Below are 56,664 nucleotides of genomic sequence, written 5' to 3'. Positions count from 1 at the left end.
CAACAAGGAGCTGGAAGCTGCTGCGACTCTGGGGCTCGGCCCGCTGGAGCGCTTCTTCCACATCATCTTGCCGATGACCCTGCCCAGCTTCGTAATGGCGGCGGCCCTTGGCTTTGCCCATACATTGGGGGAGTTTGGCGTGGTGCTGATGATTGGCGGCAATATCCCCGGCGAGACCCAGGTGCTCTCCATCGCCCTGTTTGATCATGTGGAGGCGATGGACTATCAGAACGCCCATATTCTGGCGGGCGGCCTGATGGCCTTCTCGCTGGTGATGCTGGTGCTGGTCTATGGTGTGTTGCAGCGCAGACAGCGGAGAGTGTTCGGATGAACCAGCCAGCTACTATTCCGCCAGTGAACGTGCCGCCCCGCCATGCCCTGAACCTCCATGCCCGGCGCGAGTTTGGCCCCTTTACCCTCGATTGCGCACTGATCCTCGAGCTGGGGGGGATCCTCGGCCTGTTCGGCCCCTCCGGCTGCGGCAAGAGTACACTGCTGCGCATTATCGCTGGGCTCGATCGCCAAAACGGGGATCGCTTGCGGTGGCGCGATCGGGAGTGCGCCGCGCTGCTGCCTGAAGCGCGCAGGATCGGGCTGGTGTTTCAGGACTCGCGCCTCTTTCCCCATCTGACGGTGCTCGGCAATCTGCAACTGGCGGCCCGCAAGGGGCGAGGGCGCTGGCAGCCCGAAGCGCTGGCGGCTCGGCTCGGTTTTGCCGATCTGCTGGGGCAGCCTGCCCATGCCCTCTCTGGCGGCCAACGCCAGCGGGTAGCATTGGGGCGGGCGCTGCTGGCCGAGCCTGATCTGCTGCTGCTCGATGAGCCTTTCTCGGCGCTCGATCGACGCAGCCGCATCCATCAGGCCCATGTGCTCAAGGGCTTGCAGCAGGAGAGCGGCATCCCGATGATCTTCGTCAGTCACGCCATGGAGGAGGTGAGCCTGCTCTGCGATCAGCTGGTGCTGCTGGAAAGTGGCAGGGTGGAGGCGCAAGGTAGGCCGAGCGAGATTTTCGCCCGAACCGACCTGTCACTCGCCAGCCGTGACGATGCCGGGGTGATGCTGGATGCGACCTTGGCCCACTATGATGACGACGAACAGATGGCGACCCTGCAGCTTGGTGAGCAGCAGTTGCGGGTCACCATGACCCATGTGCCGGATGAGAGCGGCCCATTGCAGATCAAGGTGGCCGGGCGGGATGTGGTGATTGCTACAGCACCTATCGAGCACTCCAGTCTCTCCAACTGTCTCGTCACCCGTCTGCTGGCGGTGCGCGAGGTGCGCCCCGGCCAGACCCTGTTGCAGTTGGCGCTGGGTGAGCAGATACTGCTGGCCCGGATCACCAGCCGCTCCGCCAGGCGGCTGGCGCTGGTGCCGGAGCTGCAGATCTACGCTTACATCAAGGCGGTGAGTCTGGTCAGCGAAGGCTGATTGGGCGCTGTGCTGATAACGTGGCAGGATGGCCACGGGCAACATAACAACGAGAGATGGTTCAGGTGATGAGTCGAGAGGCAATACACTGATGCGCCGCAATCAGGTGATGAAATTCAATGGTCTTGCCCTGCGCAGTGCGGGGGAGGGCCCTTTGCTGTTGCTGCTGCATGGGCTGGGCTCCTCGAGCCTCGACTGGCAGGCGCAGATCGAACGGTTTTCCGAACAGTACCGGGTGGTGGCGCTGGACTTGCGCGGCCACGGCCAGAGCATGCAGGAGGGGCCGTTCGATGTGGCGACCCTGGCAGCCGATGTGGTGAACTGGCTCGACGAGCAGCCAGAACCCGCCTGGGTGGTGGGATTGTCGCTGGGAGCCATGGTAGCGCTGGAGCTGGCGCTGCAACTGCCCCACAAGGTGCAGGGGCTGGTGCTGGTCAACGGTTTTAGCGAGTTTCTGCTGGAAACACCCAAAGAGCAGGAGCGTTACGCCCAGCGCCTCAAATGGCTGCGCTGGTTTGGCATGCGCCCGCTCGCCTGGTGGCTGGGACGCGAGCTCTTCCCGGGCCCGGATCTGGCGCAGGTGCGTCATACCTTCCGGCTGCGTTTCGTGCGCAATAAAAAGAAAACCTACAAGGCGCTGCTGGAGGCGCTACCGGGCTGGTCGGTGCGCGCCCGGCTTGGCTCCATCTGGCAGCCGGTGGCCATCATCTCCACCAGTCACGACTACCTGCCGCTGGCCAAACGGGTAGAGCAGTTTGCCGCCTTGCCCAACGCCACCATCCACACCCCCAACGGCCACCACGCCTGGCCTGCGGAAGACCCCTCGGGCTTTAATCACCTGTTGCAACGGATCCTCACGACCCATTGAGGAAGGGGTTGTTAGGTGCAGGTACCAAAAAGCCGAACCACAGGGTTCGGCTTTTTTGATCCCGTTTGCGTCAAGGATGGGAGCAGACGGGGCAGTCGGGGCGCTTGGGCAGCTTCATCTCGCGGAAGGTGCCGCTCAGGCCGTCGATCATCAGCAGGCGGCCGCTGTAGCTTTTGCCCATGCCTGCCAAGAGCTTGATAGCTTCCAGTGCTTGCAGGCTGCCCACCAATCCCACCACGGGGGCGAGTACACCGGCTTCGACGCAGGTGAGGGCCTGCTCGCCAAACAGGGCGCTGAGGCAGGCGTAGCAGGGTTCATCTTCCTGCCAGGTGAAGCTGCATAGCTGTCCCTCCAGCCGGATTGCGGCGCCACTGACCAGCGGCACCTTGTGCTGGCGTGCCTTTTGATTCAGCAGGTTGCGAATGGCCAGGTTGTCGGTGCAATCGAGCACCAACTGATGTCGGGGCAGCTGGGTATCGAGCAGCGCCTCATCGGCCACGGCAGCGTGGGTCTCCACCTTGAGCCAGGGGTTGAGGGCACGAAGCGACTGCGCTGCTGAGTCCACCTTGTAGTGACCGATGCGCTCATCGTTGTGCAGCACCTGACGCTGCAGGTTGGAGAGCTCCACCTTGTCGAAATCGACCAGGGTGAGCTGGCCAACCCCGGCCACCGCCAGATACTGGCTGGCGGCGCAACCAAGGCCACCGGCGCCGATCACCAGCACCCTGGCCTGCTTGAGCGCCTCCTGTCCCTCGAAGTCGAAGGATTTGAGGATGATCTGGCGGTTGTAGCGCAGCAGTTCGGCGTCGCTCAGGATCTCGCTCACAGCAGCAATCCCCCGAATGGCTCCACGGTCACCGTCTCGCCCGCGGCGACGCGGCCCCGCTCGCGCTCAAGAACGATGTAGCAGTTGGCTCGCGACAGGGAGCTGAACACGGCGGAGTCCTGCGAGCCGGTGCTGCGCACCTCGATGCCGTTCGGTCCCTGACTCAGGATGCCGCGCTGGAAGTCGAGTCGGCCCGGGCTCTTTTTGAGTGGCTCGGCCGCAATGGCTTGCAGCTGGAGCGGGCGCTCAAAGTGCCGGCCCGCCAGCTTGGCCAGCGCCGGTTGCACCAGCTGATCGAAGGTGACCATGGCGGAGACGGGGTTGCCCGGCAGGCCGAAGAACCAGGCGCGGGGCAGACGGCCAAAAGCAAACGGCTTGCCCGGCTTGATGGCCAGCTTCCAGAAGCCAATCTCCCCGAGCTCGTCCAGCAGTTGTTTGGTGAAGTCCGCTTCCCCCACCGAGACGCCGCCGGTGGTGATGAGTACATCGGCCTCTTCGTCGGCGCGGATAAAGGCGGCGCGTAGCTGGGCGGGATCGTCGGGGATGATGCCAAGGTCGAGGCAGTCGCAGCCCATGCGCGCCAGCATGGCCCGTACGCCATAGCGGTTGGAGTCATAGATATCGCCGTGGGCGAGCGGGGTACCAACCGGTTTGAGCTCATCACCGGTGCTGAAGATGGCCACTTTCAGCGGGCGACGCACCGTGACGGTAGCCACGCCGAGAGAGGCCAGCAGTGGCATTTCGCGCGGGGTGAGGCGAGTACCGGCTGGCAGCACGCAGGCGTCCTTGCCGATATCGCTGCCGGCGCGGCGGATATTCTGGCCCGGTTCGGGTTGTGCCAGAAAAGTGATCCGATCGCCGTCGGCCTGCGTTTCTTCCTGCATCACCACTGCATCCGTACCAGCCGGTACCGGAGCACCTGTCATGATACGCACGCAGTGGCCAGCGGGCCATTCACCCTGATAGGGCTGACCGGCAAACGCTTTGCCCGCCATGATGAGCGGGGTGCCGCTGGCGAGATCCGCAAGGCGTACGGCATAACCGTCCATGGCAGAGTTGTCGAAGGGGGGCACGGCGAGTGGGGAGGCGATATCACAGGCTAGTACCCGGCCAAGGGCATCTGGCAGGGGCAACTGCTCGCTGTTGCAGCAGCAGGCAAGTTGTTCCAGCATCCCTTGCAGGGCATCGCTTAAGGGGAGTAGTCCGCTGGTATCAAATCCCATCGTCATGACCTCTTTCTATGATTGAAGGCGGGATTATCACAAAATTCCCCGGGGATGGGCAGGTTATCTCGAGGGAATCTCGGGGTAATCGGCGCAAAAACGGGGGTAGATGGCCATAAAGTATGAGGTGACGCACAAGTTGACTTGAATCTTGGCGGCAATGGCCGTTTACTATGCCGCCATAACAGATGGCCACCACATCTCATGTGGCTACCATTACAGCGATGCCGTCGGCCCTGTGCGCCGCCATTACATAATGGGTTGCTCCTTGAGCTGCCCTCACAGTCCCTGAGCGTGGGAGAAAAGACAATGACAACCTTAAGTCCGGAAGCCTTGCTGGTCAGGGCTGCCCTCGAAGCCCAGGGACTGGAAACCCCCCTGGTTGCCAACGAGCTGAACAGTCAGCAGAAGCGGGAGAAGATCGAAGGCCATATGCGCTCCATCATGGAGACACTGGGGCTGGATTTGGCCGATGACAGTCTGGCCGAGACACCGCACCGCATCGCCAAGATGTACGTCAACGAGATCTTCTCCGGCCTCGATTATTCCACCTTCCCCAAGGTGACGGTGATCGAGAACAAGATGCAGGTGGACGAGATGATCATGGTGCGGGACATCAGCCTCACCAGCACCTGCGAACACCACTTCGTCACCATCGATGGCATGGCACATGTGGCCTATATCCCTCGCGGCAAGGTGATTGGCCTGTCGAAAATCAACCGCATCGTGCAGTTCTTCGCCCGCCGTCCCCAGGTGCAGGAGCGGCTGACCCAGCAGATCCTGCTGGCACTGCAGACCCTGCTCGGTACCAAGGATGTGGCCATCAGCATCAAGGCGACCCACTACTGCGTCAAGGCGCGCGGAGTGATGGATTCGACTTCTTACACCACCACCACCTCCCTCGGCGGGGTGTTCAAGACCCAGCCCGATACCCGGGCCGAATTTCTGGGCGGCCTGCGCGGATAAGATGGCGGTTGTTTTGTAACCGCCTTGCTGAATAAACGAGACGCCAGCAGCCATTGCTGGCGTTTTTCATTGGTCCCGGATGAGAGTGGCGGCCTGTAACGGCTTGACCCGCGCTGCTTGCCTTATGCAAACGTTATGCATTTTTCCGATTTATTCATCTGAGCGGTATATTTAATCGAACACGAAAAAAACCTCGTTTTCACCTTACAAAAAGTAACCGGTCAGACTCTTTCCGAACCGTCACAATCCGGTTACTCTAGCGCCCCCTCACGGCTCTCGCTGCCCCTCATGGAATTCAGAGATATTCATCAAGGTTGGATGGTGCACCACTGAACAGGTGGCCAGATAGTTCATGTCAGGAGGGCGTGAACCGGACGAGTGCTACGAATTTAACGACCACCAGGATATCCCATGAATACCAGTACCATGACCATAGGTAAAAAACTCACCGCCGGCTTTGCCGTGCTCGGTTTGATGGTCGCCTTTATCGGCGGTTTTGCCCTTGTCCAGTTTGGCAACATGAATGATGTTGCCATCCGGTTTACCGACAGCATCTTGCCAGCGGTCAATCGCACCAGCGCGATCGGGGATTCTCTCGGTGAGTTGCGTCGTTATGAGCTGGGTTATTTCGTGGTGGCCGCCGAGCCGCTGAAAAGGGCTGAATATCGGAATATTGCCAGTCAACAACTTAACTCGATCGCGCAGCAGCTGATTGCCCATGACAAGACGATCTGGCCTGAGGATGTGGCGGAGCGCCGTACCTTCGATACGGTGAAATCTGATTGGGATCGTTACGTCGCCCTGCACCAGCGAGTCACACAGCTGCAAGACAGCGATCAGCTTGCCGAAGCCCAACGCATCTTCCTTGAGGAGGGGGTTCCCCTTTACACCGCGCTGAGCAAGTCAGTGGCCTCCCTGATCCAGATTAACCATGGTTATGCGTCTGAATCCCGCAGTGACATTGTCGACTCTTATCAATCCGCCAATCTGAGTGTCACAATCGCGCTGGTGATTGGTCTGATCCTTGTGGTGGTGCTCTCAGTGGTACTGACTCGCCAGATCCGCGACCCGCTGATCATGCTGGCCCGTCAGGCCCAGCGTATTGCCAATGGCGATCTGGGTCAGGGCGAACTGCAGCAGTGGATCCGCGACAGCCGCTTCAACCGCGACGAACTGGGCCAGCTGGGTTCCGCCATCAACCGGATGCAGGGCTCCCTCTCCGATCTGGTGAGCGAGATCGCTGGCTCCGTGAGCCAACTCAGCAGTGCGGTGGAGGAGGTGAGCGCCATCTCCAGCCAGTCTGCCAGCGGCATGGCCATCCAGCAGAACGAAGTCTCCCAGGTGGCGACTGCCATGAATGAGATGCAGTCCACCGTCAACGAAGTAGCCCGCAACACCACGGATGCCATGAGCGCCGCCAAGGATGCCTCCCGCACCTCCGCTGCTGGCAGCGAAGTGGTGCGCAGCTCGATTACCAGCATCGAAGAGGTGTCGGTCAAGATTGAACAGGCGGGCATAGTGGTGCAGCAGCTGGAGGCCGACAGCGCCAACATCAGCGTGGTGCTGGATGTGATCCGCGATATCGCCGGTCAGACCAATCTGCTGGCCCTTAACGCCGCCATCGAAGCGGCCCGTGCCGGTGAGCAGGGTCGTGGTTTTGCGGTCGTTGCGGATGAAGTGCGTTCATTGGCCCAGCGTACCCAGGACTCCACCGCCGAGATCAGCAAGATGATCGAGCTCTTGCAGAGCCGCGCCGCCGAGGCGGGCAACGCCATGCAGCTGAGTCGTCACCAGATGCAGGAGAGTGTCGGTCTGGCACGGGATGCTGGTACCAGTATCGAGACCATCAACGGTGCCGTGGTGCGCATCACCGACATGAACACCCTGATCGCCACCGCCACCGAAGAGCAGAACGCGGTGACCGAAGAGCTCAACCGCAGCATCGTCAACATTCACAATGCCGCTGACGAGAATGCCCAGGGCGCTCATCAGATCGCCCAGGCTTGCGTCGAGCTGAGCAAGCTGGCCAACACCCTGCACCATATGACCCAGCGCTTCACCCTCTAAGGGTCGATGCATGGATAACAGAAGGCCCCGCCAATTGGCGGGGCCTTGTTGTTTCTGGCGTTGTGGAAGGGCTCAGCTCAGGCCGACTATCTCGCCGTTCTCATCGATATCGATATGGCGATAGGCAGGCAGACTGCCCAGCCCCGGCATGGTCATGATGGGGCCCGCCAGCGCATAGACGAACCCGGCACCGGCGCAGAGCTTCACCTCGTCGATGGGCACCTCGAAATCGGTCGGCACCCCTTTGAGGGCTGGGTCGTGGCTGATGGAGAGCGGCGTCTTGGCCACGCAGATGGGCAAGTGATCCCACCCTTCGGCGGAGAGCTGGGCCAGCTGCTGGCGGGCTTTGTCGGAGAGCTGCACTCCGCGGCCGCCGTAGCCGCACTCCACCAGGGTCGCCAGTTTGGCGTCGAGGCTCGCCTCGTCGGGGTAGAGCAGTTTCACCTTGCCGGGTTGCTCGCAGGCGGCGACCACGGCGCGGGCCAGCTCGCTGGCACCGGCACCACCCTGGGTGAAGGCGTTGGAGATGGCCGCGCCACAGGCACCGGCTTGCTGCGCTTCATGGGCCAGCAGCGCCAGTTCGGCCTCGCTGTCGGTGGGGAAGCGGTTGATGGCGACCACCACCGGCACCCCGTAGCGGCGGGCGTTCCGGATATGCCAGGCGAGGTTGGCGCAGCCCTGCTTGAGGGTCGGCAGATCTTCCCCCTGCAGGCTGGCTGGTAGCGGCTGGCCCGGACGGATATCGAGCAGACCGCTGTTGGCCTTGAGACCGCGCACCGTGGCTACCAGCACCACGCAGGCGGGGGTAATGCCGGATTGGCGGCTCTTGATGTTGAAGAACTTCTCCAGCCCCATGTCGGAGCCAAAACCTGCTTCGGTCACCACATAGTCGGTCAGGCCAAGGGCGATGCGATCGGCGATCACCGAGGAGTTGCCGTGGGCGATGTTGGCAAAGGGGCCGGCGTGCACCAGCACCGGCGTCTGCTCGGTGGTCTGCATCAGGGTCGGTTGCAGCGCATCTTTGAGCAGCACCGTCATGGCGCCCGCCACTTCCAGCTGTTCGGCGGTAATGGGCTTGCCGTGGATATCGCGGGCCAGCTGGATGCGGCCGATGCGCTGGCGCAGGTCTTTCAGCTCGCTCGCCAGCGCCAGAATGGCCATCAGCTCGGAGGCGGCGGTGATGACGAAGCGATCGCTGCGCTCCACACCATCGGCAGCGCCCCCCTGCCCAATCGTGAGGTGGCGCAGGGCGCGGTCATTCATGTCGAGGGTGCGCGGCCAGAGGATGTTATCTGCATCGATATCGAGCCGCGGCAGGCCGGTTTTGGTGGTGAACTGGTCGCCGAGTTTGCGCTCATGGAACAGGCGGGCATCGAGGGCTGCCGCCGCCAGATTGTGGGCTGCAGTCAGGGCGTGAAAATCGCCGGTGAGGTGGAGGTTCATCTCCTCCATCGGCACCACCTGGGCGTGGCCGCCACCGGCAGCCCCCCCCTTGACCCCGAATACCGGGCCGAGGCTCGGTTGGCGGATAGTGGCGATGCTGGGCTGGCCGATATGGTTGAGCCCCATGGAGAGGCCAAGGGTGGTCACCGTTTTCCCTTCACCGAGCGGGGTAGGGGTGATGGCGCTCACCAGTACCAGCTTGCCGCTCTGTGTGGGCTGAGACGTGAGCAGGTCGAGGCTGAGTTTGCCTTTGTAGTGGCCATGAGGGCTGAGCAGGCGCTGGGGGATGGCGAGGCGTTCGGCCAGCGCGTGAATGGAGAGACGGGGGGACTGGCGGGAGATCTCGATATCGCTTAGCATCAGCACCTCGTTGGCATATCGGGGTAAAATATGCGGCGCAGTCTAGTGGAATATAACGGGTAATCCAATGACGAAAACGATTTTATTTGGTGGGGGTGAGGTTCGTCAGAATCCTGTTCTGCTGGATCTCAACGCACTTTATCATCCCCCCAAGCAGCCGATGACGGCGCTGGGGATTGTCAGCGCGCTGGTGCCGTTGTTCGGTTTCGGCTGGCAGGCGATGACCCAGGACCCCGAAACCCAGCTGCGCCACGAGATCCGCAAACGGGTCAACAAGCACAAGACCGACGAGGCAAACCTCATTTTGATCCTGCAGCTGGCCGCCATGTTTGACTGCCCCGAGATTGAAGTGGCGCTCCCCTATGCCCTGAGTGAGCCGCAGTTGTCGGTGATACGCACCCGACTGCCACGCTGGCAGCTAAGCCTCGAGCAGGAGCGTCTGCTGGCGAAGCTGGTTCCGGCCGCGGCCCCTTGCCAGCGCTAGGTTGCAAGCCGGGCCAGCAGGCCGGACAGTCAGGCCGTACTCTCTGCTCTGACAATCATCACGGCTTATCCCACTGTTGCGGGGCGAGATAGCGCTCCTGCACGAACTCGATAAAGCAGCGCACCTTGGCCGAGACGAAGCGGCGGTGCGGATAGACCGCATAAAGTCCCACATCTCCCTTGTCCCACTCTGGCAGCAGGCTGACCAGCTGCCCTGACCGCAGGGCCTCCCCCACGATAAAAGTGGGCTGCAATATGATGCCCTGATCATCACAAGCGGCGCGGGTCAGCGCCACCCCATTGTTGGCCCGCAGTGGCCCCTGTGGCCGGATGCTCTGCTGCTCGCTTCCCCGTTTGAAGTGCCACTCCGGCTGGGTCAGGGTGTAGATCAGACAGTCGTGCTGTTTGAGATCCTCGGGTTTTTCCGGTCTGCCCTTGCGCGCCAGATAGGCGGGGCTGGCACAAAGCTCGATCCGAATGGTGGCAAGCTGGCGCGCCACCAGCGAGGAGTCGCTGAGGTGGCCGATCCGCAGCGCCAGATCGAACCCTTCCTCCACCAGTGCTACCCGCCGGTCGCTGTACTCGATATCGAGCTTGAGGTCGGGAAAGCGCTGGCGAAACAGCGGCAGGGCGGGGGAGAGGTGCAGATAGCCAAAGTCCATCGGCACCGAGAGCTTGAGGGTGCCGTTGGGCTGCTGGTTGTGGTGGGTCAGCTGGCTGTGGGTCTCTTCCAGCTCTGCCAGCAGGGCGAGGGAGCGCTGGTAGTAGAACTGGCCCGCTTCGGTGGGATTGACCTGACGAGTGGTGCGCGACAGCAGCCGGGTGGCGAGGGACTCCTCCAGCTGCTGCATTAGCTTGGAGGCCATGGCGACCGAGATGCCGAGCTGGTTGGCGGCCTTGGTAAAGCTCTGGCACTCCACCACCTTGATAAAGGTACGCATGGCGGCGATCTGGTCCATTTTCCATCCTCAGTAAATAATGAATTTAATAAATCACTGATTATTCATCTTCAGAACGAGGTTAGCATTTTAACCACTGATGTGAACCCCAAGATGAAGGAACGAACGGATGAAAATGACCAAGGCTCTGCTGGCCTCCTGCCTGTTTATGGCTACCCCTCTGATGGCGGCGGATTACGATGTGGATGCGGCGCACACCACGGTGCAGTTCAAGGTGGGTCACCTGGGCTTCTCCGAGCTGGTGGGTCGCTTCAACACCTTCAGCGGCACCTTCAGCATGGATGACGCCAACCCGGCGGCCGCCAAGGCGAGCTTTGAAGTGGATGCCGCCAGCGTCGACTCCAATCACGAGGCCCGCGACAAGCACCTGCGCAGTCCGGACTTCCTCGACGTGAAGCAGTATCCCAAGATGACCTTCGTCAGCTCCGCTTACGAGGGCACCAAGGATAAAGGCGTGCTGAAAGGGACCCTGACTCTGCACGGTGTCTCCAAGGAAGTGGCCTTCGATCTGGTCAAGATCGGTGAGGGCAAGGATCCCTGGGGCGGTTACCGCAGCGGCTTCAACGCCTCCACCACCATCAAGCGCAGTGACTTTGGCGTGAGCTACATGCTGCCCGGCATTCCGGACGAGATGAACATCAACCTGTTTGTCGAAGGCGTGCGCAAGTAATGGGCGCGGAACTTCTGCTGCAAACCCTGGCGGCTCCTCTGGGAGCCGCTTTGCTATCGTGGCGCTGGCCGCGACTGGGTTATCTGTGGGGCGCGCTGGCGCTCTGGCTGGTGGGCTCATTGCTCGGCGGTCTCTATGGTATTCCGGCCAAGGCGTGGCAGTGGCTGCCGCTGACCCTGCTGGTGCCCGCCATTGCGGCTCAGGTGAACGATCTGCGCGGTTCACTGCTGCTCTTTGCGGTGTTCAGTGCGCTGGTGTGGTGGCAGGGATTGGCCTCGGTACTGGCGAGCGAACCCGGGATCTGGCTGGCGCTACTGCCCGCCATCCTCTGGTTTGGCTGGAGCACCTTGCGCTGTGACAGCCGCGAAGGGCTCGGGTTTGCCCTCGGCTTTATCTGGTTGGCACTGGTGATCGGCATCGATGGCAGTCTGCTGATTGCCCAGCTGGCCGGTGCGCTGGCCGCTTTCGCCGGTTTTCGCGCCCTGCTTGCCACCTTTGTTGACATCAAGGTAGCACCCGCCGGTCTGGCGCTGGCCCTCGCCTTCGTCCAAATGCTGGCCTGGCAATATGTGGAGGTGCCGCTGGTGGTGTTGCTGCCGGTCTGGTTGCTGCCGCTGCTGGAGTGGGCGTTACGTGACAAACCCTGGCCAGTGCGTTGGAGTGGGCTGATCCTGCTCGCTGCCGCGGGAACCGGGCTCAGCCTATGGTGGGTCTGGCCTGTTGCTTCTTTGTACTGATACTTGTGTGGAAAATGGTCAAATGGCGCCATTTTTGCATACCTGCTCATACTCTTGGCAGATAATGATTGAGCCCCCTATGTGTTTCAGATAAAAAGGATTTTCATTTTATTTGGACACACACAGAACCCGGCCGCGCCGGGTTCTGTTTGCCTGCTTTGCGGCACATAAGGAGGCCACAGTTGCGCAGTCAAGGATCTGAGCATCTGTTTTTTCGCCATTTCACCGGACAGGGACGTATCGACGGTCTCTGCATTCTGCTGGTCACTCACCTGCTTCCCGATCGCCCCCGTTTTATCGACGCTCTCGGTCAGATTGGACGGATTGGCGCCATTTTGCCCAAACCGAAATCGGTACACGGTCCGACCCTGGAGTGGGTATCCCAGCACTATCCGGTGCTGCCCCTCAACCGACGCTGGACCAATGAACCCGACAGCATCATCCAGCAGATTGCGCCGCTGGTGGCCCCCCACGAGCGGTTGCTGATCCTCGATATAGGCGGTTACTTTGCCAAAACCCAGGTGATCTTGAGTGAATACTTCGGCCCCCGTTTCCTCGGGGTGGTGGAGATGACCGAGAACGGCCATCAACGCTATGAGCAGGAGGTGCTGGCGACCCCTGTGGTGTCGGTGGCGCGCAGCCCCCTCAAGCAGGCCGAGGATATCCAGATTGGTTTGAGCGTGGTCTACTCCGCGGAGTCGCTGGCCCGCAACCTCAACCGTACTTTCAACGTCTGCGAAGCCGTGCTGTTTGGCTATGGCAAGGTGGGGCGCAGCATCGCCCGCGACCTGCGCTGTCGCAACCTCCATCTCGGGCTGGTGGAGACCGATGTGCTGCGACAGGTCGAAGCGCTCTCTCACGGTTTTCGCCTGATCACCAAGGCCGAGGCGTTGAGCCGTGCCGAGCTGGTGATCTGCTCCACCGGCAACGGCTCGCTGGATTTGGCGGATCTGCAGGCGCTGCGCCCCGGCACCATGGTGGCCTCGGTCACCTCGGCTGACGACGAGTTCGCCTTCTCGCTGGCCCAGTTGCCGTGGCCGAGCGAAGAGGTGTGCCCCCATGTGCTGGCCCTCAACCGGCCGGATGGTACCCAGATCTACCTGCTCAACCGGGGCGAGGCGGTCAACTTCGTCCATGGCGCCGTGATTGGCGAATATGTCTATCTGGTGCTGGCGGAGATCATGGAAGGGATCCGGATGCTGGCGGCAGGCCCTCTTGCTCCCGGCCTGTTCGAGCTGCCAGAATCGGCGATGCGTACCATTGCCCGCCATTGGCTGGCCGATTTTCATGGGGTTGATCAGCACTGATTTGACCGAGCCGGGATCGGCCATTGGGCGGCAGTACGCCACTTCCCGCCATTGGCCGCTTTTTTTATGGAGTCACTCATGACCGAGTCTGAAACCCTGATCAGCAAACCCCGCATCGAAATCCGCTACTGCACCCTCTGTCGCTGGATGCTGCGCGCCGCCTGGCTGGCGCAGGAGCTGCTATCCACCTTCGACAGCGATCTGGGGGAGGTGGCGCTGGTGCCGGCCAGCAAGGGGGAGTTCCGCATTCTGGTGGGCGGGGTGCAGGTGTGGGATCGGGTGGTCGATGACGGCTTCCCCGAGGCCAAGGAGATCAAGCAGCGGGTGCGCGATGTCATCGCCCCTGATCGGGATCTCGGCCACTCGGATCGCAAGGCGGCCGAGTAACGCCTGATGGGCCGAGCGCCTCGAAAAGGTGCTGAGCATGAGAGCGAAAGGAGAGGGAGGCGATGGCCTCTCTCTCCTTTTTTGCCTTTGGCTGTTTGCCTGGTGCCTGCAGGGCTATGAGCGCGGCTCGGCCAGATGGCTGCCAATATAGCGGGCCCGCTTGTGGGACTTGATGCGGCTCACATCGACCCACACCAGCCCGTCGATGCAGTGGTTGAAGTCGGGGTCGATACCAAAGTCCATAAACTGCACCCCGCCCGGCTCGCACAGCTCGGAATACTGCTTGTAGAGGGTAGGGATGGCGCAGCCCAGATTGTCGAGGCGGGCCTTGAGTGCTTTGAGATCGGCGCCGTAATCCACCCCCTCGAACAGAGGTTGCGTCTCGGGGTAGGGACGGCGGGAGGGGGCTAGCGCCAGCTCGGGGGCAAAGTGCTGGCGGTAGAAGCTCACCAGCAGATCCTTGGCCGCCGGCGGCAGGCTGCCGGAGAGCGACACCGGACCAAACAGATAGCGGTAGCGGGGATAGCGGGCCAGATAGGCACCGATGCCGAACCAGAGATAATCGAGCCCCCGCTTGCCCCAGTAGGCGGGCTGGATAAAGCTGCGGCCAAGCTCGATGGCCTGCTCCAGCTGGGGCAGCAGCTTATCCTCAAAGCCGAACAGGGTGTGGCTGTAGATACCATCCTTCCCCTTGCTGGCCAGCAGCTCCGCCACCGGGGCGAACCGGTAGGCGCCGATAATGTCGAGTCGGGCCGGATCCCAGAGGATCAGGTGGTGATAGTCGTTGTCAAAACCATCGAGATCCCGCCGCTTGCCAGACCCTTCCCCCACTGCGCGAAAGGCGATCTCCCGCAGTCGCCCCAGCTCGCGCAGGATCACCGAGTGACTCAGTTCATGGCGGCGGTAGAGGTAGATCCCCTGACCATCCGGGGTGGTGCCGAGCTGCTCGCAGCTTTCGATGGCCTGTTTGAGCTGGCGGCGATCCTCCGGCAGGGCGATGGGAGCCTCGGTCTGCAGGCGCCCTGCCTTGCCACGGCCAATCCGGTAGAGGTGGTTGCGCACCAGCCGCGCCGCCGTCTTGGCGGGCAGCTCCTGAAAACTGCCGAGCGGAATGCGCGCTCCTATGGTCACCGGCAGGGTCTGCCCCTGCTGGCGAAACAGCTGGCGCACCAGCAACAGGGCGGAGGCGGTCTTGTTGAGCCAGGAGGCGAGATAGAACCAGAGGCTGTTGCGCCCCCCCAGATGGATGGGCACCAGCGGGGTGCGGGTGCGCTGGGCCAGCTTGATAAAGCCTGCCTGCCAGGGGCCATCTTTCACCCCCTTGAGGCCAAGCCGCGAGACTTCACCTGCGGGGAAGATCACCAGCGCCCCTTCATGGGCGAGGTGTTCGTTCATGGCGAGGATGGCCTGTCGATCGGTCTTGCCCTCCATATTGTCTACCGGCAATAGCAGAGGGCGCAGCGGCGCGAGTTGGGCCAGCAGCTGGTTGGCGACGATCTTCACATCGGGGCGAATGCGACCGAGCAGTTGTAGCAGCGCCAGTCCGTCCAGCGAGCCGATGGGGTGGTTGGCGACAAGAATGACCCGGCCGCTGGCGGGAATATGCTCCAGTTGCGCCTCGCTGACCCGATAGTCGAAATCGAGCTGGGTCAGCGCCTGCTCGACAAAGTCGAGGCCGCGCAGGTGCGGGTAGCGGGAGGCAAAGGCGGCAAAGGCCTGCTCGTTGAGCAGCCAGCCCAGCAGCCGCTTGAACAACGGGGTAAGCAGGGGATAGCCAAGCAGGCGGGGGAAGTGCTGGGTCAGCAGGGTATCGATAGTGAACATCTGGGGGGCTCCGGCGATCCGTTGCTCCCAGCATGATGTGACACTGTTCCCGCGACATGTCAGCGGGATGACAGTTTGATGGCAGCGGCGGCCAGTTGCTCCTGAGCGACCCTCCCCGGTTTCCCTTTCTTGATGGGTGATGGCCAGATAGCAAGGGGGGAGCCGGTTAACCGGCTCCCCCCTTGGTTGTCATGGTAATCGATTAGCCGCGCCAGGCTGCGGTGAGGCGCACCAGCTCCACCAGGGTGGCGACCGATTTCTCCATGGACTGCAGCGGGATGAACTCGTGCTTGCCGTGGAAGTTGTGGCCACCGGTGAAGAGGTTGGGGCAGGGCAGGCCCATAAAGGAGAGACGGGCGCCATCGGTACCGCCGCGAATGGGCTTGATCTTCGGCACCACGTCGGCGGCCTCCATGGCGGCCTTGGCCAGCTCGACGATATGCATGTGCGGCTCGATCTGGCTGCGCATGTTGCGATAGCTGTCGGTCAGGGTCAGCTCGATGCGGGCCTTGGGATACTCGGCCAGCAGGGCTGCCACCCGGTTCTGCATCTCGGCTTTGCGTGCGGCGAAGTGCTCGTCGTCGAAGTCACGGATGATGTAGTGGAGGGTGCTCTCCTCCACGGTGCCGCTCATCTGGGCCAGATGGAAGAAGCCCTCATACCCTTCGGTGCACTCCGGGGTCTGCTCGGCAGGCATGGCAGCGTGGAAGCGGGCGGCCAGAGTCTGGCTGTTGATCATGCTCCCCTTGGCGGTGCCGGGGTGGACGTTATTGCCGATAAAACGCACCGTGGCGCTGGCGGCGTTGAAGTTTTCATACTCCAGCTCGCCCAGTTCGCCGCCATCCACTGTATAGGCCCACTTGGCCGGGAATCTCTCCAGCGGGAACAGGTTGGCGCCGCGGCCAATCTCTTCATCCGGGGTAAAGCCGATCCAGATATCGCCGCGCGGGATCTCGGGGTGGGTCTGCAGGTGGTCGATGGCGGTGAGGATCTCGGCGATGCCCGCCTTGTCGTCGGCGCCAAGCAAGGTGGTGCCGTCGGTGGTGATGAGATCCTGACCCAGATAGTTTTTCAGGAAGCGGTAGTCACGGATGGCAAGCACCTCGTCACCCTTGCCAAGGCAGATGTCGCCGCCCTGATAGTTTTCGATGATTTGCGGTACTACGTGCTCCGCCTCGTAGTCGGCGGTGTCCATGTGGGCAATCAGGCCGATGGCGGGGGCGTCCGGCTGGTTGCCCGGCAGGCAGCCGGTGAGGTAGCCGTTTTCATCCAGGGTGACCTGGCTTAGCCCCAGCGCCTTCATCTCTTCTTGCAGGGCACGGGCAAAGATCAGCTGGCCTTCGCTGCTGGGGCAGGCTGGATTGGTCTCATCGGAGCGGGTATGAAAAGTTACGTAACGCAGAAAACGCTCAAGCAGGGTATCCATTAGTCAGCCTCTAACCGATTGTGAGCGGTCATTGTGGCCAATCCGTGCGGGACACTCATTGCGTCAGCGCAGGTTTTTCCCATTTTTTGACGCAAGGGAAGAGCGGCGAATGTGCGGCGCGCGGGGCAACGTCCGGGAGGGAGATCGCATAAATGTGGCATTTATTGCAATATTTAGGCGCTGGCGGAGGCGGCCAAATTCCCCTCAGCGACCGCACAGCAAGGCGTCAGCCCAACCATGGCGTTTTCGCACACTTTTCAAGGGGGAATCGGGCTGTCGCATAACCTGCGCCATCCCAGAGCCCGCCTGCCCGCCAGCAAGATTTGATCGACTTATTAAAAGGGGATTTTGAACACTATTTTTTATTGTCACTGCCCGCGGTAAGTGTGTACACTCCGCGCCGATCCAAGGGCAACCCTGAAGCAGGCAGAGCCGCCAGAAACCCGACCGATCATACGCCTATAGGGCGAGGCACGCAGAAACGACAGACACTGCTGGGGAATGGTTTCTTTAATACCGGTTAGGCTCCGGTATCAGGGAGAACAACAGACTCTCATCCTTCATTTGACCGAGTGGGCCAGCGGCTCATCATCTTCCCTTGTCATGGGCGGTCACTGACGGTGAGGTGGGCTGTGGTTGTTGTCGTCTATCAACACGCATGCGTGCTGGCGCCTTCGCTTCTCTTCCTTGGAACCCTCTCCTTCTGTCGGGATCGCTGCCGAATGATGAACTGACGGCGTGGCTGATGTCGTCTGTCATCAAAGTACCGCGGCGCTACGGCATAGTGGCACCGCATACCGTTGAGCTTGATGTAAAGCCACCAGCCCCACATCAAGACTCGTTACTTCCCCAAGATCCACCAGGCAGCCTCTGGCTTGCCGCGATGTGCAAAGCGTTGGTTTGGGTGTCTGCGTCTCGTGATGGCAGCGCCCGCCGTACTCTGCACTAGATGGTCTGGATGTGATTGAGGGTAACGAAGGCGACTTTGGGTCGCTCATTTGCGAGGCATAGCCCATGACTAACTGGTCCAGCAAGGACTCCTTGAAGGTCTACAACGTTCCCTACTGGGGTGCGGGTTTTTTCAATATCAATGACGCCGGTCATGTGACCGTCGCCCCCGACAAATCACGCCCTGACGCGCATATCGTGCTCTCTGACGCCATCGAACAGTTGCGTCAGTCCGGGCTGACCACCCCCGTGTTGCTGCGCTTCCCTGACATTCTCAAGAGTCGGGTCGATGCGCTGTTCAACGCCTTTGGTCAGGCCATCGAGAAGTCTGGCTATGAAGGGGACTACCTCTGCGTTTACCCGATCAAGGTAAACCAGCAGCGTCGTGTCATCGAGACCATCAGCCAGTCCTACAGCGACAAGCCCCGGCTTGGCCTGGAAGCTGGTTCCAAACCGGAACTGCTGGCCGTGCTGTCCCATCACCATGAGCAAGGCTCGGTGATCGTCTGCAACGGTTACAAAGACCGCGAATATATCCGCCACGCCCTCTTGGGCAACTTGATGGGCCACAAGGTCTACATCGTGGTGGAGAAGCCCTCCGAACTGGAAATGGTGCTGGACGAGTCAGCTCGTCTCAACATCAAGCCCAACATCGGGGTGCGTGCCAAGCTCGCGTCCACCGGCTCCGGCATGTGGGAATCGAGCGGTGGCTCCATGTCCAAATTTGGTCTCTCCGCCTCCCAGATCCTGGCGCTGATCGAGCGTCTGCGCGGGCTGGGCAAGCTGGATTGTCTGCAACTGCTGCACTTCCATCTGGGTTCCCAGATCGCCAATATCCGCGACATTCAGGGCGGCATCCGCGAATGCGGCCGTTTCTACGCCGAACTGCGTCGCCTCGGTGCCAACATCGAAGTCGTGGACGTCGGTGGCGGCCTGGGTGTGGACTACGAGGGAACCCGTTCCCAGAGCCACTGCTCCGCCAACTACAGCCTCTCCGAGTACGCCAACAACGTGGTATGGGGCATCGGCGATGTCTGCCGCGAGTTCGATCTGCCGCACCCGACCATCATCAGCGAGTCTGGCCGTGCCCTGACCGCTCACCACGCCGTGCTGGTCACCAATATCATTGGTGCGGAAGGGGTGGAGATGAACGACATCAGCGCGCCGGACGAAGATGCACCGACCATTCTGCAGAACATGTGGAAAGGCTGGCTGGATCTGCGCAGCGAAGATCCCTCCCTGCTGGAGATCTTCCATGACTCGGTGGCAGATTTGGGTGACGTGAATACCCAGTACACCATGGGCCTCTTGAACCTTGAACAGCGTGCCTGGGCCGAGATGCTGCACCAGAACACCTGTCTGGCGCTCAAAGAGATGCTCAACCCGGTCAACCGCAACCACCGTGCGCTGGCTGACGAACTGAGTGAAAAGCTGGCGGACAAGTGCTTTGCCAACTTCTCCCTGTTCCAGTCCCTGCCGGATGCTTGGGGTATCGGTCAGGTATTCCCGGTGATGCCGCTGGCTGGTCTCGATCGTCCGCTTAGCCGTCGCGGTATCCTGATGGATATCACCTGTGACTCCGACGGTCAGGTCGAGCACTATGTCGACGGTCTGGGGGTCGAGAGCACCCTGCCAATGCCGGTCTACGGCGAGAACGAAGAGTGCCACGTCGGCTTCTTCCTGGTCGGTGCCTATCAGGAGATCCTCGGCGATCTGCACAACCTGTTCGGTGACACCCACTGCGCGGAAGTGTGGCTGGACGAAGAGGGCAAGATGGACATTCGCAACGTGGTGCGCGGCGACACCGTCGATCAGCTGCTGCGTTACGTCAACATCGACCCGTCCGTGATCCGCGAAAACTACCAGCGGATCGCCGCTCACCCGGCGCTGGACGATGCCACTCGCAAAGCCCTGCTCGACGAGCTGGAGCTGGGCCTGCAAGGCTACGCCTATCTGGAAGACGAATAAGCCTTTTGGCTTGCCCCTCGCTTTGGCGGGGAGATGAAAAAACGGCGCCTGCGGGCGCCGTTTTTGTTACCGGGGGCCATCCGGCGATATGGCGGGGCACTCGGCCCATCTTCATTCGGATAACCTATGGTGGCTCGGGGCATCCGCAGGCCACAGATCTGGCTGATATCTGTCCCTTTCAGTCGCTTCCCTTGATCTGCATCAAGCGTGAACCTCGGTGGTTATTTTACGGTCAGGAGTGATGTTGATGGGATGTAACAAAAGGATGTGTATATGGAACTGAAAAGGGACCCGAGATGCTATACCGACGTCTGTATCGACGGTAAGTGGTATCACTACGACCACTGCAGCACCAACGTCTATATGCTGATGGGAGGCGCCGCGCCGAGCCTTCAGCTGGCCTATGAGCCGAGCAGCGAAGAGGAGCTGATCGAGATGCTCCAGCAGCTGGGGCGCTTCTGACTTACCGAATTGATATCTTGCCATATGGCCATCGGGCGCGTTGCCACGATGGCCACCACTCTTCACCGCTATACCTTATCTCAGCGGTTTTTATTGCCCAATAACCCCTTGCCAATCTCCAGCATGGCGACGGCCGCGGCGTAGCTGCTATCGGACTTGCCTATCTCATCCGCCACATAGAGAAAATTGGATTGGTACTTCTCGACGGCCTCCCGTGGAGTGGTCGCGTCAATAAAGTCCTCCTCCACCTCGAATCCTTGGGTCAGCAGTGCCGCCTTTTCACTCAGAAAAGTCGGAGATGCCATGTCGATAAAGGTGTATTGCTGCCGATTGGATGCCGGAATGGTAAAAAACTGGTATCTGGCCATGGGTAAATCCTCGCTTGAAGCGGGTGATAGATGACGTGACGCTGGTTTTAATCTGTGGTTCGCAGACGGCTTGGTTTCCCTCGACATCATCGAGAGTGCGTGTCGGGAATGCCGCATTTTGTTTTCGTTCGAGACTACTTTGTTGGCGTTTGCCCGGCAAGTGGGAGCTGAGATTTTCTGAATGATCCGCTCAACCTAGATGTTGTGGGGAGATGCGAGACCGGGATAATGCCGGGCTCACGTTGAGCCCGGCTTGTCAGCGCTCTGTTACAGCACGAAGCTCTGTACCATGGCGCGCAGCTGTTCGGTGAGCTGGTGGATCTGGCGGGCGGCATCGCGGGCGGCGTTGGCCACTTGCAACGCCTCGTCGCTGCCATCGGAGATGCGCACCACGTTGCGTTCGATCTCGTTGACCACTGCGCCCTGCTGCTCGATGGCGCTGGCGATGATGGCGTTGGTATCGACCATTCGATCCACCTTCTCGGTGATGGCGCCAAAAGCCTGCTTTGCCTCCTGCGCCAGCCCGACCCCCTCCTGCGCTTCATGGCTGGCCGCCGACATGGCGGTGACCGAGGCGCGGGCACCGGATTGCAGCTGTTCAATCATCTGCTGGATCTCGACGGTAGCCCCCTGGGTGCGGTTGGCAAGAGACCGCACCTCGTCGGCCACCACTGCAAAGCCGCGACCCTGCTCACCGGCCCGGGCCGCTTCGATGGCGGCGTTGAGGGCCAGCAGGTTGGTCTGTTCGGCGATGCCGCGGATCACGCTGATGACGCCACCAATCTGGCTGCACTGCTGCTCCAGCTGGCCTATGGTGTCGGCGGTGCGCAGCACTTCGCGGTTGATATGGTCGATGGCCTTGATGGTGCGCTCCACCACATCCTCGCCCTGACCGACCACGTTCTGCGCCTCCTGGGTCATGCGGGCCGCTTGCAGGGCGTTGCCCGCCATGTCCTGTGAGGTGGCGGCCAGCTCCTTGATGGCGGTAGCGACCTGATGGGTCTCCCCTTGCTGATCGGCAATGACCTCCTGCGAGCGGCAGGTGCGCGCTTCGATCTCGGTAGCGCTCTCCACCACGGTGACGCCATTTTCACGCACCCGCAGCATCAGGGTGCGCAGGGTCTCCAGCGTCACGTTGTAATCCCGGCTGATGGCGGCCAGCTCGTCCTGACCGACGATCTCGATATGCTGGCTGAGATCCTGGGCGTTGACCCGAGCAGCGATATCACGCACCCGCCCTACGGTGTCGCGCAGGGAGAGATAGGCACCGATCATCAGGTAGAGGTAGAGCAGCAAGCTGGCGGTCAGCGGCGCGGTGACCCACCAGAAGTGGCGCTGGTTGGCGGCCAGCCGCTGATGCAGGTCGGCCTCCAGCCGCTGGCGTACCTGGCCTGCCAGCGCGGTGATAGCCTCGTCCATCTTATCCCCCAGTGCCTGCACCTCCTTGGTGGAGAGCTGCACCAGCTGATCCTTCATCATCTTGTTTTCCATGGTCTCGACCCCCTGACGCACCAGCTGTATCAGAGCATCGGTCTGCTGACCCAGCTCGGCGCGGTAGGCGGGTTCAATCTGGTAGAGCAGGGTCAGATCGGCCTCCAGCTCTTGCAGAGTGGCGCTGATAAGGTCGAGACGAAAACGCAGGCCGCTGTAGCCCTCTGCCTGAAACAGGCCGAAATCGGCGATGGTGGCGGCGCGATCCCGCACCTGAGCCAGCAGGTCGCGCAGCTGCGGCAACCGCTCGCTGGCGAGGATCACCATGTAGTAGGTACCGAGCGCCGGATCCTGGATCAGGCTGCTACTGGCGGTAATGTGCTTGTAGAGGTGGCGCACCTCGGTCAGCAGCTTGTCGTGGCGCAGGTTGCTCTGCTCCACTTCCAGCTTGCCCGCTTCACTCTGCAGGGCGGCCCAGCCCAGCTGGATCATCTCAAAGGAGGGGGTGTTCTGGCGGGTGTCGGCAAAGGCTTGCAGGCTCTGATCAACGGCTTGTGCGGCTGCCTTGAGCTGATCATCACCGACCGGATCCACCTCATGGGCGTGACGGGTCACCAGATTGCGATGGGTGAGCAGGGCTTGCTCGATAGCGGGCACGGGGGCGAGATTGACCACTCCCGCCAGCTCGCGGTTGGCCTGGACGTTGTCATCCTGCAGCCGCCCCAGCAGATTGGTCATGCTGTACGCCAGTGGCAGCAGCATCAGGCAGGACCAGAGCAGAAATTTGTATTTGAAAGAGAGCTGGTTGCCCAGCCGGATGGCGGGGTTGAAAATCCATTTCATATTAGGCCTCGATACCTGAGTGCGTGCGTGAGTCGTGTTGCCTGAATAGTACTCCGAGCGGCCTCCCTTGGGTGATGGCCGGTTGCAAGTTGTGATCCCCTTGGCTTTTTACTTCCGGGCGGAGGCGCGGTCAGCCGCACCAATAGAAAACGGGCCACCCGAAGGTGACCCGCGGTCGATAAGGGGAAACCGATCAGTTGAACGCCAGGAAGGGCGAGACGCAGAGCAGTAGGCCGGTGACGATGATGATGTAGAGGGAGGTGCCCTTGTACTTGTGCAGCGCCGGTACCTGATAGACCAGATAGGCCGGGATGAGGCAACCTACCATGCCGAAGATGGGGCTGCAGATGGAGGTGAAGCTCAGTACCGGTGCGTTGAGCACGATGGCCCCCCAGGAGAGCATGACGGTAAACACCATGATCCCCTTGCCTACCAATCCCTTGTTGATGCGGTTTTCCGGCATGACGCGGCGCAACAGGTTCATCGCCAGACCCTGACAGGCTTCACGAAAGCCCAGATAGACGCCGAAGTAGGCGGTCATCACCGCGAAGATGTTGAGGGTGAGGCTCAGGAGCTTGAGGGTCTGGCCGGGCATCCCCTGGGCTACCATGGCGAGCGCGGAGATGTTCTCTTCAGAGGCTTTGACCGCCTGATCATGGCCCATGGCCAGAGTGAAGGAGACCGCGTAGAAGAACACCACCACAAACAGGATGCCGAAGGCGATATTCATGGCGCGCATCGCCTTGAAGCGGGCCACTTCCAGCGACTTTTCCCGCGAGCGGTAGGAGATCACCATGGGGCTCAGGCTCTGGATAAAGAGGATGGAGGTGAGGGTGAAGGGGAGCATGATGATGGCATCCTTCATCCAGTCACCGGCAGCGGGCATGGCGGTGATGTTGGCCGCATCCCACTTGTCCACCATCATCAGGCCGAGCACGGCCACCACGCTGATCTTGGTCAGCACCATAAAGGTGGAGATCTTGAACAGCAGGTTCTCGCCGCGCGAGGCCAGAGCTACCAGACCGCATATCAGCACCAGACCGTAGAGCGGGTTTTCGGAGAGCAGGCCGTCGGTGACGCCGAAGCTCTGCAGGAAGGAGGCGCTGTCATTGGTGATGGCGGTGGAGTAGACGAAGACCCAGATCACCAGCATCACGAAGTAGAGCGCGCCGAGCAGCACACCCCAGTTCTTGCCAAGGTAGCCGGTGATGACGCTGGGGTAATCCTTGCACTCCGGCGAGGTGGCCAGGGTGTTGATAAAGAGGCGTTGGAACATATACATGGCGGGGTAGCCGATCACCGCCGAGAGCAGAAAGACCCACAAACCCATCAGACCCACCTGTACCGGCAGGAAGACGATCCCTGCGCCGATGGCCATGCCGATGCTCATGATGATCCAGCCCCAGTCGGTGCTGTCGAAGCGAACCGCTTCTTTCCATTCCAGCGTGCCCATCACGGGGCTGGCGAGTGTAGTGCTATGCGCGTCCATTAAAACCTTCTTTTTTGTAGGGATGTGGTAAAGCGGCGCAAATATAGTTGAATGAAACTGTCATAAACAATGCCCATAAGAGTACTTTTGTTCAAATCAGGATGGTGATCACGGTTTATATTGAGGCCGAAAGGTGCCTTTAAACGCCATTTTTGTATCTTTTTGTTGAATGGATAAAATAAAAAGCAAATAATGTTGAACGGAATGAGATTCGTGATTGCAAAAAAAATTGCACAAACAGGAGTGGCTATATGAAACGCATCATCACAGCAGCAGCGGCACCTGACGCTATCGGTCCCTACAGCCACGGCACTGCCTATGGCGACCTTATATTTACTTCCGGTCAGTTGCCGGTCTGCAAGCAGCAGGGTGGTGTGGTGGAAGGGGGGATTGCCGCCCAGACCCGCCAGTCACTGGAAAACCTGAAATCCGTGCTGGAAGCCGCTGGCGGCTCGCTGGATACCGTGCTCAAAACCACCTGCTACCTCGCCGAGATCAGCGATTTTGCCGTGTTCAACGAGGTCTATAAAGCCTATTTCCAGAAAGATTGTCCGGCGCGCAGCTGCTTCGCAGTGAAGGATCTGCCGATGGGCGTCAAGGTTGAAGTGGAAGCGATCGCCCATATCGCTCGTTAATGCTGATAAAAAGGTTCAAGTGATGAAACAAGCGTGGCAGCAGTATCTGCAGATTATTCAACAGGTTGTCAAACCAGCGCTGGGTTGTACCGAGCCAATTGCCGCCGCCTATGCCGCGGCTGTCGCCGTCCGGCAACTGGGCTGTGAGCCCGGTCGCCTCGAGGTTGCGGTGTCGGACAATCTCTATAAAAACTCGATGGGTGTTTATGTGCCGGGCACCGGCAAGATCGGTTTGGCCATTGCGGCCGCGGCCGGTGCCATCGGTGGCAACGCCGATGCCGGGCTGGAGGTGCTGGCCGCGATCCAGCCAGAACAGGTGGATCGTGCCCAGCAGCTGATCGATGCCGGCAAGGTGCAGGTGAGCCGCACCGCCGCCCCCGAGTTTATCTTCTGCCGCGTGACCGTTTATGGCACTGATGACAAGGGTGAAGAGCGCAGCGCCGAAGTGACCCTCTGCGGCGGTCATACCCGCATCGTCGAGCAGCGCCGCGATGGCGAGGTGACCTTCACCGCTGATCAGAGCCAGGGCGGTGCCACCGGTTCCATCTGCGATGGCGTCGATATCAGCATCGCCGCCATCTACGAGTTCGCCACCCGGGTGGAGTTCGAGCAGATCAGGTTCATCCTCAAAGCCTCCGAGCTTAACGGCAAGCTCTCTGCCGAGGGGATGAATAACCCCTATGGCCTGGAGATTGGCCGCACCATGCAGCAGAACATCAATGCCGGTCTTATCGGCGAGGATGTGATGAACCGCATCGTGATGATGACGGCGGCCGCCTCCGATGCCCGCATGGGGGGCGCGACCCTGCCAGCCATGAGCAACTTTGGCAGCGGCAACCAGGGCATTGCCGCCACCATTCCGGTGATGGTGATTGCCGAGCGTTTTGCGGCCAGCGAAGAGCAGCTGGCTCGCGCCCTCATCATGAGCCATCTGGGCGCCATCTATATCAAGTCACACTATCCGCCGCTGTCGGCCTTCTGTGGCAATACCGTGACCAGCGCGGCCGCCTCCATGGCCATGGTCTATCTGGCGGGCGGCAGCTTCGAGCAATCCTGCTTCGCCATCCAGAACGTACTGAGCGACAGTGCCGGTATGGTATGTGACGGGGCGAAAGCCTCCTGCGCCATGAAGGTGAGTACCTCCTCCGGCGCGGCGGTGCGCGGTTTCCTGATGGCCCTCAACAGCCACTCGGTGTCGGGGCAGGGGATCGTCGCCGGTGACGTGGATCAGACCATCCGCAACGTCGGCCAGATGGTGAAGGAGGGCATGTCTGCCACAGACAGCACCATTATTGATATCATGTCCGCCTGATGTCCCTGTCGGTTGCTGCCCGGCGTCCATTGTCCGGCAGCAACCCTTGCAAGAAGGTCCCATTGTGAAGCTGCAAGAGTTGAGTCCGAGCGATTTTGAGATCCTCAAGTCGATGGAGAACATAGTGGATGGCATCGCCGCCATGTATGGCCAGCACACCGAAGTGCTGCTCCACAGTCTGGATGCGCGCAATCCCTCGATCGTCAAGATTGCCAACGGCCATATTACCGGCCGCAGTGTCGGCGCCCCCATCACCAACCTGGCGATGATGAAGCTCAAGAGCGGGCAGGATATCTCCAGCCCCTACATGACCAAGTGTGCGACCGGCAAGACCCTGCGTTCGCTCACTACCGTCATTCGCAACGGGGAGCACAGGGCCATCGGCTTGCTCTGTATCAACAGCGACATGGATGCCCCGCTGCAATCCGTGCTGCGCACCATGATGCCGGAGTGCATGCACCCCCACGAGAGCCATGCCACCCCGGAGGTGTTCGCCCGCAACATCGACGAGGCGCTCAACAGCACCATCGACACCGTCAGTGCCGAGGTGCGCGGCAACGAGGCTGTGCCCCCGTCCCAGAAGACACGGGTCATCGTCAACCAGCTGCACGACATGGGGATCTTCGAGTTAAAAGACAGCGCCCAGATTGCGGCGCGCCAGCTCGGCATTTCGGTCCACTCCATCTACCGCTATCTGCGGGAGATCAAGAAGGGCTGAGCCGACACACTCTGGCCAAATTGGCAGCAAACGGGTCAGTCCTGACCCGTTTTTTACGCCCGTTTTAGCCTCTCTGTGTGGGTCATCGTTCGGGCTCATCTGCTATCATATTCCCCCCTTCATTTTTCTATCTCTCTGAACGTGCTGGAGAAATCATGTCTCGACTCATCTATCTGCTGCGCCACGGCCAGACCCGCTTTAATGCCGAGCAGCGTCTGCAGGGGCGTTGCAACTCCGAGCTGACCGACAAGGGCGAGGCGCAAGCCATCGCCATGGGGCGGCGGCTTGCTGGCGAACTGGCGGATCCCGCCCGCTGGACCGTCTATGCCAGCCCGCTCGGTCGTGCTCGTCAGACTGCGCAGCTGGTGTGCGAGCAGTTGGGGCTGGCGGCGGATTGCATCGTCTGGGACGATCGCTTGATGGAGCTGGGGATGGGGGAGTGGGAGAGTTGCCAGATCCCGGCGCTGCGGCTCGCTCACCCCGAACTCGATACCGGCAAGGGGGACTGGTATCTGCAGGCACCGGGGGCCGAGAGCTTCGAGAGCATTCAGCGCCGGGCACACCAATGGTTGCAGGATCCCGCGCTCGCCGAGCGGGCCATCGTCATCTCCCACGGTCTGCTCGGTGCCATGCTGCGTGGCGTCTATGCCGATCTCGACTATGAGGCGACCTGGTCACAGGAGTTGCCGCAAGATGCCTTCTATAAGCTGCAGGATGGCCACATCACCCGCATTGCCTGCTAATTGCCGTGAGGTGGCACCATGGCATGGACCATGATTGCCACCTTCGGATGCCCATTTTTGCCGCAGTTCAACACATCAGAGCACCTTATCGCGGCAAGATGAGGTATCTTATGCCCCGATTTCATCCATTAAACGGATCCGAGACCCCATATGATCATCAAACCCAAGGTTCGCGGCTTTATCTGCACCACCACTCATCCGGTCGGTTGTGAAGCCAATGTTCGTCGCCAGATCGCTTATACCAAGGCCAAGGGCACCATCGAGAATGGTCCCAAGAAGGTGCTGGTGATCGGCGCTTCCACCGGTTATGGCCTGGCCTCCCGGATTGCGGCTGCCTTCGGTAGCGGCGCCGCCACCCTCGGCGTCTTCTTTGAAAAAGCGGGCACCGAGTCCAAGACCGGTACCGCTGGCTGGTACAACTCTGCCGCCTTCGACAAGGCCGCCAAAGAGGCGGGTCTCTACGCCAAGAGCGTCAACGGCGATGCCTTCTCCAACGAGTGCCGCGCCAAGGTGATCGAGCTTATCAAGCAGGATCTGGGTCAGATTGATCTGGTTGTCTACTCCCTGGCCTCTCCGGTGCGCAAGATGCCGGAAACCGGCGAAGTTGTGCGCTCTGCCCTCAAACCGATCGGCGAGGTCTACACCACCACCGCCATCGATACCAATAAGGACCAGATCATCACCGCCACCGTCGAGCCGGCGAACGAGGAAGAGATCCAGAACACCATCACAGTGATGGGCGGTCAGGATTGGGAGCTGTGGATGGCTGCCCTGCGTGATGCCGGTGTGCTGGCTGACGGCGCCAAGTCCGTGGCCTACTCCTACATCGGTACCGATCTGACCTGGCCAATCTACTGGCATGGCACTCTGGGCCGCGCCAAGGAAGATCTGGACCGCGCCGCCGCCGCCATCCGTAGCGATCTGGCTGCCAACGGCGGCACCGCTCACGTGGCCGTGCTCAAATCCGTGGTGACCCAGGCTTCTTCCGCCATTCCGGTGATGCCGCTCTATATCTCCATGGCCTTCAAGATTATGAAGGAGAAGGGCATTCACGAGGGCTGCATGGAGCAGGTGGATCGCATGATGCGCACCCGTCTCTACACCTCCGACATGGCGCTGGACGATCAGGCTCGCATCCGCATGGATGACTGGGAACTGCGCGAAGATGTGCAGCAGACCTGCCGCGACCTGTGGCCATCCATCACCAGCGAAAACCTCTCCGAATTGACTGATTACACCGGCTACAAGCAGGAGTTCCTGCGCCTGTTCGGTTTTGGTCTGGACGAGGTCGATTACGATGCGGATGTGAATCCGGATGTGAAATTCGACGTGGTCGAACTCTGAGTTAGACTCAAGTGAAAGCAGGGTCCCGCGGGGCCCTGTTTTTTTGGCAAACATTCCGCTAATTTGCGGAATTTTATTATCAGCGATCACCTTTTCCCATATCAAACCCGCTAGTCTTGCGCTGATCGGATCACAGACGGCATTGCCGAGGTACGGAAGCTATGACCACTCCAAACGAGGCGCCCAAGAAGCGCCAACTCCCCACTGTCTATACCCTGCTTTTTATCATCATCGCCCTGATGGCTGCCCTCACCTGGGTGCTGCCGGCGGGCAAATACAACTATGTGACTGCCAAGACCCAGCAGCCGGTGGCGGCCGCGGCCGTGGCTGACTACAGCGGCGATGAGCGACTGTTGCCGGTGCCCGGCAGCTACACCGAGTTGCCCTCTCATCCGCAGGGGGTATTCGAGGTGCTCAAGGCCCCTATTCAGGGCTTTCACAAGGCGGCTGACGTGGCGCTGTTCGTGCTCATCATCGGTGGTTTTCTCGCGGTGACCATGCAGAGTGGGGCACTGGATGCTGGGGTGGGAGCCATCGTGCGCGGCTTTGCCGGGCGTGAGCGGCTGCTAATTCCTGTGTTGATCGCCTTGTTTGCCCTCGGCGGCTCCACCTTCGGCATGGCGGAGGAGACGGTAGCCTTCTGGGCGCTGATCGTGCCGGTGATGATGGCGGCGGGCTTCGATCGCATGGTGGCGGCAGGGATCATCCTGCTTGGCTCCGGGGTCGGGGTGCTCGCCTCCACCGTCAACCCGTTTGCCACCGGCATTGCTTCCGGTTTTGCCGGTATCCCCATCGGCGAGGGGATCGGTTTGCGGGTCATCCAGTGGCTGCTGCTGGTGATCTTTGCCTCCTGGTATGTGATGCGTTATGCCAAGCAGGTGCAGCAGGACAAGTCCCGCTCCGTGCTGGCCGACATCGCCTATGACGACGAGTTCTCCCAGATGAAGAGCGGCAACCTCGCCTTCACCGGCAAGCAGAAGCTCACCATGCTGGTCTTCTTCGGCACCTTCCTGCTGATGATCTATGCGGTGGTGCCCTGGTCCGATTTGGGGATCGATCTGCTGCCCACCTTTGGCTGGTGGTTTGACGAGCTCTCCACCCTGTTCTTCAGCTCCTCCATCCTGATTGCGCTGATCAACCGGATGCCCGAGTCCAACTATGTGGCGACCTTCCTCAATGGCGCGCGGGATCTGATCGGGGTGGCACTGGTGGTGGCGGTGGCGCGCGGTATCTATGTGGTGATGGAGCAGGGCGTCATCATCGACACCATTTTGCACTGGGCCGAAGGGCTGGTGAGCGGGCTCTCCTCGTCGGTCTTCATCCTGATGGCCTATCTGGTGCACATCATCCTGAGCTTCTTCATCCCCTCCACCTCGGGGCTGGCGACTGTATCCATGCCGCTGATGGGGCCGTTGGCGGACTTCTCCGGTATTTCGCGGGATCTGGTGATCACTGCCTATCAGTCCGCCTCCGGCTGGATCAACTTGTTTGCCCCCACCGCCGCCCATCTGGTGGCCGGTCTGGCGCTCGCCAAGATCCCCTACGATCGCTTTGTGCGCTGGGTGCTGCCCTTTATCATCGGCGTAGCCCTCATCACCATGGCGGTGCTGGTGGCCGGTGCCCTGCTGCACGGCTGATGGCACGGATAAAACCACAGATAACAAAAAGGCTCCCGCGGGAGCCTTTTTCATGAGCCTTGCTTACTGCTTGTAGCCCTTGAGGAAGCGGGCGAGGCGGCCGATGGCATCCTCCAGCTCCTCTTCGCGGGGCAGAAACACCAGCCGGAAGTGATCCGGCGCCGGCCAGTTGAAGCCGGTGCCCTGTACCAGCAGCAGCTTCTCCTGTTGCAGCAGGTCGAACACCATCTTCTGATCGTCGCGGATGTCATACACCTTGGGATCAAGGCGCGGGAACATGTAGAGCGCCCCCTTGGGTTTGACGCAGGAGACCCCGGGGATCTCGTTCAAGAGCTCCCACGCCTTGTCCCGCTGCTTGCGCAGGCGGCCGCCCGGCAGGATCAGCTCGTTGATGCTCTGATAGCCGCCGAGTGCAGTCTGGATGGCGTGCTGCATCGGCACGTTGGCACACAGCCGCATGGAGGCCAGCATCTCCAGCCCTTCGATATAACCGCGGGCACGGCCCTTGGGACCGGTGATGACCATCCAGCCCTGACGGAAGCCGCAGGCACGGTAGGCCTTGGAGAGGCCGTTGAAGGTCACCACCATCACATCGTCGCACAGGGTGCAGACGCTGGTGTGGGAGATATCGTCGTAGAGGATCTTGTCGTAGATCTCGTCGGCGAAGATGATGAGGTTGTGCTGGCGGGCGATCTCGATCACCTCCAGCAGGAACTCGCTGCCGTAGACAGCACCGGTCGGGTTGTTGGGGTTGATCAGCACTAGGCCGCGGGTGCGCGGGGTGATGCGGGCGCGGATGTCGTCGAGGTCCGGATACCAGTCAGCCCCTTCGTCGCAGCGATAGTGCACCGCATGGCCACCGGAGAGAGTGACGGCAGCAGTCCAGAGCGGGTAGTCGGGGGAGGGTACCAGCATCTCGTCGCCATTGTTGAGCAGCGCCTGCATCGCCATCACGATCAGCTCGCTGGCGCCGTTGCCGATATAGATGTCATCGATATCGACCTTGCGCATCCCTTTTTGCTGGTAGTACTGCATCACCGCCTTGCGGGCAGAGAAGAGCCCCTTGGAGTCGCAGTAGCCCTGGCTCAGCGGCATGTTGAGGATCACATCCTTGATGATCTCTTCCGGCGCATCAAAGCCGAACGGGGCCGGGTTGCCGATGTTGAGCTTGAGAATGCGGTGGCCTTCGTCTTCGAGACGGCGAGCCTCTTTATGCACCGGGCCGCGGATGTCATAGCAGACATCATCGAGCTTGTGCGACTTGTCGATTGTGAACATGGTGACAGTGATTCCTTCCCCACAGGGACGCGTTGGCGAAAAAGGCGGTTTTTAGTATCAAATATCTTTTCCCCTATTCTTCACAGAATTGAATGCTAGAACAATCTTCTTTTTAGTAGATATTCCTGATTTTTAGCCCCAAAACAGAGTTATTAAAAGGTTAAATTCAGCACGATCGTTTGTGCTTGGCAAGGTTCACCAGTGAAAGATGGGGGAGTGATTAACAAAGCTACTCTACTGTGTTGAAATCTTCACGCTCTCTGGCACGATTGGCTTGTGTAAAAAAGCCTCTTCATCGTCATTTCCGACGAGAAAAAGCTGATACAACTGGCACTGGCCAGCGCATATTTCCCCTTTCCCGTCCTGTTCTATCTGCAGAGGTATCCCATGCATGCACCCACACCCGGTCGCTATCGTCACTTCAAGGGGGGCTACTATCAGGTGCTGACCCTGGCCAGCCATACCGAGACAGGCGAGCAGCTGGTGATCTATCAGTCGGAACAGGATGGCGCCGTCTATGCCCGTCCAGTCGCCATGTTCATGGAGTGGATTGAGCATCAGGGTCAGGTGGTCAGCCGTTTTTCGCCGATCAAGTGATCCGCTGGTGTGGCCCTGAATTGTTGATCAACAAATAGACAGAACAGGCCTTTGGAGTCATAAGTTGTCGCATGAGGCTCCTTGTTGGCAACAGCCTCTGTGTGGCTTGCTACTGATAAATATCTCTATTAATCAACCAATTGTGACTTGAGTCACGTTTTCTGGCGACTGGTAACCGGGTTCGCATCGGCTATTGCTGCTCCCATAATGCTGCGCGTGTTAACGCATGGCCCCTTTGCGGGCCTTTTTATCTCATCTTATCGGGAGACATACAGTGAAACCTGTTGCAGCAGAGTTTTTGGGAACCTTCTGGCTGGTATTGGGAGGTTGTGGCAGTGCCGTGCTGGCTGCAGCCTTCCCCCATGTGGGGATCGGCCTCTTGGGCGTATCGCTGGCATTCGGCCTGACCGTGCTGACCATGGCCTATGCCATCGGCCATATCTCCGGTTGCCATCTCAACCCGGCCGTCACCATCGGTCTGTGGGCTGGCGGTCGTTTTCCTGCTTCCGGCGTGCTCTCTTACATCGTGGCTCAGGTGCTGGGGGCAATTGCCGGTGCTGCTGTACTCTATGTGATTGCCAGTGGCCAGGCCGGTTTTGATCTCTCCGCCGGCTTTGCCTCCAACGGCTACGGTGAGCACTCTCCGGGCGGCTACAGCATGATGGCGGCACTGGTGTGCGAAGCTGTGATGACCGGCTTCTTCCTGTTCGTCATCATGGGCGCTACCGACAGCCGTGCGCCAGCTGTGCTTGCTCCGGTTGCCATCGGCCTGTGCCTGACCCTGATCCATCTGGTGAGCATTCCGGTGACCAATACCTCGGTCAACCCGGCCCGCAGTACCGGCGTTGCGCTGTTTGTCGGTGACTGGGCGGTCAGCCAGCTGTGGTTGTTCTGGGTTGCCCCGATTGTCGGTGCCATTCTGGGTGCGCTGGCTTATCGCCTGGTGGCGACGGAGCAGAAGTAATCATTTGCGAAACAAAGTGTGGTATCGACACGCCTGAGGGCGTGTTTTTTGTTTCTGGAGGAGTGAGATAAGAGAACTAACCAAGCCAAACGTCAGAGTCCCTTGGCCTGCAGCATCTCTTTGTAGCGCTGATGGAGCAACTGGACGCGCTCCACATAAGCGCGCGTTTCCGCATAGGGTGGGATGCCGCCATGTTTTTGTACGGCGCCCGCCCCGGCGTTGTAGGCCGCGGTCGCCAGCGCAATGTTGCCGTCATACTGCTTGAGCAGTCCCGCTAGGTATTTCACCCCGCCGAAAATATTCTGTTCCGCCAGCAGGGCATTGCCGACCCCCAGCTCCCGCGCCGTGGCAGGCATTAGCTGGGTCAGCCCCATCGCCCCCTTGCGGGAGACCGCCAGTGGATTGAAAGCCGATTCGGCGTGAATGAGCGCTCGGATCAGCGCAGGCTCAACCTGATAGGTCTTTGCTGCTGCCTTGATGGTGCTGGCATAGTCATAGAGAAACAGTCCTGTGGTCTGCCAGTTGACGCTGGATTTGGGGTCGCAGGCGAAGCAGTCGTTGAACAGCAGCAGTTCGTAATGGCCCTGTTCGGGCGCCATATCGGAGTAACGTACTACCCCGTTTTGCTGCACCGATTTATAGACCTGGATCTGCTTCTTGCCGCCAGCGGCGGTTGCCGCCGTTTGAGCGGTGTCGGGTTGTGGGGCGGGCGCAGCATGATTGACCGGGCGCAAGGGAGAGGGGGCTGCGGTCAGGAAGACCACCTCCGCGGGAGGGGGCGTCTGGCTCCATCCACTCAAGGGGATCAACACCATCTGGCCTGCCAGCATCCATGCTTTCAACCGTCACACTCCTTCCCTGGATCATCATGTTGAGTAAAGCACCATGGCGAGTGCAGAACAAGCGTACAAACAGGGAGTTGTGAAGTGGAGGGGGGATTTGACCGAGGGACGGGGGGATGCCGGAGTATGTCCAGGAGAGGCGCCAAAAGGTGGAATTTTCCGGTAGCTAATGGTCATAAGCGTCTTAGGGAAGTGCTCCAGCATGCTCGCTTTTTTGTTAATAAAAGGCATGCTATCTTGCTGGTGTAAGCTGGTCTGGCTAGTTAGTTTCAATCTATCTTATCTACTGATTATAAAGGAATTTTTTGTGTCAGGAATGCTGGCGATGGAACTCATCTTCGAGGAGTACTGTGACGCCGATCTCTCTCTCATCAAGGATTATTACGAGACGACTTTTTCCCACTATGTGCCGGATCTGGCAGAGCGGGTCTTTGTCGTACGTGATGCTCACTGGCTGGTGGGGGCGGTTCGGTTGCGGGACGAGGAGGAGTTTTATCATCTGTGCGGCTTTCGTCTGTTGCCTCACTACCAGTCGCTGGGATTGGGTTCACGGCTGTTGCAGCACGCCTGTCACGGTCTGGAGGACAAACCGGTAGTCTGTCAGGTACTGCCTTTCGAGAAACCCTTCTATCTCAAGGCCGGTTTTGCCGATATCTCCCTCAACCAATTGAGCGGTTCACTCTTCTCCCTTTATGAGCAACAGCAGCAGCAGGGTTATCAGGTGGAGCTGCTGGTACGGGATACCAGCCAGCCCCTCCTGAATTGAGCGGGCTAGCGGGGTCTGGTCAGCAGGTGGATTTTGCCTGGTGACAGCTCCAGCCCCAGCAGGTTTTCTTTCAGCCAGGCTTGTTGCGGATCCTTGTCATCCAGTCGGTAAACCGGTTTGCTCTCAAGACGCTTCTCCATGCTCTGCAGCAGCATACCGAGCATCATGCCGAACTTTCTCTCTGCCGCCTCCGGTTCCAGCTTGTACTCCACCAGTTTCATGTTGTCGAGAAACAGCGCGCTCTGGCTCTTGTCATAGCGGGGTCTTGCCTCATAGGTCATCTGCAGGCGGGCGTCATATTCGGTATTGTCGGGCAGGGCGATCTTGAGCTTGCCCTTGCCATAGACTCGGGCGGTGTCTGGCTGTTGACGGCCAATCTGGACATCGCTCTGCTCCAGCTTCACATGGGCCTTTATGATGCCGGGCAGCTCCAGCTGTTTGTCGACTTGCACCTGGGATTGCAGGTACTGATTGATCTGCTGCTCATTGATGTCATATGAGCCTTGACCTAGCATGGCCAGGCTGAGCAGCATGGATTGCAGAATCATGGGGGCAACCTGATAGAATGGATTTGCCTTACAGCATACCATTCCTGACTGGCAGGATCTGCCGACCACTGTTTGTTGATGAAAAGGAGTTACCGTTGCTAAACGGTCTGGAACATGATCTCCACCTGCTGTTCTCCCGCTTTCTGGGCTGGCTGCTACTGCTTTTTCATACCGTTATCGTCGCGGGTGTGTCGTTTCGGGTAGTGATGAAACGCCGCCCCATCGGGGTGTCGCTGGCCTGGCTGGCGCTGATCTACGCCATTCCGTTTGCCGGCGTCGGCTTTTACTTGCTGTTTGGTGAAATCAAGTTGGGGCGCCGCCGCGCCGAGCGGGCACAGGCCATGTATCGCCCTTACGCTATCTGGATTCGTCAGTTGGCCCGCCTTTTCCCCCAGCATTGCTGCGAGGTGGGGGAAAAGGCCCAACCATTGCACGATCTGATCCAGGGGCGGTTGGCCATGCCCATGCTCTCCGGTAACCGGATGACTCTGCTCAGCCAACCCGACCAGATCCTGCATGAGATTGCTCAGGATATTCGCCGCTCGACGCTCTCATGCTATCTGGAGTTCTATATCTGGCACCCCGGCGGTGATGCCGACGAGGTGTGTGAAGCACTGATGGAAGTCGCGCTGCGCGGCGTGGATTGTCGTTTGTTGCTCGATTCGGTGGGCAGCAAGCACTTCTTCCGCTCCGGGTGGCCGAAAAAGCTGCGCAAGGCGGGGGTCAAGCTGGTGGAGGTGCTGCCGGTCGGCGCCTGGCGCATTCCGTTCCAGCGGCAGGATTTGCGAATGCACCGCAAGTTGGTGGTGATCGATGACAAGGTCGGCTATACCGGCTCCATGAACATGGTGGATCCCCGTTTTTTCAAGCAGGATGCCGGGGTCGGCCAGTGGGTCGACATCATGATCCGGGTGCAGGGGCCCATGGTGCCGCTGATGTGGTCGATCTTTGTCTGGGACTGGGAGATGGAGACCGGCGAGCGGCTGCTCGACAGTCTGCAGCATGAGCCGGAAGCCTGGCCCCAGACCAACTACCGCGCCCAGCTGATCCCGTCCGGCCCCTTCGTCGGCGGCGACTGCATCCAGCAGAGCCTGCTGCTGGCCATCTATCAGGCGCGCAGCCATCTGGTGCTGACGACCCCTTACTTTGTGCCCGACGATCCGCTGGCGGCCGCACTCAGTTCGGCGGCGGCGCGCGGGGTGCAGGTGCAGCTGGTGTTGCCGGCACGCAACGACTCCATCATGGCCAATTACGCCTGCAACGCCTTTATGGAGGAGCTGCTGGCGGCCGGGGTGGAGATCTACCGCTACGATGCCGGTCTGCTCCATACCAAGAGCGTGCTGGTGGATGATGACTTCGCGCTGGTGGGGACGGTCAATCTGGATCGGCGCAGCCTCTGGCTCAACTTCGAGGTGACCCTGCTGGTGGATAACCCCTCGTTCGTGGCCCAGATGACCCGGCTGGTACAGGGCTATATGGCGGAAGCCACCCCGATGACCCTGGCCCAATGGCAGGCCCGCCCCTGGTACAAGAAGGCGATGGAGAACATCTTCTATCTCTTCAGCCCCTTGCTGTGAGGTGATGGCGAGCCACAAGAATGTTGGCTCGCCCTCTGATTGGACTTGCCTAGTCCCGAGCCCGCCCCGTAGAGTGCAGTGACAACTCCCTGGAGACACATGGATATATGAAAAAGATAGTGGCCCTCGCCGTGGGTGCGGCACTGGTAGGTGGTGGTCTGGCTGCGTGCTGGTACACGGGCAACAGCTTCGACAGCATCATGGCGGAGCAGATCGCCAAGGTGGAGAAAGAGAGCGGGCTCGACATGCAGTGGCTGCCGGGCAGCAGCAACCTCTTCACCCGTGACGGGGTCCTGAAGGTCGTGGTGACGCCGGAGGAGCTGGCTGCCATCGACAGCGAGCTGGAGGGCAGTCAGCCCATCGAGTTGCAACTTGTGGTCAAGAGCCAGATCCTGCCGCTCTACATCAAGAGCCACTTCCTGCTCGATACCCATAATGGCACGCTAGCGCCGGTTTTCACTGCACTGGGCATGGAGCAGTGGGAACTCGGTCTGGAGTCGGTCACCAGTCTCTGGACCCAGGGTAACAGCAGCCGTTTCTGGGCCAATGAATTCAAGATCAAACAGGGGCTGGACGAGTTCAGCTTCCTGCCCCTGAGCGGCGAGTTCCACGGCAATCTGGAGGGGAATGGTCACCTCACCATGACCTGGCAGGGGATGACGGTCCATGAAGAGCAGAGCAAGATGGACTTGGTGCTGGCCGATCTGAAAGGGAGTGCCGACATTGCCGAGATCAGCGGTGTGCTCCTCTCGCCCCAGAGCGAGATGACCCTTTCGGCCCTCACGGTGCAACTGCCTGACAGCGTCAAGGTTGCCCTGCAGGGGATGACTACCGAGACTCAGCTGACTGGTGATGATGCCCAGACCCTCTCCAGCAGCTATCAGATGAAGATTGCCAAGCTGGATCTGGAGAACGAGACCGACACCCTGGCGGTGACGGACAGCAAGTTGGCGCTCAACCTCAACGGTCTGGATCTGGAAGGGTATCAGGGGCTGCAGGCCGCCGGTGGCAAGGGAGTTGAAGATGCCGCCATCCAGCAGGCGCTGGACAAGATGCTCAAACGTGGTGCGACCCTGGAGCTGGCCGATCTCAGCGCCAAGCTCAACGGTGAGGCGGTGACCATGAAGGGGGACGTGAAGCTGGCCTCCACCTCGCTGGAGCAGCTGTTCAACAGCGACGCGGGGATGCAGGCCCTCTCCGGCGTGCTGCATGCCAGCCTCAGCGACAAGTTGGGCAAGGCGGTGCCGCAACTGGCCCCCATGCTCGATCAGCTGACCCTGATGGGTTATCTGAAGGCCGACCAGCAAGCGCTGACCTCCGAGCTGAAGCTGGAGAAGGGCGCGGTGACGGTAAACGATCTGCCGCTCTGACACTCGGCGCAGAAACAACAACGGCTCCCACGGGAGCCGTTGTTGTTTCTGGCGTTTGCATACGAGTCATGTGGGCGGATTACTTGAAGACCACCGTCTTGTTGCCGTAGACGAACACCCGCTCGTTCAGTACCAGCTCCAGCGCACGGCTCAGCACCGATTTCTCTACGTCACGGCCCGCTTTTGCCATCGCATCGGCACTGAAAGTGTGATCCACGTGGATCACGTCCTGCTCGACGATGGGGCCTTCATCCAGATCGTCGGTCACGAAGTGGGCGGTGGCGCCGATCAGCTTGACGCCGCGATCAAACGCCTGCCGGTAGGGGCGGGCACCGATGAAGGCGGGCAGGAAGGAGTGGTGGATGTTGAGGATCTTGCGCGGATAGGCCTCGACGAAGCTCGGGGTCAGCACCCGCATGTACTTGGCCAGGATCACATAGTCAGGCTCATAGCTGTCGATAATGGCGCGCACCTGCTCTTCATGCTCGGTACGGCTCAGCTCGCCATGGCTGACGGTGTGGAACGGGATATCGAACTTGCCGGTGAGCTCGGCCAGGGTATCGTAGTTGCCGATCACCGCGACGATATCCATATCCAGCGCGCCCGCGTAGTTCTTCATCAGAATATCGCCGAGGCAGTGGGTCTCTTTGGTGACCAGAATGACGATACGCTTCTTGCCCGCCTTGACCAGACGACGCTGGGCGCCGGTGGGCAGGGCATCATCGAGGTCGGCAAGCAGGGTCTCGTCGTTGAAGCGCCCCTCCAGCTCGGTACGCATAAAGAAGCGGCCATTCTCGTGATCCACAAACTCATCGTTCTTGATGATGTTGAGCTGGTGCTTGTAGCAGATGTTGGTGATCTTGGCGATGAGCCCTTTGGCATCCGGGCAATCCGTGAGCAATATTTTCTTTTCCATCTCTGTCATTTTCCGTTTGTGGTGTTGGCGCTGCTGTCTGCGCCGGCAGCGTTGTTCAGGCTCTCTTTTCGGGCCCTGTGTTTTTGTTTCGGGAACTATGCCATAAACCGATCCGAGCCATAAAGAAATTCGCCAGTCATGGCCTCGCACGCTGGCGAGCAGGCCGCAGAGCGGGATCCCGGGCGCAATGTTGAAACGCTTTTCAGCCTGCGGGGGATTTTGACTGGTATCTGCAACCGTTTTTCTTTAGGCTGTCTGCGCTTATTCTCAGGGCGGGGTGCAATTCCCCACCGGCGGTATCCCGATTGACTCGGGGAGCCCGCGAGCGCCCGACTTGGCTGATTGCCAGGTCGGGGTCAGCAGATCCGGTGAGATGCCGGAGCCGACGGTCATAGTCCGGATGAAAGAGGATAAGACAGACCTTGCCGTGTTGGCCCTTGTGGGCTGGCCGCTGCATGCCCGTCTCTGTCTGCCTTTCCATGCCCTGATTCTGGTCCTTGTCTTGTTTAGGAGTTTTACCATGAATCAGTCTCTACTCAGTGAATTCGGTGATCCCGTTGCCCGTGTCGAAGCGGCTTTATCTGCCTTGCGTGCCGGAGGCGGCGTGCTGGTGGCCGACGATGAAGATCGGGAGAACGAGGGCGACCTCATTTTCGCCGCCGAATCCATGACCAATGAACAGATGGCGTTGATGATCCGCGAGTGCTCCGGCATCGTCTGCCTCTGCCTGCCCGACGAGCGGGTTCGCCAGCTCGAACTGCCGATGATGGTGGAGGCCAACTCCAGCCACTACCAGACCGCCTTTACCGTGACCATCGAAGCGGCGCAGGGGGTCACGACCGGTGTCTCGGCGGCTGATCGCATCACCACTATCCGTGCAGCCATCGCAGACGGCGCCAAACCGGGTGATCTGCACCGCCCGGGTCATGTTTTCCCGTTGCGTGCGCGAACCGGTGGGGTGCTTACCCGCCGTGGTCATACCGAAGCGACGGTCGATCTGATGCAGCTGGCTGGCCTCAAACCGTTTGGTGTGTTGTGTGAATTGACCAAAGAAGATGGCTCGATGGCGCGTCTGCCAGACCTTGTTGCGTTCGGTCGCAAGCACCGGATGCCGGTGCTGACCATCGAGGATCTGGTGCAATATCGTCAATTGTTGTCAGAACGTACAGCCTGAGCCTCATACGAAATTGTAATAAGGCAAAAATTTGGTTAACCTTTGTCCGTGCCCCCACCACACGGCACTCATTTTTTAGACGAATCTGGACAAAAACTGTTCATTCAAAAAAAAATGAGGGTTTTAATGCATTTATCTGTGGTGGGGACTATGCAAAGTAGGATTTTTTTGTGCCATAATCACGCCGCTTGCTAAACGTCTGGCGAGTTCAAGGGAGCTTTAAAAATGAAAAAATTGTTGTTGGTAGGTGTTGTTGGTCTGTCCGCTCTGCTGGGCGGTTGTGCAAACACCAGCGAACTGGAAACTTCCGTTCAGAATCTGTCTAACAAAGTTGACCAACTGGCTCAAGATGTTAGCGCAGTTCGTGCTGATCAGTCCAAAATCGCTGCTGATGTTGCCGAAGCCAAGCAAGAAGCTATGCGTGCTAACCAGCGCATCGACAACATGGCTACTTCCTACAAGAAGTAATCCATGCGAAAAAAATGGCGCAGTTTTGCGCCATTTTTTTTTGCCTGAAATTCACAGTATCTCCACTATTCCCACAGCACCTTATTCCCACAGTACCTTCTTCGTACTTGACCCATGAGGTCATGCCGGTCTCCCGGCACTCCCCCATCATTACCAGCCAGTTCGATTCCGATCAGTAGAGCAGACTATAGAGTTTGCGACGGTAGCTCTGCGCCTGTGGTGTGTTACCCATAGTGGCGAGAATATCGAGATAGGTCTTTCTGGCTTCGCCGAATGCCAAGTCCCGTTTGAGGATCGCCAGCAGCAGTTCCAATGCCTCTTCCTGACGGCCGGCCTGGTTGTATTGCACAGCAAGTTCTTGTGCCAGACCAAAATCATCAGGCTGTTCTGCATGACGGGCTTCCAGCGCGCGCAGTTCCGGGCTGTCTGCCGCTTGCAGGGCCAGCGCCAGTCGTGAGCTCAGGGTATGGAAGTGACTTTCCTGTGCCACCATCGGGATGGTGCCGAGGCGCTCCTGCGCTTCATCCAGCAGGTTGAGGTCGAGCGCGGCCTGAATGAGCCACAGGCTGATGTCGTGACGTTCAGGGGCCAGCTGGTGTGCCTTGGTCAGATGGGCATAGGCGATGCTGGGCTGCTCGTCAGCCAGTGCCTGTTGCCCCTTGGCCAGCAACTCTTCCTCTTCTTTGGGGGTGAAGGCGGCGAAATACTGGCGCAGGGTGGCTTCATCCTGCGGCCCTTCGATGATCCCCTGTTCGTCAGGGCGACCCTGATGGAACAGCACCAATGCGGGTAGGGCGCGCAGGCCGAGCTGGCTGGCGAGCGGTTGCAACTGGGGATCGTTCATATCCACCTTGGTCAGGGTGACCTGCTCATTAGCGGGCCCAACCAGTGATTCGATCAGCGGTGTCATCCCCTGACACTCCGGCATCTGCGGAGCATGGAAATAGATTACGACCGGCTTCTTCATGGAGGCATCGATCAGTTCAGCGTGAAAATTCTGGGGAGTAATGTCGACGATCATGAGTTGGACTCTTCAGAAAGGGTGTTGAGTAACATGGGGTTGAGTGACTGGTAATTCAAGCGCTCATCAAGCCGGTAAAAGGTCACGGGGGTTGCCGCCGCCGCAAGACTGAGCCAGCCGCTGGCAAAGGGCCAATCCTGTACCTGATAAGGGGTGTCATCCAACCGGTTGTCGAGTCGCCACTCTTCATCCGGGAGAAACCGCACCTTCTCCAGCCCCGCCGCTATGCCGCCACCGTGGGCTTTCAGTACCGCCTCCTTGCGTGACCAGAGCCGGTAGAAGGCACTCTCCTGCTCTGGAGCAGGCAGCGCGCAGAGCCACTCATATTCACTCTGTGCATAAAACCGGCGGGCCAGGGGGAGGGGGTGATGCCGCCGTTTGCCCAGTTCGATATCCACCCCAAGCTGCCCCTGCGGGCAGAGCGCCAACACCAGCCAGCTGCCACTGTGGCTCAGATTGAACTGCCAAGCATCATCATGCAGTTGGGGCTTGCCGTGGGGGCCGTTGCAAAATTGCAGGCTGGCGGCAGGGCGTTGCAGCCTCTCGGACAACAGCTGGCGCAGCAGGGCGCGGCTCACCAGATATTCCTGACGCCGTTCAGGATGGGTCATGGTTTGCCAGATATGCAGCTCATCGGTTGACAACCATTCAGGCAATTGAGCAAGCAGTGCCTGGCATACCCTGGCCGGTTTTAACAAAAAAAGATCGGTTTCGATCATGATTTTTCACTTTAAAAAGGTGCTGAAGCAGGGATAAAAGCCAGTTATCTATGAGGCCAAAGGTCCTTTTTGCGATTGTATATTGTTTGGGCATGATCACATTAATTATGAAAAATCGTGCATTTCCTTGCAAAAATGTGAGCTTGATAGGGATTTTCACTTGCCTCGATAGAATTCTTGGATATAGTCGGGTGCTGTTGCCTTATAAATTGCCCTTTGGGGCCGTATTTTAACAAGATTTACTATTTTGCGGGGATAAAGGATTGCGCTACCTGATGCTACTGCTGGTCGCGCTCGGAATGGCGGGTTGTGCTTCGGCACCCCAACCCGAGGTCGCGAGCAAGATCGAAGTTTCCATGATGGAACCCGTTATTGAACCGGAAGCTTCGCAGACACCCGATGTGAATGAAATCCTGACAGTATACAAAGAGTGGCGCGGTACCCCTTACCGCTACGGTGGTACAACCGAACGTGGTATCGATTGTTCCGCCTTCGCCCGTGAAGTGTTTCGCAATGCGGTCGGTATTGAACTTCCCCGCGATACCCGCTCCCAAGTTCACGAAGGGACGCGCGTTTCCAAGCAGGATCTGGTCGAAGGTGATCTGGTCTTCTTCAAAATCAATCGTCGTCTCAACCACGTTGGTATCTATGTCGGCAATGGCGAATTCATTCACGCCTCGACTCGAGCCGGTGTGACCCGCTCCAAGCTGGACAGCCAATACTGGCGCAGCAAGTTCTGGCAAGCTCGCCGGATCGATATCTGAGTCAGGCTGGACAAACGGCTCGCAGTACGGACTGTTTTTCCAACCTCACTTGAACCGGGCTCGATAGCCCGGTTTTTTATTGCCCTCGTTTAGACTTTCCCGAGTCAAATCACTATAGTGTGGGCCCGTTTTCTTCGGCAGGCTCAGCATGAAACCCCGCATCCCATCAGCTGGTGGCCCCAAGTCGGGCGACCGCAAATCCGGACTTCACTCCCGTAATCGCCATCAGACGGGTTACGACTTTGAGGCGCTCTGCCTGCGAACTCCCGAATTGGCTGCCCACGTCTTTATCAATGACTACGGCACCCGCACCATCGATTTTGCCGATCCCGATGCAGTGAAGACCCTCAATCGCGCCCTGCTGGCCCATCACTACGGGATTGCCCACTGGGACTTGCCTGCCGGTTACCTCTGCCCGCCTATCCCGGGACGGGTGGATTACCTGCACTGGGCGGCCGACCTGCTAGCCGAGAGCGCAGGCCAGCTCCCTACCGGCAAGGGGGTGAGGGTGCTTGATATCGGGGTGGGGGCAAACTGCATCTATCCGTTGCTGGGGGCCCGCGAATATGGCTGGCGTTTTGTGGGATCGGATATCGATCCGGTCTCGGTCAAGGCGGCCACCCTGCTGGCCAAGAGCAACGGACTCGGCAACCAGATTGAGTGTCGCCTGCAGGGCAACCCCAACCATGTGTTTCGCGGCATCATAGGGCCAAAGGAGCGCTTTGCCCTGACGCTGTGCAATCCGCCGTTCCACGCGTCGCTGGAAGAGGCGAGCAAGGGGACGGAGCGCAAGCTGCGCAATCTGGGCAAGGAGGTGACAGGCGCTCCTGTGCTTAATTTTGGCGGCCAGAAGGCCGAGCTCTGGTGCGAAGGGGGCGAGGCGGCGTTTCTGGCCAACATGATTGCCCAGAGCAAGGAGTTTGCCACTCAGTGCCTCTGGTTCAGCTCGCTGGTGTCGAAAAAAGAGAACCTGCCGGGGGCGAAAAAGGCGTTGAGCCGGGTGGGGGCGCGTCAGGTACGGGTGATCGACATGGCGCAGGGCAACAAGGTGAGCCGGATCCTCGCCTGGTCCTTTCTGGATGAAGAGGGATTGCGTCGCGGCTGGTCGAGCGCGCGCTGAGTCCCCACCACAAGGCCCGATGAGGGCCTTTTTTCATGATGAGCCCCGCGAATTTCCCCTGCTGGCGGCATCTTTGGCAATCGATTTCCTCATTGGCAGATCGTGCTGGTTTACATGGTGTAAGTAGTTACTTCCGCCTTGGTACAGGTGTACGCCGAGATTTTTTTGCACTTACAGCTGAAACTTTAATAAAATAGGACTGGTTAGACCTCTTTACAGGCAATGAATCACATAGGGATCGGAACATGAAAGTTGTCGATTTTCTGAAGCGCAAGCGCGAAATTTTGGCGCAGCACCCCTTTGAGCTCAAGGATTGGCTCTCACCGGCGATCCGCGACTACTGGCGTGAGTTTCAGCAAAAGGCACATCTTCACCCTTTGCTGGGTCGTGTACTGGACTTGCAAACCGAGACCCAGAGCGAGCAGCAACAGGATGCAGCAACCGTGGCACGGGTGGCCAACGGTCAGCCTGCCGTGGCTCAGGAACCCGCTGTGGAGCTGGGAGCCGAGGCTGCCGAGCTCTATGCCGCCCTGCAGGCTCGCATTGGTGAAGAGACCCATGTGGGCGAGTGGCTGCACGTCAGCCAGCAGATGATCGATCAGTTTGCTGCCGTGACCGGGGATCATCAGTGGATCCACACCGATCCGGAGCGCGCGGCCGCCGAGTCGCCTTTCAAGACCACCATCGCCCACGGCTTCCTGACCCTGGCGCTGCTGCCGCAGTTGACCGGCTCGGTCGATGAGGCCACCCCCGAGTTCCCGACCGCCCGCATGGTGGTGAACTTCGGGCTGGATCAGGTACGTTTCCCGTACCCCATCAAGGTGGACAGCAACATCCGCGCCCGCACCAAGCTGGCCCGGGTCACCCCCATCAAGGGTGGGCTGGAGCTGCTCAAAGAGATCAAGGTGGAGATCGAAGGGATCCGTCGCCCGGGTTGCGTCATCGAGTCGGTGACCCGCATCTACTTCTGAGCCCCTCATCGGTATGAATGGTGAAACGGGCCCGCTGTCGTGTGCAACGAACAGCGGGCCCGTTTTTTTGCCTGTTTGTTGCAAGGTCTGAGGCGTCAGCCATCGCGCGCCGACCCCAGCTTGATATGACTCACAAAACGGTGCGCCGTGCAGTTAGCCAGCTCTCATTTTGGCGAGTTGGCCGCGTGAGGCGATAGCATGTTATGCCACTATTGGCTTCTTACTCCCGATCCTGGAGACAATAGTGCCCATCAATAACAAGATTATTCTGCCACTGCTGCTGAGCCTCGCCATCCTGCTGATCCCGACCCACTGGATCCCGCTGGAGGGGATCACCGTCATCGAGCAGCGGGTCGTGGCTATTTTCGTGCTGGCCGCCCTCTGCTGGATCCTGGAGCCCATCCCTATCTTCGCCACCTCGGTGCTGATCATCGTGCTGGAGCTGCTGTTGCTCTCCGACAAGGGGCTCTGGTTCATGACTGCCGACAAGGCCGAACCGGGGTTTGGTGAGCTGCTCAAGTCCACCGAGGTGATGGCGACCTTTGCCTCGCCGGTCATCATGCTGTTTCTCGGCGGTTTTTTCCTCGCCATTGCGGCGACCAAATACCATCTGGACGTCAATCTGGCGCGGGTGTTGCTGCGCCCGTTTGGTCAGGATCCCCGGATCGTCATGCTGGGGCTGATGTTGATCACCGCCACCTTCTCCATGTTTATGAGCAATACCGCCACCACCGCCATGATGCTGGCCATCCTTACCCCTGTGCTGGCGGCATTTCCCGACAAGGACCCGGCCAAAGTCGGCTTTGTGCTGGCCATTCCGCTGGCGGCCAACCTCGGCGGGATCGGCACTCCCATCGGTACTCCGCCCAACGCAGTGGCCCTCAAATACCTGACCGGCGAGCATGCCATCTCGTTCGGTCAGTGGATGGGATTTGCGGTGCCCTTTGTGGTGTTGCTGTTGCTGCTTGGCTGGTTCCTGCTGGGGCGCTTCTTCCCGAGTTCCCTCAAGCGGATGGATCTCAAGATTGAGGGGCGCTTTATGCAGACCCCCCGCGCCTGGGTGGTCTACCTCACCTTTATCACCACCATAGTACTCTGGCTGCTGGGGGATCTGCACGGCATGAGCTCCTACGTGGTCGCCATGATCCCGGTGGCAGTGTTCCTGACCACCGGCATCATCACCAAGGACGATCTGCACAAGATCTCCCTCGATGTGCTCTGGCTGGTCTCGGGTGGTATCGCGCTGGGGCTGGCGCTGGAGGACTCCGGGTTGGCCGAGCGGCTCATCACCCACATTCCGTTCCACGAATACTCCACGCTGGCGGTGCTGATTGGTGCCTGTCTGCTGGCAGTGGTGATGGCCAACTTCATGTCCAACACCGCAACCGCCAATCTGTTGCTGCCACTGGTGGCGGCACTGGCGGTCAGCATGCCGGAGCTGGCCGAGTGGGGCGGCAGCCACACCTTGATCCTGGCGGTCACCATTTCGGTTTCGCTCGGGATGTCGCTGCCCATCAGTACCCCGCCCAATGCGCTGGCCCACGCCACCGGTCTGGTGGAGAGTCACCAGATGGTGCGCATCGGCGTCATCATGGGGTTGGTCGGCACCCTGCTGGCGATGGTATGGATCTACCAGATTGCCGCCTGGGGGCTGATCTAGCGAGCCTGTCTGCCTAAAGCAAAGAGGAGCCGAATTGGCTCCTCTTTGCGTGTTGGGGATCCGGGGCTAGAAACTGACGCCAAGGCTGAGCAGGTGTCTTAATTCGCTCTCGCGGGGTTCCGGGCTGCCTGTGTCGACAAGGATGTCAGCATCTTCCCAATTCAGCTCACTCGACCAGGAGAGGCGCAGATGGTCATTGAAGTAGTAGCGCAACCCTATGCTGCCTTTCAGGTCCTGATTACGGGTGACATAGGGGGAGGGTTGTGCCAGATATTTCAGATAGCGCCCCTGGCTGAACAGTTCCATTTTCTCCTGCCAGAGGGAGAAAGGTTGGCGATAATCCCAGTTCAGGCCAGCGAAGGGGTAGTCTATGACCCGTTCACCCAGAAAAACGCCGGTGATCTTGCTATCTTCACGGAAGTAGAGCCGACTTAGCCCCCCTTGGGCCATCAGCTCCAGTCGGCGGCGCTTGTCGTTCCAAAAGCGATAGCCAGGCCCCGAGCCATAGTCCATGTAGAGATAGCGATCTTTATCCAGCATGTCATATTCGGCATCGAGTGAGGTACGCAAGAACCACTGCTGGTTGAAGAAGTAGTCCAGCGTAGGGTTGAGCTGATAATCATGGCTGTCGGTGACGTTGTCAGCGGTCTCATAGGTATATTCACCGGAGAAGCTGTAACGCCAGTCCAGATTGGCCAGCTCGCTTTTCCACTTGAGGTTGACGTTGTTGGTCTGCTTGTCATTCTGTTTGAGTTTGACATTGAGATCGCCGCTGCCGGTCCAGAGCCAGGCGTTGCGTTCATCCTGGTCATCCTCGAACAGCTTGAGCCCACCCTTTGCCGTCGCCTTGGGTTTGTCCTCTTTATCGATACGCCAGCGTTTGATGGCCTCTCGCTGGACGGTGACTGCGCCGCTGTAGGGAAGGGCGATGCGCACCGACTGTTCGGTCACCTCCTCGATGTTGCCGGTCAGACGATCGCCATTGTTCATCCAGAGAATGTCCTTGGCCCACAAGGAGTGACAGACCAACAGGAGCAGGAGGGGCAGGAATTTCATGAGGTAAGGTGACTCCGGTGCGACTCGGGCGCTGGTGACTTAACCACTGACAAGTTGGCTGCTGATGGGGCGGGGCAGGCCATTTTTGCTCTCCAGCGCCGCCGTCACCTCATCCTGCATCACGTCAGGTGCACTGATAAAGCTCTCTATGGCCGGAGATAGCACCAGCGGGGCGCCATTTTCAAGCTCCTCTTCGGTGCGGGAGAGCGGGGAGTGCACCTCCAGCCAGCGCCTACCATCCGGTTCGATGGCGACCTTGACCGGTTGATTGATGACCCGCACCGGCGTGCCGATCGGCACAATCTTGAACAGGGCCTCAATATCGTCAGGTCGCAGCCGGATGCAGCCTGCACTTACCCGCAGGCCAACGCCAAAATCCTTGTTGGTGCCGTGGATCAGGTAGTCGCGCTTGCCATAGCCAAGGCGCATGGCGAACTTGCCGAGGGGATTCTCCGGGCCGGGGGGCACCACGGCGGGCAGGGTGATCCCTTTTTGCTCCAGCCAGGATTTGCGCACCATGGGGCCGGGTACCCAGGTCGGGTTGGGATTCTTCTCGATGACGGTGGTGGTCATCTCGGGTGTTTCGCGGCCGATATCGCCAATCCCGATGGGCAGCACGATGACCTCGCTCTTCCCTTTGGGGAAGTAGTAGAGGCGCAGTTCGGGCAGATTGATGACGATCCCCTCGCGAGGCACATCAGGCAGCAGCATCTGGGTGGGCAGCGTCAAGCGGGTGCCCGGCTTGGGTAAATAGGGGTCTACACCCGGATTTGCTTCAAGCAACGCCAAAAATCCAATTTGTGTATTTTTGCCAACCAGCTCCAGATGTTCATTCTGCTGGATGATGTAATCCTCCAGCTCACCGATGAGGCGACTCCCTGCAGGTGGCAGCGGGTAGCGTTTGGCCTCTGCCGGTGTGGCACAGAGCAGGATGGCTGCCAGCAGCAGGGAAAGGGCGGGCGTTATGGAGAGGGGCATGAGTTTTGGCAATCGCATAAGAAGATCCATCAGTTCAATCGGGGCGGAACATCATCAACACAGCCGCCAGAATGGCGCGATTGTTCCTCAATCAGCCTATGATTACCAGCTTGCCGCGCACCCGCAATGATTTGGGGATACATAGGAAACCTGCCAAAATCGGCATCACCCATAAACTTGAGCGCCAAGCAGGAAAAAGAGGCGACTCATGGCAATGGGGGAATATCACGACGTGGATAATGGCCGGGTGTGCGAGCGGGTGGATACAGAGCCATACAAGAGTGGCCTCGCAACGCAGGCCGTGCGTGAAGCATTGTGAGCCTGCTCCCAGATAGCTGATTCAGCCATTTGATATCTAAGAAATTTTTATTGCATCCTCGGTCCAGCTCGGGTAAAAATCTCATCCCACGGAGAGATGCCGGAGTGGCCGAACGGGATTGACTCGAAATCAATTGTGGCAGCAATGCCACCCAGGGTTCGAATCCCTGTCTCTCCGCCACATACCAAGCCCAAGCAATTAAATTGCTTGGGCTTTTTCGTTTCGTGTGATGCCTGATATGCCATCTGATGTTGGCGGGCTTGAAGCGTCCCCTCTATCGACCACCTGTTAGTCGACTCGAGCCCATATCGAGATGTCTTATCGTCGTGCAATAGGGGCCCCCTTTACTTGCCCGATCGCCTATCGGTTGCAAGGTTGGCCCCAACGGCTTGCTCGCCAGTCATGATGGCGACACAATGGCGTCCCTTTGGTTGGCCGCTCGCAGCTGGGGCTCGTGGCCGAATGGCCAGCGATAATATGAGCGCGCCCGAGTGTTATGGGCCGGTGACAACGGGAAACATGGCGAGAACAGGAGCAAAAGAGGATGAGGGAAGGGCTTGAATGGTGCTGGCTCAATGAACCGGCCGAATGGCACAAAACAAGCGACGGCTTGCTGGTGGTAACGGACAAACAGACCGATTTTTGGCGCAGCACCTGGTATGGTTTCGAGCGCCACAGTGGGCATCTCTATGGCTGTGAGGTCGAGGGTGAATTTACCTTTCAGGTCTGTGTCGAAGGGGAGTTCACCACCCTCTACGATCAGGCAGGGCTGATGTTGCTGCAAGACGAGGCGCACTGGCTCAAAGCGGGGATAGAGTACAACGATGCCCAGCCGATGATCGGCAGCGTGCTCACCAATCTGCGATCTGACTGGGCCACCGGTATTTTCAGCGGCAATCCGCGCCGTTTCTGGCTGCGCCTGACCCGGCTGGCCGATTGTCTGCGTCTGCAATACTCCACCGATGGCGAGGTGTGGCCACTGCTGCGGCTCGCTCCGTTCCCGCCAGGCGAGCGCTGCTTTATCGGAGTGATGTGCTGCACCCCCGAGCGACAGGGGTTGGCGGTGCGTTTTTCGGATCTGCGCCTCACGCAGCCCCTTGGCAAGGCACTGCATGATTTGAGCTAGCCAGCCCATGGCTGGCATTGCGTGTCAACCGGCAGAGTGAACAATGCCATCGGCCCGCAGCGTCAGTTGCAGGGTCTATCGAGCGGGAGGGCCGTTACCCTCCCGCTTTTTTATGCCGGTAGGTCGGGAATGGCGGGTGGCTGTGATGGGCAAGCCTTGGCAAGCAACGTCGAAAAGCATGCGGTATGCGATGTAGCGACAACAAGTTGCCGGAACTGGGATCTCGATCGGGGCAACAGGACTTTTGTCCTGCAAGGGGAGGTGGGGTGGCGGCTAGGATGGCCACATCAAAACAATAAAACGAGTCAAACTGGAGCACAACAACCATGACCGCTCATATCAATGCCAACCCGGGCGATTTCGCCGAGACCGTCATTATGCCGGGGGACCCGCTGCGGGCCCGCTATATCGCCGAGACCTTTCTGACCAATGCACGCGAGGTGACCAATGTGCGCAATATGCTGGGCTACACCGGCTATTACAACGGCCAGCGTATCTCGGTGATGGGCCACGGCATGGGGATCCCCTCCATGGTGCTCTACGCCCACGAGCTGGTGAACGACTTCGGGGTCAAGCGGATCATCCGCATCGGCAGTCTGGGAGCGACCCAGCGCCACGTGCAGATGCGCGACGTCATTCTGGCGCAGGCGGCGGGCACAGATTCCCCGACCAATGCCAAGCGCAGCGCCGGTTACCAGATGGCGACCTCGGCCGACTTTGCCCTGCTGCACAAGGCGTACACCCAGGCGCAGGAGAAGGCCATTCCGGTCAAGGTGGGCAATATCTTCACCGGCGACCTCTATTACGATCCGGATGAAAACCTCATTCCGGCGCTGGAGAAGTTCGGCGTGCTCGGCATCGACATGGAGGTGGCCGGTCTCTACGGGCTGGCCCATCAGCAGGAGATCGAGGCGCTCGCCATCCTGACCGTCTCCGACCACTGCCTGACCGGTGAAGAGACCACTGCCGAGGAGCGGCAACTCTCCTTCAACCAGATGATCGAGCTGGCGCTGCACACCGCGCTGTAAGCGCCGCGGCCCGCCCAACCCTGCACGCACCCTGACCCCAAGAGAGATCCAATATGAACAATAAGCTCTCCCTCACTGCCATCAGCTTCCTGGCCAACTTCGTGATGGCCGGTTTTGCGACCCAGTTCGGCATGCTGATCGACCCCATCGCCGCCAAGTTCGGCGCCGACGTCAATCAGGTGGCCTCCATCTTCTCCCTGCTCAACGGCGGGGCGCTGGCGGGCACCATTGCCGCCTTCTTCCTCATCGAGAAGGTGGGCCTCAAGCGGATGACGCTGCTCTGCTACGGCCTGATCGCGCTGGCGGCGGCTTCGCTTCATCTGACCGGCTCGCTCTATGTGGTGATGGCGGCCATGACGGTGATTGGCCTGTGCGGTGGGGTGGGACTCTGCATTGCGGGGACTCTAGTGGTGAGCGTCTGGCAGGCGCGGATGCAGAGCACCATGCTGGTGGTGCAGGATGCCACCTTCAACGTGGCCGGGGTGGTCTTCCCGCTTGTCACCACCTATACGCTCACTCACGCCATGGCGTGGAGCTGGAGCTATCTGGCGGTGGGCGTGGTGGCACTGGCGACCATGCTGGTGGCGGTGCTGACCAACTTCCGCAGCTGTGAGGCGGGCGGCGAGAGCGCCGGCAACGAGCACTCGGAGTGGAACCTTGGCATCATCAGCGGTGGGCTGGGGCTTTTTCTGGGCATGCTGGCGCTCTACACCTTCCTCACTTGGGCGCCCATGTTCGTGAAGAACAAGTTCGGCATCCCCTTCGAGGAGGCGGGCAACATCATCACCCAGTACTGGACGGCGGCCCTGCTCGGCGCGCTGGTGTCGACCGCCATCGTGACCCGCATTGCGATCCGCACCTTCCTGTTGGTGATCATCACTCTGGCGATGGGGATGACGGCGCTTATCGTCACCACCGACAACCTGAGCCAGCTGCCATACCTCACCTACGGTTACGGCTTTGTCTGCGCCGCGCTCTACAACGCCTTTATCGCCTACGGGGTGTCGTTTGTGCGCCAGGCATCGAGCAAGAACGTCTCCTATATTCTCATCAGCGGCAGCGCGGGGGCCATGTTCAGCCCGGCCATCAGCGCCCTGTTCGAGCAGGTGATCGGCCTGCAGGCGGTGATGTACGCCATCCCGCTTATCTACGGCGTGATCCTCGCCATGCTGGTAGCCTCGCTGCGCATGGCCCGGCCTCAGCCCTGTCTCGCCTGAGCGGGGGAGTAAACAGCAAGAGGGGCGGTATAAACCGCCCCTCTTTTTTGTTGCTGTTCCGCTTGTTGCTGCTCAGTCGGCAACTGAGGCCTGCGACTTATGGCTGCTCCAGAAAGGCCTTGAGCCCCGCCAGATCGCGGATCTGCAATCCCTCTTCGCCGCGCTCCACCAGTCCCTTCTCCATCAGCTCTTTCACCGCCCGCCGGTAGACCCGGTCGGTCGTGCCGAAGCGTTCCGCCTCCTGATACCCCTTGCGAAAGCCGCTCACCGGGTTGTGGTGGCAGTGGCTGTGATAGAGGTCGAGGGCGATGTTGTAGCTGATGGGGTAGAGCATGCGGCAGGTGAAGATATCCACCGTGTCCTGATAGTCGATGGCAATGGCGGTGGCAAAGAAGAGCGCCACCTTGGGGTGGGCGACCAGCGCCTGCTCCAGCTGCTCGCCGTCGATGCGGGCCACTTCCAGCGGCTCCTCGGCGATGATGTCGAGCTGGCAGCGGTAGCCGGTGAAGAACTCCATCTCGCCAAACAGCTGGTTGTCGCACTCCAGGGTGCCGAGCTGAAAGCGGCGGCCATTCATGGCGGTGTGGCCCATGGCGATGCGGCCGCCCGGTACCAGCACCAGATCACGCAATAGCTCCCCCTGACGCATCAGGGGCTCCCCCTCGGGGATCAGATGCTGCTCCGTGATGCAGGATTGCACTACCTGCACGATAAGATCATGACTGGCCTGCCAGTGGGGCTGAAAGCGTCCCTTGAGAAGGGGTTTGAGTTGCATGGGATTTCGAGTCGTCGCCAAACAGAAACGACTATTACACACCCTTGCATACGGATATGCCAGTTTTGTACCGCAAAGTGGGGCTTACTGGTGTAGAAGTGCAATCTGGAAGCATAAAAAAGCGCCCGAAGGCGCTTTTTCATTGAGCGGTGGTCAGCAAGGGTTAGCTAATCAGGCTGGCCCACAGGTCATATTCGTCGGATTCATCGATCCGCACCTTGACCATATCGCCCGGCTTGAGGCCGGTTTCGCCGTTGAGGTAGACCAGACCGTCGATCTCCGGCGCATCGGCGAAGGAGCGGCCAGTGGCACCCTCTTCATCCACTTCGTCGATGATAACGGTCATCTTCTGACCCACTTTGCGGGCCAGCTTGCGGATGGAGACCTGCTGTTGCAGCTCCATAAAGCGCTGGAAGCGCTCTTCCTGAATCGCTTCCGGTACCGGATCCGGCAGCTCGTTGGCCAGCGCCCCTTCGACCGGGCTGTATTTGAAGCAACCGACCCGATCCAGCTCCGCCTTGTCGATAAAGTCCAGCAGCATCTGGAAATCTTCCTCGGTCTCGCCCGGGAAGCCGACGATAAAGGTGGAGCGCAGGGTGATCTGCGGGCAGATCTCGCGCCACTTCTGGATCCGCTCCAGGGTGCGCTCGACCGAACCCGGGCGCTTCATCAGTTTGAGGATGCGCGGGCTGGCGTGCTGCAGCGGGATGTCGAGGTAGGGCAGGATCTTGCCATCACGCATCAGCGGGATGACGTCATCCACGTGCGGGTAGGGGTAGACGTAGTGCAGACGTACCCAGATATCGAGCTTGGCCAACTCTTCGCACAGGGCGACCATGCTGGTCTTGACCGGCATGCCGTCGTAGAAACCGGTGCGGTGCTTCACATCGACGCCGTAGGCGGAGGTGTCCTGGGAGATCACCAGCAGCTCCTTCACGCCGGCCTCTTTCAGACGCTTGGCTTCGGCCAGCACGTCGCCGATGGGGCGGCTCACCAAATCCCCGCGCATGGAGGGGATGATGCAGAAGGTGCAGCGGTGGTTGCAGCCTTCGGAAATCTTCAGATAGGCGTAGTGGCGCGGGGTCAGCTTGACGCCGTGGGCCGGAACCAGACTGGTGAAGGGGTTGTGCTGCGGCTTCTCCACATATTTGTGGACGTGACCCAGCACCTCTTCATAGGCGTGGGGGCCGGTGATCTCGAGCACCTTGGGGTGGATCTCGCGGATCTGGTTCTCTTTGGCGCCGAGGCAGCCGGTGACGATCACCTTGCCGTTCTCGGCCAGCGCTTCGCCGATCGCTTCCAGCGACTCTTGCACCGCGCTGTCGATAAAGCCGCAGGTGTTGACGACGACCAGCTCGGCATCGTCATAGCTGGGCACCACATCGTACCCTTCGGTACGCAGCTGGGTCAGGATGCGTTCTGAATCGACCAGGTTTTTGGGGCAACCCAAGGAGACGAATCCTACTTTGGGGGCCTGTTTTGTGTTGGACATCGCTCAATCACTCTTAGGTGGCTCTTCTTTAAGGGCGCGGATTTTACCGGAATGGTTAACCAAAAACTATACAGCCAGCATGGCAGAACTGAACAATATCTCCGAGTGGGCAGGATTGGGCCGTGCGAATAGCGGCTGATGGTGGAGCCCTGACTGGCGCGCAGTCCCTGCTGCACAGGTTTGTGACTGGTAATATGCATTGCTGACTTATTAGTCAATTTCGCGGTCTGTGGCTGGGAACCCTGTCACGGGTACCCCTATACTCCCATCATGGTGATCCGGTGGAGAAGGCAATGGAAAGTTCATTTGGCGAAAGAATGCAGAATCTGCACGCTACGCTGCGCGAGCGTTTTGACAAGCTGAGTCGGGTGGCCATTGCGATTTACGATCCCCATACCGATCAGCTCAAGACCTTCGCCCACAGCACCGAGGGGCCCTCGCCGCTGGTGCAGTATGAGGTGAAGCTGAGCGATGTTCCATCCTTGCGCTATCTGGCGGAGCACAAGCACCCCCGGGTGCTTGGCAATCTCGATGCCCTGCGTGGTTCCGCGTCGGAACACAGCCGCAAGCTGCTGGAGGCGGGCTATGCCTCCAGCTATACCGAGCCGCTGTTGTTCAACAGCAAGCTGTTTGGTTTTCTGTTTTGCGATGCCATGGAGCCGGGCTATTTCGATGAGTCGATCCAAAGCGAGCTGTCGGCCTATGCCCAGATGTTGTCCGCCATCATTGCGGTGGAGTTCTTCTCTATTCAGACCCTCGGCGGCGCGCTGACCACGGCACGTGAGTTCAGTCGCTATCGGGATGAGGAGACCGCCAACCATCTGCATCGGATGTCGGCCTACTCCCGACTGATCGCCAAGACGCTGGCCCCGACTTGCGGGCTGAGCGACGAGGAGGTGGAGTTTGTCTACCTCTTCTCCGAGCTGCACGACATCGGCAAGATCGCGGTGCCGGATGCCATTTTACTCAAGCCGGGCAAGCTGACCCCGGAAGAGTTCGAGATCATGAAGGTTCACACCAGCAAGGGGCGAGAGATGATCAGCCTG

Annotated in this window: 52 protein-coding genes, 1 tRNA gene and 1 riboswitch (2 of these 54 only partly in view); of the genes, 34 read left to right on the top strand and 19 right to left on the bottom strand. The window is 59.7% G+C overall.

The features are described from left to right. The 3 genes from modB to G5332_RS04630 all read left to right on the top strand — a co-directional run. Window positions 1-331, top strand: the 3' portion of a protein-coding gene (gene modB / locus G5332_RS04640; RefSeq protein ID WP_005361814.1) for a molybdate ABC transporter permease subunit. The gene continues 350 nt to the left of window position 1, outside the view; only the last 331 of its 681 coding nucleotides appear in the window; its start codon lies beyond the left edge, outside the window; it ends in the stop codon at window positions 329-331. Beyond that, window positions 328-1,428 carry a molybdenum ABC transporter ATP-binding protein gene (modC, locus tag G5332_RS04635; RefSeq protein ID WP_421311146.1) on the top strand — a complete coding sequence of 367 codons (1,101 nt, stop codon included), beginning with the start codon at window positions 328-330 and terminating at the stop codon, window positions 1,426-1,428. The genes modB and modC overlap by 4 nt, the downstream gene beginning before the upstream one ends. 91 nt (window positions 1,429-1,519) lie before the next feature. Further along, a complete protein-coding gene (locus G5332_RS04630) occupies window positions 1,520-2,296 on the top strand; it encodes an alpha/beta fold hydrolase (RefSeq protein WP_421311145.1) in 777 nt (258 codons plus the stop codon). A 70-nt stretch (window positions 2,297-2,366) separates the two neighbouring features. On the opposite strand, the gene moeB is transcribed toward G5332_RS04630, so the two are convergent. Continuing rightward, complete coding sequence (moeB, locus tag G5332_RS04625) at window positions 2,367-3,122, bottom strand: molybdopterin-synthase adenylyltransferase MoeB (RefSeq protein WP_213386462.1); 756 nt, start codon at window positions 3,120-3,122, stop codon at window positions 2,367-2,369. After that, complete coding sequence (moeA, locus tag G5332_RS04620; protein WP_421311144.1) at window positions 3,119-4,345, bottom strand: molybdopterin molybdotransferase MoeA; 1,227 nt, start codon at window positions 4,343-4,345, stop codon at window positions 3,119-3,121. The genes moeB and moeA overlap by 4 nt, the downstream gene beginning before the upstream one ends. Window positions 4,346-4,654: 309 nt before the next feature. Here moeA and folE point away from each other — a divergent pair, with 309 nt between their 5' ends. Beyond that, window positions 4,655-5,311 (top strand): GTP cyclohydrolase I FolE, encoded by a 657-nt coding sequence (gene folE, locus G5332_RS04615; protein ID WP_005344140.1) that lies wholly within the window; start codon window positions 4,655-4,657, stop codon window positions 5,309-5,311. A 411-nt stretch (window positions 5,312-5,722) separates the two neighbouring features. Beyond that, entirely contained in the window at window positions 5,723-7,378 is a 1,656-nt protein-coding gene (locus tag G5332_RS04610; RefSeq protein ID WP_421258134.1) for a methyl-accepting chemotaxis protein, read from the top strand. Between the two features lie 72 nt (window positions 7,379-7,450). Here G5332_RS04610 and G5332_RS04605 read toward each other — a convergent pair whose 3' ends face one another. Next, complete coding sequence (locus G5332_RS04605; RefSeq protein WP_421311143.1) at window positions 7,451-9,181, bottom strand: formate--tetrahydrofolate ligase; 1,731 nt, start codon at window positions 9,179-9,181, stop codon at window positions 7,451-7,453. A 67-nt stretch (window positions 9,182-9,248) separates the two neighbouring features. Between G5332_RS04605 and G5332_RS04600 the strand changes: the two genes are divergently transcribed. Further along, complete coding sequence (locus tag G5332_RS04600) at window positions 9,249-9,665, top strand: hypothetical protein (RefSeq protein WP_421172022.1); 417 nt, start codon at window positions 9,249-9,251, stop codon at window positions 9,663-9,665. A gap of 58 nt (window positions 9,666-9,723) precedes the next feature. Here G5332_RS04600 and G5332_RS04595 read toward each other — a convergent pair whose 3' ends face one another. Then, window positions 9,724-10,623: a LysR family transcriptional regulator gene (locus G5332_RS04595; RefSeq protein WP_421172021.1), complete on the bottom strand. Its 900-nt coding sequence runs from the start codon at window positions 10,621-10,623 to the stop codon at window positions 9,724-9,726. A gap of 109 nt (window positions 10,624-10,732) precedes the next feature. Here G5332_RS04595 and G5332_RS04590 point away from each other — a divergent pair, with 109 nt between their 5' ends. The 4 genes from G5332_RS04590 (at window position 10,733) to G5332_RS04575 (ending at window position 13,724) form a co-directional block, all read left to right on the top strand. Next, entirely contained in the window at window positions 10,733-11,293 is a 561-nt protein-coding gene (locus G5332_RS04590) for a YceI family protein (protein WP_005334411.1), read from the top strand. After that, window positions 11,293-12,030 (top strand): hypothetical protein, encoded by a 738-nt coding sequence (locus G5332_RS04585; protein ID WP_421311142.1) that lies wholly within the window; start codon window positions 11,293-11,295, stop codon window positions 12,028-12,030. The genes G5332_RS04590 and G5332_RS04585 overlap by 1 nt, the downstream gene beginning before the upstream one ends. Before the next feature lie 182 nt (window positions 12,031-12,212). Beyond that, the gene (locus tag G5332_RS04580; protein WP_005361782.1) at window positions 12,213-13,337 is read left to right on the top strand and encodes an adenosylhomocysteinase; all 1,125 of its coding nucleotides are present in this window, start codon (window positions 12,213-12,215) and stop codon (window positions 13,335-13,337) included. Between the two features lie 78 nt (window positions 13,338-13,415). After that, window positions 13,416-13,724, top strand: a complete 309-nt coding sequence (locus tag G5332_RS04575; RefSeq protein WP_076495163.1) for a SelT/SelW/SelH family protein — start codon at window positions 13,416-13,418, stop codon at window positions 13,722-13,724. A 114-nt stretch (window positions 13,725-13,838) separates the two neighbouring features. Here the strand turns inward: G5332_RS04575 and G5332_RS04570 are convergent, their stop codons facing one another. Continuing rightward, complete coding sequence (locus G5332_RS04570; RefSeq protein WP_421311141.1) at window positions 13,839-15,548, bottom strand: lysophospholipid acyltransferase family protein; 1,710 nt, start codon at window positions 15,546-15,548, stop codon at window positions 13,839-13,841. Between the two features lie 202 nt (window positions 15,549-15,750). Further along, on the bottom strand, window positions 15,751-16,974 hold the full coding sequence (gene pepT / locus G5332_RS04565; protein ID WP_421311140.1) for a peptidase T: 1,224 nt from the start codon (window positions 16,972-16,974) through the stop codon (window positions 15,751-15,753). A gap of 1,014 nt (window positions 16,975-17,988) precedes the next feature. Between pepT and speA the strand changes: the two genes are divergently transcribed. Both speA and G5332_RS04555 read left to right on the top strand, forming a co-directional pair. Then, on the top strand, window positions 17,989-19,890 hold the full coding sequence (gene speA, locus G5332_RS04560; protein WP_005344160.1) for a biosynthetic arginine decarboxylase: 1,902 nt from the start codon (window positions 17,989-17,991) through the stop codon (window positions 19,888-19,890). Between the two features lie 273 nt (window positions 19,891-20,163). Further along, window positions 20,164-20,352, top strand: coding sequence for a hypothetical protein (locus G5332_RS04555; protein ID WP_005334402.1), 189 nt, complete (start codon window positions 20,164-20,166; stop codon window positions 20,350-20,352). Between the two features lie 80 nt (window positions 20,353-20,432). Here the strand turns inward: G5332_RS04555 and G5332_RS04550 are convergent, their stop codons facing one another. From G5332_RS04550 to G5332_RS04540, 3 genes are all read right to left on the bottom strand, one after another. Then, window positions 20,433-20,720 (bottom strand): hypothetical protein, encoded by a 288-nt coding sequence (locus G5332_RS04550; RefSeq protein WP_005334401.1) that lies wholly within the window; start codon window positions 20,718-20,720, stop codon window positions 20,433-20,435. Window positions 20,721-20,987: 267 nt separating this feature from the next. Continuing rightward, window positions 20,988-22,994, bottom strand: a complete 2,007-nt coding sequence (locus tag G5332_RS04545) for a methyl-accepting chemotaxis protein (protein ID WP_421311139.1) — start codon at window positions 22,992-22,994, stop codon at window positions 20,988-20,990. Window positions 22,995-23,187: 193 nt separating this feature from the next. Then, on the bottom strand, window positions 23,188-24,483 hold the full coding sequence (locus G5332_RS04540; protein ID WP_005334398.1) for an amino acid permease: 1,296 nt from the start codon (window positions 24,481-24,483) through the stop codon (window positions 23,188-23,190). Between the two features lie 251 nt (window positions 24,484-24,734). Between G5332_RS04540 and G5332_RS04535 the strand changes: the two genes are divergently transcribed. The 6 genes from G5332_RS04535 to G5332_RS04510 all read left to right on the top strand — a co-directional run bounded on the left by G5332_RS04535 (window position 24,735) and on the right by G5332_RS04510 (window position 30,872). Beyond that, the gene (locus G5332_RS04535; protein WP_100653356.1) at window positions 24,735-25,118 is read left to right on the top strand and encodes a Rid family detoxifying hydrolase; all 384 of its coding nucleotides are present in this window, start codon (window positions 24,735-24,737) and stop codon (window positions 25,116-25,118) included. A gap of 22 nt (window positions 25,119-25,140) precedes the next feature. Further along, the gene (locus tag G5332_RS04530) at window positions 25,141-26,430 is read left to right on the top strand and encodes a serine dehydratase subunit alpha family protein (protein WP_421172017.1); all 1,290 of its coding nucleotides are present in this window, start codon (window positions 25,141-25,143) and stop codon (window positions 26,428-26,430) included. Window positions 26,431-26,494: 64 nt separating this feature from the next. Next, complete coding sequence (locus G5332_RS04525) at window positions 26,495-27,148, top strand: helix-turn-helix transcriptional regulator (RefSeq protein WP_416032231.1); 654 nt, start codon at window positions 26,495-26,497, stop codon at window positions 27,146-27,148. A gap of 155 nt (window positions 27,149-27,303) precedes the next feature. Next, window positions 27,304-27,891, top strand: coding sequence for a histidine phosphatase family protein (locus G5332_RS04520; RefSeq protein ID WP_337072697.1), 588 nt, complete (start codon window positions 27,304-27,306; stop codon window positions 27,889-27,891). A gap of 150 nt (window positions 27,892-28,041) precedes the next feature. Continuing rightward, window positions 28,042-29,235, top strand: coding sequence for an enoyl-ACP reductase FabV (fabV, locus tag G5332_RS04515; protein WP_042054615.1), 1,194 nt, complete (start codon window positions 28,042-28,044; stop codon window positions 29,233-29,235). 161 nt (window positions 29,236-29,396) lie between these two features. After that, window positions 29,397-30,872, top strand: coding sequence for a YfcC family protein (locus G5332_RS04510; protein WP_421172016.1), 1,476 nt, complete (start codon window positions 29,397-29,399; stop codon window positions 30,870-30,872). 63 nt (window positions 30,873-30,935) lie between these two features. Here G5332_RS04510 and G5332_RS04505 read toward each other — a convergent pair whose 3' ends face one another. Further along, window positions 30,936-32,150, bottom strand: coding sequence for a pyridoxal phosphate-dependent aminotransferase (locus G5332_RS04505; protein WP_005334367.1), 1,215 nt, complete (start codon window positions 32,148-32,150; stop codon window positions 30,936-30,938). A gap of 387 nt (window positions 32,151-32,537) precedes the next feature. On the opposite strand from G5332_RS04505, the gene G5332_RS04500 reads away from it, so the two are divergent. Together G5332_RS04500 and aqpZ are read left to right on the top strand one after the other, a co-directional pair. Then, a complete protein-coding gene (locus tag G5332_RS04500; RefSeq protein ID WP_043851261.1) occupies window positions 32,538-32,747 on the top strand; it encodes a DUF1653 domain-containing protein in 210 nt (69 codons plus the stop codon). Window positions 32,748-33,021: 274 nt separating this feature from the next. After that, the gene (gene aqpZ, locus G5332_RS04495) at window positions 33,022-33,711 is read left to right on the top strand and encodes an aquaporin Z (RefSeq protein WP_266134495.1); all 690 of its coding nucleotides are present in this window, start codon (window positions 33,022-33,024) and stop codon (window positions 33,709-33,711) included. A gap of 92 nt (window positions 33,712-33,803) precedes the next feature. On the opposite strand, the gene G5332_RS04490 is transcribed toward aqpZ, so the two are convergent. Then, complete coding sequence (locus G5332_RS04490) at window positions 33,804-34,553, bottom strand: lytic transglycosylase domain-containing protein (RefSeq protein ID WP_421172015.1); 750 nt, start codon at window positions 34,551-34,553, stop codon at window positions 33,804-33,806. Window positions 34,554-34,878: 325 nt separating this feature from the next. On the opposite strand from G5332_RS04490, the gene G5332_RS04485 reads away from it, so the two are divergent. Then, window positions 34,879-35,319 (top strand): GNAT family N-acetyltransferase, encoded by a 441-nt coding sequence (locus G5332_RS04485; RefSeq protein ID WP_266134531.1) that lies wholly within the window; start codon window positions 34,879-34,881, stop codon window positions 35,317-35,319. 5 nt (window positions 35,320-35,324) lie between these two features. Here G5332_RS04485 and G5332_RS04480 read toward each other — a convergent pair whose 3' ends face one another. Next, window positions 35,325-35,867, bottom strand: a complete 543-nt coding sequence (locus G5332_RS04480; RefSeq protein WP_005344183.1) for a DUF1439 domain-containing protein — start codon at window positions 35,865-35,867, stop codon at window positions 35,325-35,327. 95 nt (window positions 35,868-35,962) lie between these two features. Between G5332_RS04480 and cls the strand changes: the two genes are divergently transcribed. Together cls and G5332_RS04470 are read left to right on the top strand one after the other, a co-directional pair. After that, the gene (gene cls, locus G5332_RS04475) at window positions 35,963-37,444 is read left to right on the top strand and encodes a cardiolipin synthase (RefSeq protein ID WP_266134494.1); all 1,482 of its coding nucleotides are present in this window, start codon (window positions 35,963-35,965) and stop codon (window positions 37,442-37,444) included. A 107-nt stretch (window positions 37,445-37,551) separates the two neighbouring features. Next, window positions 37,552-38,814 carry a DUF945 family protein gene (locus G5332_RS04470; RefSeq protein ID WP_421249137.1) on the top strand — a complete coding sequence of 421 codons (1,263 nt, stop codon included), beginning with the start codon at window positions 37,552-37,554 and terminating at the stop codon, window positions 38,812-38,814. Between the two features lie 79 nt (window positions 38,815-38,893). Here G5332_RS04470 and purU read toward each other — a convergent pair whose 3' ends face one another. Further along, window positions 38,894-39,730, bottom strand: a complete 837-nt coding sequence (gene purU, locus G5332_RS04465; protein WP_421172013.1) for a formyltetrahydrofolate deformylase — start codon at window positions 39,728-39,730, stop codon at window positions 38,894-38,896. Window positions 39,731-39,989: 259 nt separating this feature from the next. Then, window positions 39,990-40,146, top strand: a riboswitch (FMN riboswitch). 104 nt (window positions 40,147-40,250) lie between these two features. On the opposite strand from purU, the gene ribB reads away from it, so the two are divergent. Then, window positions 40,251-40,904, top strand: coding sequence for a 3,4-dihydroxy-2-butanone-4-phosphate synthase (gene ribB, locus G5332_RS04460; RefSeq protein WP_193859982.1), 654 nt, complete (start codon window positions 40,251-40,253; stop codon window positions 40,902-40,904). Between the two features lie 225 nt (window positions 40,905-41,129). Next, entirely contained in the window at window positions 41,130-41,372 is a 243-nt protein-coding gene (locus G5332_RS04455; protein WP_005334342.1) for an Lpp/OprI family alanine-zipper lipoprotein, read from the top strand. Between the two features lie 172 nt (window positions 41,373-41,544). Here G5332_RS04455 and G5332_RS04450 read toward each other — a convergent pair whose 3' ends face one another. Continuing rightward, complete coding sequence (locus G5332_RS04450; protein ID WP_421172012.1) at window positions 41,545-42,393, bottom strand: tetratricopeptide repeat protein; 849 nt, start codon at window positions 42,391-42,393, stop codon at window positions 41,545-41,547. After that, on the bottom strand, window positions 42,390-43,112 hold the full coding sequence (locus tag G5332_RS04445; RefSeq protein ID WP_421172011.1) for a 4'-phosphopantetheinyl transferase family protein: 723 nt from the start codon (window positions 43,110-43,112) through the stop codon (window positions 42,390-42,392). The genes G5332_RS04450 and G5332_RS04445 overlap by 4 nt, the downstream gene beginning before the upstream one ends. A gap of 275 nt (window positions 43,113-43,387) precedes the next feature. Here G5332_RS04445 and G5332_RS04440 point away from each other — a divergent pair, with 275 nt between their 5' ends. From G5332_RS04440 to G5332_RS04425, 4 genes are all read left to right on the top strand, one after another. Then, complete coding sequence (locus G5332_RS04440; RefSeq protein ID WP_421172010.1) at window positions 43,388-43,876, top strand: C40 family peptidase; 489 nt, start codon at window positions 43,388-43,390, stop codon at window positions 43,874-43,876. 148 nt (window positions 43,877-44,024) lie between these two features. Continuing rightward, window positions 44,025-44,996 carry a 23S rRNA (adenine(1618)-N(6))-methyltransferase RlmF gene (gene rlmF, locus G5332_RS04435; RefSeq protein ID WP_201941364.1) on the top strand — a complete coding sequence of 324 codons (972 nt, stop codon included), beginning with the start codon at window positions 44,025-44,027 and terminating at the stop codon, window positions 44,994-44,996. Window positions 44,997-45,241: 245 nt separating this feature from the next. Continuing rightward, window positions 45,242-45,967, top strand: coding sequence for a MaoC family dehydratase (locus G5332_RS04430; RefSeq protein ID WP_204483864.1), 726 nt, complete (start codon window positions 45,242-45,244; stop codon window positions 45,965-45,967). Between the two features lie 244 nt (window positions 45,968-46,211). After that, entirely contained in the window at window positions 46,212-47,627 is a 1,416-nt protein-coding gene (locus tag G5332_RS04425; protein ID WP_421222144.1) for an SLC13 family permease, read from the top strand. Window positions 47,628-47,693: 66 nt separating this feature from the next. Here the strand turns inward: G5332_RS04425 and G5332_RS04420 are convergent, their stop codons facing one another. Both G5332_RS04420 and G5332_RS04415 read right to left on the bottom strand, forming a co-directional pair. Continuing rightward, window positions 47,694-48,683, bottom strand: coding sequence for a DUF481 domain-containing protein (locus G5332_RS04420; RefSeq protein ID WP_323913161.1), 990 nt, complete (start codon window positions 48,681-48,683; stop codon window positions 47,694-47,696). Between the two features lie 39 nt (window positions 48,684-48,722). Beyond that, window positions 48,723-49,679, bottom strand: coding sequence for a L,D-transpeptidase family protein (locus G5332_RS04415; RefSeq protein ID WP_227340957.1), 957 nt, complete (start codon window positions 49,677-49,679; stop codon window positions 48,723-48,725). Between the two features lie 391 nt (window positions 49,680-50,070). Between G5332_RS04415 and G5332_RS04410 the strand changes: the two genes are divergently transcribed. The 4 genes from G5332_RS04410 to tsgA all read left to right on the top strand — a co-directional run bounded on the left by G5332_RS04410 (window position 50,071) and on the right by tsgA (window position 53,351). Next, window positions 50,071-50,160, top strand: a tRNA-Ser gene (locus G5332_RS04410). 364 nt (window positions 50,161-50,524) lie between these two features. After that, window positions 50,525-51,106 carry a DUF1349 domain-containing protein gene (locus G5332_RS04405; RefSeq protein ID WP_421172007.1) on the top strand — a complete coding sequence of 194 codons (582 nt, stop codon included), beginning with the start codon at window positions 50,525-50,527 and terminating at the stop codon, window positions 51,104-51,106. A 326-nt stretch (window positions 51,107-51,432) separates the two neighbouring features. Continuing rightward, window positions 51,433-52,134, top strand: coding sequence for a purine-nucleoside phosphorylase (gene deoD / locus G5332_RS04400; RefSeq protein WP_421172006.1), 702 nt, complete (start codon window positions 51,433-51,435; stop codon window positions 52,132-52,134). Window positions 52,135-52,187: 53 nt separating this feature from the next. Next, the gene (gene tsgA / locus G5332_RS04395; RefSeq protein WP_195878891.1) at window positions 52,188-53,351 is read left to right on the top strand and encodes an MFS transporter TsgA; all 1,164 of its coding nucleotides are present in this window, start codon (window positions 52,188-52,190) and stop codon (window positions 53,349-53,351) included. Window positions 53,352-53,448: 97 nt separating this feature from the next. Here tsgA and G5332_RS04390 read toward each other — a convergent pair whose 3' ends face one another. Both G5332_RS04390 and rimO read right to left on the bottom strand, forming a co-directional pair. Beyond that, window positions 53,449-54,126 (bottom strand): Crp/Fnr family transcriptional regulator, encoded by a 678-nt coding sequence (locus G5332_RS04390; RefSeq protein ID WP_216951704.1) that lies wholly within the window; start codon window positions 54,124-54,126, stop codon window positions 53,449-53,451. Between the two features lie 163 nt (window positions 54,127-54,289). Further along, window positions 54,290-55,618, bottom strand: a complete 1,329-nt coding sequence (rimO, locus tag G5332_RS04385; RefSeq protein ID WP_421172005.1) for a 30S ribosomal protein S12 methylthiotransferase RimO — start codon at window positions 55,616-55,618, stop codon at window positions 54,290-54,292. A gap of 293 nt (window positions 55,619-55,911) precedes the next feature. On the opposite strand from rimO, the gene G5332_RS04380 reads away from it, so the two are divergent. Next, window positions 55,912-56,664 carry the 5' portion of an HD domain-containing phosphohydrolase gene (locus G5332_RS04380; protein WP_227340941.1) on the top strand. 372 nt of this gene lie beyond the right edge of the window, so the window shows 753 of its 1,125 coding nt (coding positions 1-753); it begins with the start codon at window positions 55,912-55,914; the stop codon falls past the right edge of the window.

This window comes from Aeromonas sp. 603757 (assembly GCF_049171255.1).
Classification (GTDB): Bacteria; Pseudomonadota; Gammaproteobacteria; order Enterobacterales; family Aeromonadaceae; genus Aeromonas; species Aeromonas veronii_A.
Note: the sequence above shows the minus strand (reverse complement) of the source record. Positions and strands in the feature narration are given on the sequence as shown.

What these genes read in the sequence shown, in the direction of transcription:
- G5332_RS04550 (WP_005334401.1), bottom strand. Translation starts at nt 20,720, where the DNA reads ATGGCCAGATACCAGTTTTTTACCATTCCGGCATCCAATCGGCAGCAA.
- G5332_RS04595 (WP_421172021.1), bottom strand. Translation starts at nt 10,623, where the DNA reads ATGGACCAGATCGCCGCCATGCGTACCTTTATCAAGGTGGTGGAGTGC.
- G5332_RS04605 (WP_421311143.1), bottom strand. Translation starts at nt 9,181, where the DNA reads ATGCTAAGCGATATCGAGATCTCCCGCCAGTCCCCCCGTCTCTCCATT.
- G5332_RS04520 (WP_337072697.1), top strand. Translation starts at nt 27,304, where the DNA reads ATGTCTCGACTCATCTATCTGCTGCGCCACGGCCAGACCCGCTTTAAT.
- G5332_RS04420 (WP_323913161.1), bottom strand. Translation starts at nt 48,683, where the DNA reads ATGAAATTCCTGCCCCTCCTGCTCCTGTTGGTCTGTCACTCCTTGTGG.
- G5332_RS04585 (WP_421311142.1), top strand. Translation starts at nt 11,293, where the DNA reads ATGGGCGCGGAACTTCTGCTGCAAACCCTGGCGGCTCCTCTGGGAGCC.
- G5332_RS04390 (WP_216951704.1), bottom strand. Translation starts at nt 54,126, where the DNA reads ATGCAACTCAAACCCCTTCTCAAGGGACGCTTTCAGCCCCACTGGCAG.
- G5332_RS04445 (WP_421172011.1), bottom strand. Translation starts at nt 43,112, where the DNA reads ATGATCGAAACCGATCTTTTTTTGTTAAAACCGGCCAGGGTATGCCAG.
- purU (WP_421172013.1), bottom strand. Translation starts at nt 39,730, where the DNA reads ATGGAAAAGAAAATATTGCTCACGGATTGCCCGGATGCCAAAGGGCTC.
- G5332_RS04575 (WP_076495163.1), top strand. Translation starts at nt 13,416, where the DNA reads ATGACCGAGTCTGAAACCCTGATCAGCAAACCCCGCATCGAAATCCGC.
- deoD (WP_421172006.1), top strand. Translation starts at nt 51,433, where the DNA reads ATGACCGCTCATATCAATGCCAACCCGGGCGATTTCGCCGAGACCGTC.
- G5332_RS04570 (WP_421311141.1), bottom strand. Translation starts at nt 15,548, where the DNA reads ATGTTCACTATCGATACCCTGCTGACCCAGCACTTCCCCCGCCTGCTT.
- G5332_RS04430 (WP_204483864.1), top strand. Translation starts at nt 45,242, where the DNA reads ATGAAAGTTGTCGATTTTCTGAAGCGCAAGCGCGAAATTTTGGCGCAG.
- G5332_RS04610 (WP_421258134.1), top strand. Translation starts at nt 5,723, where the DNA reads ATGAATACCAGTACCATGACCATAGGTAAAAAACTCACCGCCGGCTTT.
- G5332_RS04455 (WP_005334342.1), top strand. Translation starts at nt 41,130, where the DNA reads ATGAAAAAATTGTTGTTGGTAGGTGTTGTTGGTCTGTCCGCTCTGCTG.
- G5332_RS04485 (WP_266134531.1), top strand. Translation starts at nt 34,879, where the DNA reads ATGGAACTCATCTTCGAGGAGTACTGTGACGCCGATCTCTCTCTCATC.
- pepT (WP_421311140.1), bottom strand. Translation starts at nt 16,974, where the DNA reads ATGGATACCCTGCTTGAGCGTTTTCTGCGTTACGTAACTTTTCATACC.
- tsgA (WP_195878891.1), top strand. Translation starts at nt 52,188, where the DNA reads ATGAACAATAAGCTCTCCCTCACTGCCATCAGCTTCCTGGCCAACTTC.
- G5332_RS04535 (WP_100653356.1), top strand. Translation starts at nt 24,735, where the DNA reads ATGAAACGCATCATCACAGCAGCAGCGGCACCTGACGCTATCGGTCCC.
- G5332_RS04450 (WP_421172012.1), bottom strand. Translation starts at nt 42,393, where the DNA reads ATGATCGTCGACATTACTCCCCAGAATTTTCACGCTGAACTGATCGAT.
- G5332_RS04480 (WP_005344183.1), bottom strand. Translation starts at nt 35,867, where the DNA reads ATGATTCTGCAATCCATGCTGCTCAGCCTGGCCATGCTAGGTCAAGGC.
- G5332_RS04540 (WP_005334398.1), bottom strand. Translation starts at nt 24,483, where the DNA reads ATGGACGCGCATAGCACTACACTCGCCAGCCCCGTGATGGGCACGCTG.
- G5332_RS04510 (WP_421172016.1), top strand. Translation starts at nt 29,397, where the DNA reads ATGACCACTCCAAACGAGGCGCCCAAGAAGCGCCAACTCCCCACTGTC.
- folE (WP_005344140.1), top strand. Translation starts at nt 4,655, where the DNA reads ATGACAACCTTAAGTCCGGAAGCCTTGCTGGTCAGGGCTGCCCTCGAA.
- modC (WP_421311146.1), top strand. Translation starts at nt 328, where the DNA reads ATGAACCAGCCAGCTACTATTCCGCCAGTGAACGTGCCGCCCCGCCAT.
- G5332_RS04600 (WP_421172022.1), top strand. Translation starts at nt 9,249, where the DNA reads ATGACGAAAACGATTTTATTTGGTGGGGGTGAGGTTCGTCAGAATCCT.
- speA (WP_005344160.1), top strand. Translation starts at nt 17,989, where the DNA reads ATGACTAACTGGTCCAGCAAGGACTCCTTGAAGGTCTACAACGTTCCC.
- rlmF (WP_201941364.1), top strand. Translation starts at nt 44,025, where the DNA reads ATGAAACCCCGCATCCCATCAGCTGGTGGCCCCAAGTCGGGCGACCGC.
- G5332_RS04630 (WP_421311145.1), top strand. Translation starts at nt 1,520, where the DNA reads ATGCGCCGCAATCAGGTGATGAAATTCAATGGTCTTGCCCTGCGCAGT.
- G5332_RS04440 (WP_421172010.1), top strand. Translation starts at nt 43,388, where the DNA reads ATGCTACTGCTGGTCGCGCTCGGAATGGCGGGTTGTGCTTCGGCACCC.
- G5332_RS04545 (WP_421311139.1), bottom strand. Translation starts at nt 22,994, where the DNA reads ATGAAATGGATTTTCAACCCCGCCATCCGGCTGGGCAACCAGCTCTCT.
- fabV (WP_042054615.1), top strand. Translation starts at nt 28,042, where the DNA reads ATGATCATCAAACCCAAGGTTCGCGGCTTTATCTGCACCACCACTCAT.
- moeA (WP_421311144.1), bottom strand. Translation starts at nt 4,345, where the DNA reads ATGGGATTTGATACCAGCGGACTACTCCCCTTAAGCGATGCCCTGCAA.
- G5332_RS04405 (WP_421172007.1), top strand. Translation starts at nt 50,525, where the DNA reads ATGAGGGAAGGGCTTGAATGGTGCTGGCTCAATGAACCGGCCGAATGG.
- G5332_RS04590 (WP_005334411.1), top strand. Translation starts at nt 10,733, where the DNA reads ATGAAAATGACCAAGGCTCTGCTGGCCTCCTGCCTGTTTATGGCTACC.
- G5332_RS04415 (WP_227340957.1), bottom strand. Translation starts at nt 49,679, where the DNA reads ATGCGATTGCCAAAACTCATGCCCCTCTCCATAACGCCCGCCCTTTCC.
- ribB (WP_193859982.1), top strand. Translation starts at nt 40,251, where the DNA reads ATGAATCAGTCTCTACTCAGTGAATTCGGTGATCCCGTTGCCCGTGTC.
- rimO (WP_421172005.1), bottom strand. Translation starts at nt 55,618, where the DNA reads ATGTCCAACACAAAACAGGCCCCCAAAGTAGGATTCGTCTCCTTGGGT.
- G5332_RS04530 (WP_421172017.1), top strand. Translation starts at nt 25,141, where the DNA reads ATGAAACAAGCGTGGCAGCAGTATCTGCAGATTATTCAACAGGTTGTC.
- G5332_RS04505 (WP_005334367.1), bottom strand. Translation starts at nt 32,150, where the DNA reads ATGTTCACAATCGACAAGTCGCACAAGCTCGATGATGTCTGCTATGAC.
- G5332_RS04500 (WP_043851261.1), top strand. Translation starts at nt 32,538, where the DNA reads ATGCATGCACCCACACCCGGTCGCTATCGTCACTTCAAGGGGGGCTAC.
- G5332_RS04555 (WP_005334402.1), top strand. Translation starts at nt 20,164, where the DNA reads ATGGAACTGAAAAGGGACCCGAGATGCTATACCGACGTCTGTATCGAC.
- G5332_RS04470 (WP_421249137.1), top strand. Translation starts at nt 37,552, where the DNA reads ATGAAAAAGATAGTGGCCCTCGCCGTGGGTGCGGCACTGGTAGGTGGT.